Source organism: Xanthomonas sp. MLO165 (assembly GCF_018831305.1).
GTDB classification, from domain to species: Bacteria; Pseudomonadota; Gammaproteobacteria; order Xanthomonadales; family Xanthomonadaceae; genus Xanthomonas; species Xanthomonas arboricola.
Window position 1 is genome coordinate 4,371,521 of record NZ_CP029263.1, and the last position, 56,583, is coordinate 4,428,103.

Here is a 56,583-nt window from a genome sequence, read left to right on the forward strand (position 1 = left end):
TCGCAGCCATGGCCGGAAAGCCGCAAGCAGATCGTCGCCGGCACGGTATCGATCGACCATGCCGAGCCGCAGGCCACCGGCCCGTGCCGCGACCTGAATTACGACCCGCTGATCCTGCCCAAGGGCATTGCCGGATCCAACGACCCGATCCTGGCGGCGCGCTCGTCGGTGTATTCGCAATCGTTCAACCGGCGCGAGCATGAGATCGCCAATGGCACAGGCAGCGCCGCCACCGGCCAGGGAGCACGCCAATGAGCAGCCACACCCACTTCAACTTGCCCGCACGCGTGCTGCATTGGTTGATGGCCGCGATGATCCTGACCATGCTGTTCGTCGGCGTGGGCATGGTGGCTTCGGTGACGCAGCGGCCGTGGTTGATCGATCTGCATCGCCCCTTGGGCATTGCGATCCTGATCCTTGCGGTGCTGCGGCTGATCAATCGCCTGCGCAACCGCCCGCCGCCGCTGCCGGCCGACCTGCCGGCCTGGCAGAAGGCCGCGGCGACCGCTTCGCACTGGTTGTTGTATGCGCTGATGCTGGGCATGCCGTTGATAGGCTGGGCGATGCTGTCGGCCGGCGCTTATCCGATCGTGCTGTGGCCGGGCGCGAACCTGCCGGCGATCGCGCCGCACGATCCAGCGCTGTACGCCTGGTTGCGGAGCGCGCATGGCTGGTTGGCGTACCTGTTGTTCGCCACCGTATTGGGGCATCTGAGCGCGGCGCTGTTCCATGCCTGGGTGCGCCGCGATGGCGTGTTTTCCAGCATGGCGCGTGGCGAGCGGTCTGCGCGTTGATGGACGGGCGTCGGCTCCCTTCTCCCGCCGGGAGAAGGTGCCCCCGCAGGGGCGGATGCGGGTACGGGCGAAGCATCGGGTTGACCGCCATCTGGAGTGGCGTTGCCGCGCACCCTCACCCTCACCCCTCTCCCGGCGGGAGAGGGGCTAGGATTTAATGCTGGCGTTTTGTCTTGGCCGCTGGCGCGGATGCTTGGATGCCCTTGCCGGTGGCGGCCCAGTAAATCCCGCCGTACAGATGCTCCAGGTAGCGCGGGTCGTTGTAGGCCTCGGCCAGGTGGCCGAGCGCGGTGGCGAACACGCGGCCGCCTTCGAAATGGTGGTACCAGGCCACCGGGTGCTGCTTGCCCATGCCCTTGGCGACCTGGCCCGGCCAGATCAGCGTGGGGTCATAGCTGGTTTCGTCCACCGTCATCAGCGTGACCAGGTCGTCGCTGTACGGCGGATCGTATTCGTACCATTCGTCGGTCCACACCCAGCGCGCGGGCAGGCCGGCAGTGGCCGGGAAATTGGCGTCCACCACGTCGACCATCGCGGTCTGCATGTACGGATGGGTGCGGAACGAGCGGCCGATCAGATGGTCGTACCATTCCCAGTCGCCGCGCTTGATCGCAAACGCCTTGTGCACCGCCACCACGCCGCCGCCGTTGCGCACGTAGGCCTGAAAGTTCGCACGCTGCGTGGGATCCAGATCGGTGGCCGGCGTATTGAGCAGCACGATCGCCGCGTATTGCGATAGATCGCCATCGAAGGCCTTGGCATTCCACGCCCACACCAACTCGACATAATGCTTGCGCGCCATCGCTTCGAATTGCGGCTTGGCGACCGGGATATAGTCGTGGTGATACTGGTTGGGAATCGCCGCCACCAGGATCTTGAATTGCTCGGCAGACGCGTTGAATGCGCACACCATCAGCAGGCCCAACAGCCACAGGGATTTCATGCCGTTCGCTCGCAGGGATCGTTCTGGCCCGGCAGTGTACCCGCGCCTGCGCGGCATGCTTTTCGCGTTATTTGGAATAGCGGCAGGCAGCAATGCACAACGGATACGCGGCGCAGCATGCCATTCATTGCCGCGCTCGCTGACAGCGCAACGCGCCTGCGTCACTGCGTCACAGCCAGCCTTTCTGCCGCGCCAGCCGATACGCTTCGATGCGATTGGCCACGCCCAGCTTGCCGATGCATTCGGACAGGTAATTGCGCACCGTGCCATGCGACAACTGCAATTGCTGCGCGATCTCGCTGGCCGAGCGGCCTTCGCCGGCCAGCCGCAACACCGTGCGCTCGCGTTCGCTCAAGGGATCGGCTTCGACCCAGGCGTCCAGCGCCAGTTGTGGGTCGATCACCCGCCCGCCACGCTGCACCTGACGCAGGGCGCCGACCAGTTGTTCGGCCGGCGCGTCCTTGAGCAGATACGCCGCCACACCGGCATCCAGCGCGCGGCGTAGAAATCCCGGGCGGGCGAAGGTGGTGACGATCATCACCCGTACCGGCAGTGCCTGGCGCTGGATGCGCTGGGCCAGCTCTAAACCGGTCAGGCCAGGCATTTCGATATCGGTGATCAGCACGTCCGGCTGCAGGCGTTGCAGCTCGCGCCAGGCAGTTTCGCCATCGCCTGCGCTGCCGACCACCTCGATATCGTCTTCCAGCCCAAGCAAGGCGACCAACGCGCCACGCAGCAGCGCCTGGTCTTCGGCCAACAACACCCGGATCATCGCGCGCGCTCATATGCAGACAACGGTGGCGCACGATAGCAGCGCTTGGGCCCGCCGTGCATTGCGTGCAATGCGGTGGACGTGTGCGCGATCAGCGCGACGGTGGCAGCAGCGGCACCGGCAAGGGCGGCTGCGCCGTCGCCAGCGTGGGCTGCGGCAACGGCACGCTGGCGCGCAGGCGCATGCCGCGCGGCAGCGCTTCCACTTCCAGCGCGCCGCCCAGGCCGTGCAGGCGTGTGCGCATGCCGTCCAGGCCATTGCCGGGCACGATCACCCCGCCACGCCCATCGTCGCTGATGTCCAGCACCGCCTGCTCGCCCTGCGCGCGCAGGCTCACGCGCATCCGCCTGGCCTGCGCATGCCGTTGCACATTGGTGGCCGCTTCGCGCACCACCAGTGCCAGTGCGGTTTCGTGTTCGGGCGGCAAGGCCAGCGTTTCCAGTGCGTGTTCCAGCACGATGCCGTCCATCTCCAGCAGTACCCGCGCCGACGCCAGCTCGGCCACCAGCCCGGCGGCGCGAATGCCGGTGACCGCACGCCGCACCTGCGCCAGGGCATCGCGCGAAATCTGCGCCACCGCATCGATCTCGCCGCGCGCGGCCTGCGGATCGCGCGCGATCAGGCGCGCGGCCAGATCGGACTTGAGTGCCACCAGCGACAAGGTGTGGCCGAGCAGATCGTGCAGGTCGCGGCCGATGCGTTCGCGCTCGGCGGTGGCGGCCAGCCGGCGCACTTCGTCCTGCGACAGGCGCAGCAACGCGTCCTTGCGTTCGTTGATGCTGTACACCGCACCGACACCGGCCATGCCCAGCACCGACACCGGCAGCCACACCAGCGATTGCAGGCGCATTCCCAGCCAGTGCGCCCAGCCCAGGTAGAGCACGTTCATCACCACCAGCATCGCGAAGTGCCGCCACAGGGCCTGCCGTGTGGACGGGGGCAGGCTCAGGCAGGCGAAGACGAAATAGCTGATTCCCGAGGGATACACCGGCAGCAACGCGGCACTGAGCACACCCATCGCCCAGGCATAGCGATATAGGGTGCCGCGCGGCGCCAGCAACATGCGCGCATACAGCAGCAGGAAGACCGGATACGACAGCAGGGTGCACAGCAGCCAGGTGCTGTCGTACCCCCGCGAGGAAAACACCGGCACCACGAACACCCAGCTCGACCACAGCAGATGCACGCCATCCATCCACGGCGACTGGCCCTGCGCCAGCCGCGCGGCAACCTGCGAATTGGCGGCGGGGCGAAGCCAGGCGGGTAACGACACGCGCATCGGGGTGGGTCCATGTGGGTGATCGGATTCTGCCACTGCCGGGCCCGACCGGGCGCCCGATGCTGCAGCCTCGCCCATCCTGAAGGGCGCGGCCAGTTGCCGCTGTCATGCACGGCAGGTGACAGCTGTCACTGGTGGATGCCGCCATCGCGGTCGCATGCTGCGCAGCACCTGGCAGCAGCGTTGGTCGCGCTACCGTTCGTCGCCGCGATCGCATTGGTGACTTCCGGCAGCTTGCGGCGCCGCCTGCGGCCGGTCACATTTCGCGCAGCATCCCGTCCTGGTCATCGATGAATACTTCCGCCGATCTGCTCAAGCAACTCCGCATCGACCGCCAGCGTCCTGCCGCCCCCCAACCTGCACGGCGCGGCGGCTGGGTCATCGCCGCCGTGATCGTCATCGTGCTGCTGGCGGCCGCGGCGTGGTGGTTCACCCGCCGCCCGGTGGCGAAGGTACAGACCGCAGCGGTGGTGGCGATCAGCGCCGGCAGCAGCAGTGCCTCGGTGCTGGACGCATCGGGCTACGTGGTGGCGCGGCGCATGGCCACGGTGTCGGCGCAGGTCACCGGCAAGGTGCGCGAGGTGATGATCGAAGAAGGCATGCGCGTCGAACAAGGCCAGGTGATGGCCACGCTGGACCCGCTGGATGCCGATGCGCAGCGCACGCTGTCGGCATCGCAGCTGTCGGCCGCACGCAGCCAGGTCGACAACATGCAGGCGCAACTGGCAGTGGCCAATGCCGATGCGGCGCGGCTGCAATCGCTGGTCGGTGCGCAACTGGTGTCGCGCTCGCAGTACGAGCAGGCCACCGCACAGCGCGATGCCTTGCGCGCACAGCTGCAGAATGCGCAACGCAATGTGCGCGTGGCATCGGACCAGCTGGCGATCTCGGCAATCCGCTCGGACTTCAACGTGGTGCGTGCGCCGTTTGCCGGCGTGGTCACCGCCAAGGCCGCGCAGCCCGGCGAAATCGTCTCGCCGCTGTCGGCCGGCGGCGGCTTCACCCGCACCGGCATCGGCACCATCGTGGACATGGAATCGCTGGAGATCGAAGTGGAAGTGGGCGAGTCCTACATCGGCCGCGTGCAGCCGAAGATGCCGGTGGAAGCGGTGCTCAACGCGTACCCGGAATGGAAGATTCCCGGCGAGGTGATCGCCATCATTCCCACTGCCGACCGCGGCAAGGCCACGGTGAAGGTGCGCGTGGCGCTCAAGCTCAAGGACCCGCGCATCGTGCCGGAGATGGGCGTGCGGGTGAGCTTTCTGGAACGGGCCAATACGCAGGAGGCCAGCAAGCCGCAAGGCGTGCGCGTGCCGGCTGCGGCACTGGTCGAACGCGACACGCGCACGGTCGCGTTCGTGGTCGGCGAGCGCAACACCGTCAGCATGAAGACGGTCACTCCCGGGATGGTGATGGGCGAGGACCGCCAGGTGGTGTCGGGTTTGAGTGCGGGCGACACTGTGGTGCTGGATCCGCCGCAAGGCCTGAAAGACGGCGACACGGTGGCCGAAGCCGACGCGGCCGCTGCCGAGTAACTGCGCCGGTCACTGCAGTCACCAGCTGGGCAGCGACGCCGCTCCGGGGAGCGCGGCGCCCACGGTGGCGGCAATGGCTGATGCGATCGTGGCACCTGGATGGCCCTGCGATCGCGCAAGGCGATGCAGCCACATAGCAACGATCACAGCGGCGTTGGTGATCCACAGCCAGCGGCGTCATCGGTCAGTGCAGACCTAGCCGCCTGGCTTGTCGCCGCCATGCGTCGTCGCGCATGTCCCAGCAGTTGCGTCTGTCGTCATCCAGCCTCGCACCGTCTTGCCGCCTCACCGTCACCGCATCGCCGTGTTGCCGCCTCATGCAATCGCGGTCGCCATGCCGCATCGCGCTTGCCTCTTTCCATTGCACCGCCAGGAGTCGCCATGACCGCTCTCGTCAGCTTGCGCAACATCACCAAGACCTACCAACGCGGCCCCGAGCAGGTGCAGGTGCTGCACGGCATCGACCTGGAAATCGCCAGTGGCGACTTCGTCGCGCTGATGGGTCCGTCCGGCTCGGGCAAGACCACCTTGCTCAATCTGATCGGCGGGCTGGACAACCCCAGCGGTGGCGAGATCGAGATCCAGGGCGAGCGCATCGACCGCATGAGCGGCGGCCAGCTCGCGACCTGGCGCAGTCACCACGTCGGCTTCGTGTTCCAGTTCTACAACCTGATGCCGATGCTCACCGCGCAAAAGAACGTGGAGCTGCCGTTGCTGCTCACCGCGCTCAACGCCGCGCAACGCAAGCGCAATGCGGAAATCGCCCTGACCCTGGTCGGCCTGCAGGAACGCCGCAACCACAAGCCCAGCGAACTGTCCGGCGGCCAGCAGCAGCGCGTGGCGATTGCACGCGCGATCGTGTCCGACCCCACGTTCCTGATCTGCGACGAACCCACCGGCGATCTGGACCGCCATAACGCCGAGGAGATCCTGCGCCTGCTGCAGGAACTCAACCGCGAACACGGCAAGACCATCGTGATGGTGACCCACGACCCCAAGGCCGCCGAGTACGCCACCCATACCATCCATCTGGACAAGGGCGAGCTGGCCGATGCGCCGCTCGTGCTCTAAGGGAGTGCTGCCATGAAGTATCTCTGGCTGGTGTGGGCGCAGTTGTTCCGCAGCAAGACCCGCACCTTGTTGACCTTGCTGTCGGTGGTGGCGGCGTTCCTGCTGTTCGGCATGCTCGATTCGGTGCGCGTGGCCTTCACCTCCGGCGGCAGCGTCAGCGGCGTGAACCGCCTGGTGGTGGCCTCGCGCCTGTCGATCACCCAATCGCTGCCGATCAGCCTGGAGCCGCAGATCCGCAGCGTGCCGGGCGTGCGCGATGTGACCTCGGCGATGTGGTTCGGCGGCATCTACCGCGACCCGAAGAATTTCTTCCCGAACTTTTCGGTAGCGCCCAATTTTTTCGACGTCTACAGCGAGTACGAGCTGCCCAAGGAGCAGCTCAAGGCGTTCCAGACCACGCGCACCGGCGCCATCGTCGGCGAGACCCTGGCCAAGGCCAATGGCTGGAAGATCGGCGACACCATTCCGCTGCAGGCCACCATCTTCCCGCGTGGCGGCAGCAACGACTGGCCGCTGCAACTGGTCGGCATCTTCCGCATGAAGGACCGCGCGGTGGCGGCCAATCAGGAACGCCAGTTGATGATGAACTGGAAATACTTCGACGAGTCCAACGACTACATCAAGAGCAGGGTCAGCTGGTACACGGTGACGTTGCGCAACGCCGACCAGGCCTCGCGTGTGGCGCAGGCGATCGACGCGTTGTCGGCCAACTCCGATCATGAAACCAAGTCGCAGACCGAATCGGCGTTCCAGCAGGCCTTCATCAAACAGTTCGCCGATATCGGCCTGATCGTCACCTCGATCATGGCCGCGGTGTTCTTCACCTTGCTGCTGCTGACCGGCAACACCATGGCGCAGGCGGTGCGCGAGCGCATACCGGAGCTGGCCACGCTCAAGACACTGGGCTTTCAGGACCGCACCGTGTTGAGTCTGGTGATGGTGGAGTCGGTGCTGTTGATCGGCCTGGGCGGGTTGATCGGCATGGGTCTGGCGTCGCTGGTGATTCCGCTGGTGGCCGCACGCAGCGGCGGGGTGATGCCGGTGCAGGGCGTGCCGCTGCAGACCTGGTTGGTCGGGCTGGGCCTGATGGCCGGCATCGGCATCGTGGTGGGTGTGCTGCCGGCGCGACGCGCGCAGCGCTTGAAGATCGTCGATGCCCTCGCCGGCCGCTGACAGGAGCAGGCAAATGCAAACCCAATGGAAGAACCGTCTGGTCAATCTGCTGTCGGTCGTGTCGCTGGCCGTCGGGTTGGCCGTGTGGATCGCGCTGCCGTGGATCGGCGTGCTGGTCGCCGCCGCCTTGCTGGCGGTGTGGCTGGTTGTCACGCGCAGCGGCCGGCTGTCGTTGGCCGCTGCACGTATCGGCATCGCCACGCTGCCGCAACGCTGGGGTGCCAGCTCGGTGATCGTGGTCGGCATCGCCGGTGTGGTCGGCGTGCTGGTGGCGATGCTGGCGATGGGCCAGGGGTTTCAGGCCACGCTCAACAGCACCGGCGACGACACCACCGCGATTGTTCTGCGCGGCGGCTCGCAGGCCGAAACCAACTCGGTGATCACCCGCGACCTGGTGCCGCTGATCGGCAGCCTGCCCGGCATCGCCGCCGATGCCAGGGGCCGCCCGCTGTTGTCGCCGGAGCTCTCGCAGGTGGTCAACATCGCCTCCAGATCCGATGGCACCGACGTCAACGCGCAACTGCGTGGCGTGGGCGAACAGGCCTGGGCGGTGCACGACAAGGTCAGGCTGGTGCAGGGCCGGCGCTTCACCCCTGGCCTGCGCGAGATCGTGGTCGGCAAGGGCGCGTTGACTCAGTTCCGCGGACTGCAGCTGGGCAAGACGCTCACTCTCGGCAGCCAACAATGGACCGTGGTCGGCGTGTTCGCCTCCGGCGATGCGCACGATTCGGAGCTGTGGACCGATGCGCAGACGCTGGCCACCACCTACAACCGCAGCGCCTACCAGTCGATCAGCGTGCGCACCGCCGGCAAGGCCGGTTTCAGCCAGTTCAAGACCGCCATGGGCGCCGATCCGCGGCTCAAACTGGATGTGGAAACCACCCGTGCCTACTACGGCAAACAGGGCGGTGGCTTGAACAGGTTGATCAGCATCCTGGGCACGGTGATCGGCGCGATCATGGCGGTGGGCGCGGTGTTCGGCGCGCTCAACACCATGTATGCGGCGGTGGCCACGCGCGCGCGCGCGATCGCCACGATGCGCGCGATCGGTTTCCGCGGCACGCCGGTGATCATGGCGCTGATGCTGGAGACCATGTTGCTGGCGCTGCTGGGCGGCTTGCTCGGTGGCCTGATCGCCTGGGCCATCTTCAATGGCTACAGCGTGTCCACGCTGGGCAGCAACTTCAGCCAGATCGTGTTCCAGTTCAAGGTCTCGCCGGAGCTGTTGTGGAGCGGGCTCAAATGGGCGCTGGGCATTGGCCTGGTCGGCGGGCTGTTCCCGGCCTTGCGCGCGGCGCGGTTGCCGATCACCACTGCCTTGCGTGAGGTGTAGCGCGGGCCTTGGCCCGCCGGGAATCGGGAATCGGGAATCGGGAATCGGGAGTGGGGATTGGTGACAGCCAACGCGGAGCAAGTGCGCTGCTGCGGCTGAACGCAGTGCGGGCTGTCATCGTTCTGTCACTGCAGTGCGGTAGATGCGCGGGTCGGGCAGGCCGTAGGCTGCCCGGCCGTTGCATCCATCGATCTTCGCCCATGACGCGCCTGATTCTGCTGGCCTGCGCCTGCCTGTGGCTGGCCGGCTGTTCCTCGTCCTCCACCTCGCTCAGCGAGCGCCTGGTTGCGCCCGGCGGTACCTCGCCATTGCTGGATGAGGAGCGCATTGCCGCCACCATCGCCACGGTGCCCAACCGCAGCGGGCATGTGGTCACGCGCGATCAGGTGCCGATCTTCTGGCGCGCGATCGACCCCGGCCAGTACGCCATGCACTACCGCTATCTCGGCCAGCGCCACGATCCGGCGCATGCGCTGGATGTCGATTTCAGTTTCAAGGTGCCCACCGCGGCCCCACCGACGCCGCGCGGCACCGTGGTGCTGCTGCATGGCTGGATGATGGATGGCGATTCGCTGCTGCCATGGTCGCTGGAGCTGGCGCAGGCCGGCTACCGGGTGATCACCATCGACCTGCGCAACCATGGCCATTCCGGCGGTGGCCCGTCCGGTTACGGCACGCGCGAATCCGACGACGTCATCGACGTGCTCGATGCACTGCAACCGCGTGGCGAGATCCGTGGCCCGCTGTACCTGTTCGGCATTTCCTACGGCGCCGCCACCGCGCTGTTCACCGCCGACAAGCTCGGGCCGCGCGTGACCGGCGTGGTGGCGATGGAATCCTTCGCCAACGCCGGGCGCGGCATTCGCGACATGGTCCCGCACCTGCTCGCCAGCCAACCGAATGGCTGGCGTGGGCAGGCGGTGGCCGCGTATGCGCGCTGGCGCTATGCCGACCAGGATATCGATGCGGTGATCGCCGCCGCCGACCGCCAGCTGCAGCTGGACCTGGACCACGTCGACGTCACGCAGGCCTTGGCCGACACGCGCAGCTGCGTGCTGCTGGTGCACGGCGATGCCGATCAGCACATCCCGGTCGCGCATGGGCGTGCGCTGGCGCTGGCCAGCCCGCGCGCGCACTACGTCGAGCTGCCTGGCGAAACCCATCTGAGCCTGCCGCTGCGGCTGGATCTGCTGGGTGGGCCGATCGACCAGTGGCTGGCGCAGACGCAACAGGATCCAGGCCACTGCCCCGCGCCGCAGGCACTGCCGACCTCCACGCTGGCGGTGGCGACACCGGCGTTGGCGCCGCGCGGCTGAGAGCGGTGGACGAAGGTCGCGAACGGTCGTCAGGCGGGAGCGGACCGCGCGTTCCGAAACGGTGGGTCTGAATGACATGCCGATGACTGCACCCGCACCGCGGTGAACGCAGTCGTCTGTTGCTCGCCCTGAATCCAGGCAGGAGCTGCGCAACGGCAGGCTGTCGAAGCGCGCACCGCGCTGCTGCCCACCGCGCAACGCAGCCGCTGCGCGATTGCCCGGATCGCGCATCGGCCGATGCTTAAGGCGTCACCACCACCGGCCGCCGCTGCCGCCACAGGCTATCGCCGACGAACAGCAGCAGCCCCACCCAGATCGCGGCAAATCCGATCGCGCGCCCCTGATCGAACGGCTCGTGGAAGAACCACACGCCCAGCAGCAACTGCAGGCTCGGCGCGATGTATTGCAGGATGCCCACCAGCGACAGCGGAATCCGCCGCACGCCATACGCAAACCCGATCAGCGGCACCGCGGTCAGCACGCCGCCGACGATCAGCAGCAGATCGGTACGCAGGTCCCAACCGCTCAGGAAGGCGCCGCCATGGCCCTGCTCGCCCCAGCCCGCCAGCAGCAGCGCCGGCACGAACAGGTACACGCTTTCCACGCCCAGCCCGGCCACCGGATCCACCGCCACCAGCTTGCGCAGCAGGCCGTAGGCACCGAACGAGAACGCCAGCCCCAGCGCGATCCACGGCGGCGCACCGGCATCCAGGGTCAGCCACAGCACGCCCACCGCCGCACACACCACCGCCACCCACTGGATGCGCTGCAGGCGTTCCTTCAGCACCAGCACGCCCAGCAACACGCTCAGCAGCGGATTGATGAAATACCCCAGGCTGGCCTCGATCACGTGCCCGGCGTTGATCGCCCAGATATACAGGCCCCAGTTGAACGCAATCGCCACGCTGCTGCCGGCCAGCATCCATAGCGCGCGCGGCTGCGCGGCGATGGCGCGCCACCAGCGCAGGCCCGAGCTGGCCAGCAACCACGCCACCACCAACAGCGCGCTCCAGACGATGCGGTGCGCGATGATCTGCAGCGACGGCACCGCCTTGAGCAGGTGCCAGTACAGCGGCACCAGGCCCCAGATCACGAAGGTCGATGCGGTGATCAACAGCCCGCGACGCGCCTCGGTCGGCGAGACCGCCGTCATCGCCGCGCCTTGGCCAGGGTCACCACCAGCACGCCGGACAGGATCACCGCCATCGCGCCGATGTCGTGCGCGCTGAAACGCTCATGCCCCAGCCAGGCACCCAACGCCACCGCAATCACCGGGTTGACGTAGGCGTAGCTGCCGGCCAACGCCGGGCGCACGTGATGCAGCAGCCACACGTAGGCGGTAAACGCCACGATCGAGCCGAACACGCACAGATAGGCCACGGCCAGCAGCCCCTGCGAGGTCGGCAGGCTCTGTGGGCGCTCGCCGATCAGCAGGCCGGTGCTGACCAGCAACACGCCGCCGCACAACATCTGCCCGGCGGCAGTCATGAACGGCGACGGCAGGTCGCGTCCGCGCGACCACACCGAGCCGAAGGCCCAGCCGATCGGCGCGATCAGCAACAACACCAGCCCGCCCGGCGTGGCGGTCAGGCTGCTGCCGGCGTTGAGCCAGACCACGCCCAGAAAGCCGATCACGATACCCAGCCATTCGCCACGGCTGGCGTGCTGCCCGCGCAAGGCGCCGAACAAGGCCATCCACAGCGGCACCGATGCCACCGAGGTGGCGGCCAGGCCGGACGACACGCTGCGCTCGGCCAGCACCACCATGCCGTTGCCCAGCAGCAACAGGGCCGCGCCCATCATCGCCACGTTCTTCCATTGCGCGCGCGTCGGCGCAGCTACCCCGCGCCAGCGCAGCACCGCATACAGCACCGTGCCGGCCACGATGAAGCGCGCCCCGGACACCATGGTCAGCGGCAGCGCGCCGCCTTCCAACGCAAAGCGGATCGCCAGATAGGTCGAGCCCCAGACCACATAGACCAGCAACAACGCGACAACGACCAGGCCGCTGCGCGCAGGCGCCACAGCATCGTGTGAAGAGGACATCGAAGATTGCCAAATACAGCGGAAGCTTCAATTCTAGATCACCTGCCCACGCCAACGTCGTACGCCTCTCGGGCGCCTGCCGCGGTATGGTGCGCATTGATCCCCGGCCCGGAGTGCATATGCAGCGTCGCGTCCCCTGGTTGATGTTGGCCGCCCTGACCGTGCTATCGGCCAGTGCATTGGCACGCGTGCCCGAACCCTGGGAGCCCAGCGGGCGCAAGCTCCTCGAGGCCGGGCTGGACGGTTCGTTGGCGCCGGAGATCGCGCCCGAACAAACCGAGCTCAAGGTCATGCTCTCGGCGAACCGCGCCGGCGCTTACCTGCTCGGCGTCGCCAGCAGCAGTTACCGCACGCAATGGTGCATGCCGGCCGGCAAGAGCGGCCCGCCGGACATGCAGGCGATCATCAGCGATATCGGCGCGCTACCCGATGCACGCCTGGACGAGGCCGCACCTGCGTTGATCGTGCAGGCGTTGGCCAAGCGCTACCCGTGCCGCAAATAGGCGGCGCGGTCGCCGCAGGCCGGCTCGACCAACCGCCACGCAATGGCCGGATGCACTGACGTTCGCCTCGCCGATCGCCCGACGCCCGGGCTCGAAAGCACCAGGCGTTTGCACACCACCGGCCCTACTTGCGCGCGGCGTCGCTGCTGGCGCGGATCGCCTTGAACTCCGAACCGTCCTGCCAGCTCGGCCACTGCCGGCCGTTGGCCAGCGCCACACCGACGTCGTAGACCAGGGTGGTGTCGGCCGCGTGGCCGCTGGCATCCCATTGCGGGGTCCAGCGATCGCAGGGCTGGTGATAGCACTCGGCAAAATACTTGTCGCGCAGCGCCTTGCCGGCCGCCACGCCGCCGTCGAGCATGTCCAGCCCGGGACCGGCGGTGATCGCCGGCACGCCCATGCGCGCAAAGGCGAAATGGTCGGCGCGGTAGAAGAAGCCCGCTTCCAGATTCGGGTCCGGCGAATAGCTGCGGCCGCGTGCCTTGGCCGCGGTTTCCAGATCGCCTTCCAGCGACACCCGTCCGCGTCCCCACGAGGCGATATCGCGGGTGGGGCCATCGGGGCTGAACATCTCCATGTTGAGTACCGCCACGGTCTTGTCCAGCGGCGCCAGCGGATGCGCGGCGTAATAGTTGGCGCCGAGCAGGCCCTTCTCTTCCGCCGTCAACGCGATGAAATACAGCGTGCGCTGCGGCTTGGGGCCGGCCGCGAACACGCGCGCCAGTTCCAGCACGCTGGCCACGCCGGTGGCGTTGTCCACCGCGCCACGCCGCACCGTGTCGCCGCCGGCATCGGCCTTGCCCACGCCGAAGGCATCCCAGTGCGCGGAGAAGATCACCGTCTCGTCCGGATGCTGGCTGCCGGTGAGCTTGGCCACCACGTTGTGCGTGACCACGCGCTCGCGCTTGAGCTTGAAGTCCACCGACAGCGTCGCATCGCCCAATGCCACCGGGGCGAAGTCGCGCTGCTGCGCGCGCTGCTTGGCCTGCGCAAAATCCAGCCCGGCGCGCTGGAACAGCGACACCGCCAACGCCTGCTGCATCCAGCCACGCACCGGCACATGCTGCGCCTTCGCATCGGCATCGCTGCGTTCGATATCGAACAACGGCGATAGGCCCGAACTCTGCACCGTCGCCCAGCCGTATGCGGCCGGCGCGGTCTCGTGCACGATCAACACGCCGGCGGCACCACGACGCGCGGCCTCTTCGTACTTGTAGGTCCAGCGGCCGTAGTAAGTCACCGCCTTGCCATCGAAGGCGCCAGGCTGGCTGGATTCGAAGTCGGCATCGTTGATCAGCACCACCGCGATCTTGCCGCGCAGGTCCACGCCCTTGTAGTCGTCCCACTGCCGCTCCGGCGCACTGATGCCGTAGCCCACGAACACCAGCGGTGCATGCTTCAAGCGCACCGCGTCCTGTGGACGCAGGCTCTGCAGGGTCACATCGGTGCCATTGACCAGCGTCTGGCTCTTGCCGCCGACACGCAGGCTGGCGCGCACCGGGCCATCGACCTGGGCGCGCACCAACGGCACCGCCTGGGTCCAACCGCCCTGCTCGCCACCCGGCTGCAGGCCGCCAGCCTTGAACTGCTCGACCAGGTAATCGACCGTGCGCTGCTCGCCGGCACTGGCCGGCGCACGGCCCTCGAACTCGTCCGATGCCAGCAGACGCACATGCCGCGACAACGCTTCGGCATCGATGCCGCCACCGGGCAGATCGTTGGCGGCCTGCGCCACGCCCCCCACGAACAGGCAGGCGGACAACAACAGGATGCGCATCGGGTTCACGGCATGGCCTTGCAACTGATAGATGACACACAGTTTACAAGCGCACGGCCGCCACGGGAGCGCTTTGACCAGCGTTGGCAGGCGCGATGTCTTCCTCTCTAGCAGGCCCCTTGGGCTGCATGGATGCTGTCAGGGAGCTCGATGGCGGATTTACCGCGTGTCCTGCAAGCGGCAAAGACACCGCGCGCGCTTCTCCGTGAAAGGAGGGCGGGAGACTGAAGCCTCCGCTCACAGAGCTCTTGGTTCACGCCTCTGATCGCGCCTAAACATGACTACGGTTCGAAGTCTCGATTGCTTTGGCATTGTTTTCCCGGAGCCTGTGCAGTGCGGATAGATCGGTTGCAGGGCGGCGGATCTGCGGCTTGGCTGCAAGGCCCTTGCCCGCCCACCCTCGCAGGACACGCCGCAAGTACGTCCATGTAGGCTCTTACGCGGCATCCATGCCGCGTAAGGTCCCGCGACGGTGAGCGGGCAAGGACCCGTCGGGATGGTCGGTGTGCATGGTTGCAAGCAGAGCATGAAGCGCACTGGCCGGTCACTTGTTCGTTCGATTAGCGCCTCACCATCTTCCCATCGCGAGCCGAGCGGCAGGCAGGCAGGCTTCAACACGCTAGCTATAAACGTCTCATCTGCCATCGCTAGCCGAGCAACAAGCTTTCAAGAAAGCAGCCGATCAGCTCTCTGGTGGGTGTCCTCGCCGCTTGCGGGACCGTGTGGCGGCGTGGATGCCGCCACCGCGCCTCCACGCACGGATTCAAGGCGTGTCCCGCAAGCGGTGAGGACACCGCGCACTCGACTGACGCGGCTTTTGACTGTCGCCGAACGATGCGACGACTCGCTGCAGCGTTCGAGTGGGTGGGTGTTACCCACTCCAGCGGCGCTAATTGGTGCGCGTCGCGCGATCCAGCCAACACGCCAGGCCCTGCGCGTTGAGTTCGATGTCGGTGCCCAGTAGCTGCGCCACGCGTGCATCGTCCAGCCGGCAGCCGTGCAGGCGGGCGCGCTGCAGATACAGGTCGGTCAGCGCCGCCACCATGCAGCGATGGCGGTCCGCTTGCTGCGCGCAGTCCAGCGCGATGGCGATCATCGCATGGATCTGCTCAACCAGCGCCTGCGCCAGCGGTGCCGGCGATTCCACCCGGCCGTAATGGGTGAGATACATCGACTGCGGCGCGGTCTCCATCAGCCGCGCGATCGAGTGCAGCATCGCCTCCGGTTCGAATTGCACCGGCGAGGAGGTCGGCAGGATGAAGGCGCCTTGCGCGCTGTCGAGCTGGCGATACGACAGGCCGAAGGTGTCGCCGGTGAACCAGCTGCGGCTGCGCGCATCCCACACGCACAGATGATGCCGTGCGTGGCCCGGCGTCTCGATGGTGCGCAGCGCGCGCTCGCCCAGCATCACGGTTTGTCCGTCGGTAGCTTCCACCACGCGCTCGGCCGGCACCGGCACGATCGCGCCGTAACTGCGCGCCATTTCCGCCGCGCCGTACACCGCCGTGGCCCCGGCGATCAGCCGGGTGGGATCGATCATGTGCGGTGCGCCGCGCGGATGCACCAGCACCCGCGCATTGGGCAGATGCTGCAGCAAGGCTCCCGCCCCGCCGGCGTGATCCAGATGCACGTGGGTCAGGATCAGCCAGTCCACCTGCGCCGGCGTCAGCCCGGCCGACTGCAATGCGGCCAGCATCTGCGGCACCGACAGCGAAGTGCCGCAATCGACGAAGGCGCCACGTTGCGCCTCGACGATCAGGTACGCCGCATCGAACTGCACACCGCCAAAGCCGGTGTCGATGGTGTGGATGCTGGAATCGGCAGTCGCTGTCATTGCTCCCCCCACGGCTATGCGAGAGGCCACAGTCTAGCCACCGGCTCCACGAGTGTCGTTACGCCTCGCGCAACACGCGCAGCGCCGCCAGGATCACCTCCGCCTCCACCTGCGCATGCACGCCCGGCAATTGCAGGTCGCTGCCTTGCTCGGCCTGCTTCAGCCGCGCAATCAGTTGGCCCGCATCGCGTGGCGAGGCGAAGCCATCGCTCTGCAGCAACAACGCACCGGCGCCATCGGTCAACTTGAAATAGAACTGCCCGTCGCTCTCGCGGTATTGCTTGAACACCGGCGGCGCGCTCTTCTCGCCCACCGGCGTCGCAGCCGCATCGCCCTGGCTGGACAGATCGCGCAGCCCCACCGCAGCACGCAGCTCGGCCAAAAACGGCGTGGCGTAGCGTGCGCGCAGACGTGCGCCACCGGCGCGCAGAATCGCCTCGATCTTGGCCGGCTCGGCCATCAGCGCCTCGTAGCGCGTGCGCAGCGGTGCGATCTCCTGGTCGATACGCTCGAACAGCTGTTGCTTGGCGTCGCCCCAGCCGATGCCATCGGCAAAGGCCTGCGCAAAGGCCGCCGTTTCCTGCGGCGTGGCAAAGGCCTGGTACAGCTGGAACAATGCCGACCCCTGGGTGTCCTTGGCCTCGCCCGGCGCGCGCGAATCGGTGAGGATGGAGAACACCAGCTTGCGCAGTTCCTCGCGCGGTGAGAACAGCGGAATCGTGTTGCCGTAACTCTTGCTCATCTTGCGGCCGTCCAGACCCGGCAAGGTCGAGACCTGCTCGTCGATCACCACCTCGGGCAGGGTGAAAAAGTCGCGGCCATACACGTGGTTGAAGCGCTGGGCGAAATCGCGCGCCATCTCGATATGCTGGATCTGGTCACGCCCCACCGGCACCTTGTGCGCGTTGAAGATCAGGATGTCTGCAGCCATCAGCACCGGGTACATGAACAGGCCGGCGGTCACGCCCGCATCGTCGTCTTCGCCGTCGGCGCGATTCTTGTCCACCGCCGCCTTGTAGGCATGCGCACGGTTGAGGATGCCCTTGCCGGCCACGCAGGTCAGCAGCCACAGCAACTCGGTGGTCTCCGGCACATCGGACTGGCGATAGAACCACACCGTTTCCGGGTCCAGGCCGCAGGCCAGCCAGCTGGCGGCGATCTCCAATGTGGAGCGCTGCGTCCGCGCCGGGTCCTGCGCCTTGATCAGGCTGTGCAGGTCGGCCAGGAAGTAGAAGCTTTCCGTATCGGCAGCCGTACTGGCCTGGATGGCCGGGCGGATCGCGCCGACGTAATTGCCCAGATGCGGGGTGCCGGAAGTGGTGATGCCGGTAAGGACGCGAGTGGTCATCTGCGTAAGGCCAGGGAGTCAGCACGCAAGTTTAGCGGTTCCGTGCCCCTGACATGAACGAGACGGTGCCTTGTACCTGCCGCTACCGGCAGCGGCGGCAAACGCAAGACGCGCCGCATCAAGCGGCCCGTCCTGTGCAGTTGCGCTCACCACGGAAGGTGGGCGTGGTTGCGCGGCACCGTCAGGTGTCGTCGCGCAACGACTTTTCGAAGGCGCGCACTTCGGTCTGGGCGCGGTCGCGATCCCAGCCGTAGCGCTCCTGCAGCTTGCCCTGCAGATATTCGGCGTTGCCCTCGGCAACCTTGAAATCGTCGTCGGTGAGGTCGCCCCACTTGGCCTGTGCCTTGCCCTTGAGCTGGGTCCACTTGCCGGAAATGATGTCAGTGTTCATTGCGTCGACTCCGCTGATGCGGCCGCGATTGACCGTCTACGCAGGTTGCCCATGGCGCCGTTCGCCGCAGATCAAAAGCCGTCAAATCCGCACTCACCGCACTGAACGGTTGCCGACGCTTGCGGCGCAGTTCTATGTATGGCCGCGCCGTCGCATGCCCAGATGCGTCGCCGCGCTGCCCTGCCTGCGCAAGGCATCAGGCAAAAAAAACGGGCCTTGCGGCCCGTTTTTTCTGCATGCAGCGCTAGATTACTTGCGCGCAGCGTCTTCCACCTTCTCGCCAGCGCCCTGCACGTCCTTGCCGGCACCTGCGACGGTGTTGCAACCCGACAGCATACCGACCGACAACACCGACAGCACCAGCAGCACAATTGCACGCTTCATAACAGACTCCTTCGTGGGTAAAGCGGCGGCTTGCCGCAGATCAATCAAATCAAACAACTAGGGTTCAAAACGCAAGGATCAGCACTTACCGTCGCTGCAGTTGTCGGCCTTCTTTTCGACCTTCTCGCCTGCACCCTGCATGTCCTTGCCGGCGCCGGCCATGGTGTTGCAGCCAGTCATCACGCCGGCCGAAAACAGGCCCAGTACCATCAGTGTCAGCAGTCGCTTCATCGGTCTTCCTCAGTTCTGCGTTCGGTGCAGACGCACCGTGTCTGGCGACAAATCTGACTGCGCGGCCGTGGATTTGATGTGAACGCGGCGTGCTGCGTTCAGCGATCGATCAATCTCGCATCAGTGTTGACTTGCCGAACAGGCTCTCGACCAGATCCACCGCCAGCTCGGCGGTGGCGTTGCGGTTGTCCAGGACCGGATTGAGCTCGACGATGTCCAGCGACCCCATGCGCCCGGTGTCGGCGATCATCTCCATCACCAGCTGCGCCTCGCGGTAGTTGGGCCCACCCGGCACGGTGGTGCCCACGCCCGGTGCGATGCTCGGGTCCAGGAAATCCACGTCGAAGCTCACATGCAGATGGGTGTCATCACTCATGCCCTGCAGGGCGGTTTCCATGGTGCGCTTCATGCCGGCCTCGTCGATGTAGCGCATGTCGTAGACATCGATGCGGTGCTGCTTGATCAGGCGCTTCTCCTCCGGGTCCACCGAGCGGATGCCGATCTGCCGCACCTGCTCGGGCAGCAACGCCGGTGCGCTGCCGCCCAGATGCGTCAACGCCTGCGGGCCCAGCCCGCACAGGCAGGCCACCGGCATGCCGTGCACATTGCCCGACGGCGTCACCTCGCTGGTATTGAAGTCCGAGTGCGCATCCAGCCACAGCACCCGCAGCGGGCGTTGCTGCTCGCGGCAGTACTTGGCCACCGCGGTGATCGAACCGATGCCCAGGCAGTGGTCGCCACCGAGCATGACCGGCATGCGGCCGGCGCGCAGCTGCGCATAGCTGGCCTCCATCAGCGCCTGGTTCCAGGCCACCACCTCGTCCAGATGCCGGTAGCCGGCCTGCGGGGCCTGCCAGGGATTGCGCGGGCCATCCAGGTTGCCCAGGTCGTGCACCTCCACGCCGCGGCCGATCAAAGCCTCCTGCAGCCCGGCGATGCGCAACGCCTCCGGCCCCATCCGCGCACCACGGTGGCCGGCACCGATGTCGGTGGGAACGCCAATCAGGGAAACCGGCAGGTACTGCGTCGCCATGCATTGCTCCAGCATCGAGAAAGCGCTGCAGTCTAGTCGCCGGCTCGTGCGCTGACGCGCGGCAGCGCAGCACGACGTCCGGCCTGCGTCACCGATCACGCAATCGCATTTGCCACTGCAGCAATCGAAAGTGCGGCCGATAGTGCGTAGCGGGCAATGGTCGGACCGGTACGGATGGCAGGCGCAACACCGCGGTACAGGCGCGTTGCAGTCAGGCCGGAGCACTGGCAGTGCATCGGCCGCGCCCGCTTGGCGGCGGCGACCGCGGTCTGATGGCTGCTTGAAGTGACGTGGTTGGGCAGTTTGTGGCGTATCTGCGCTTTGCGGACTGTGCTTGTCTGACCGCACAGTTAAGAGATTGAGGGTGCTATGACGATGACGGAAGGTGCCGATGCTACTGTTCGCCCGCCAGCGCGGGACCCGGTGTCATCGACAAGGTCTTTCATCGCGCAGCGGGTTTCGTACAGGGGAGGATTTCATGCCGCATAACGCCGTCAACCAGGTCGTCAAGGCTGCCGTGGGCGAGGTCGCGCGGGCGTCGCACCAATACGATCTGCAGCGCATCGGGCGCGAGTTCGCGCAGACCATCGAGCGCGAGCCGGGCATCCGTCTGCTGATGCTGTCCACTGCCGACGGGCGCGCCATCGCCGAACAATCCAGCCTGGATGTGGACGGTCGCCGGCTGGCAGCGATGGCCAATTCGTTCCTGACCCTGGGCGAGACCCTGGCACGCGAATCCAGTCTGAGCGAAGCCGACTACGCCACCATCAGTACGCGCGGCGGGCAGCTGGTGCTGATCCGCATTCGCGCCGACAAACCGCTGACGCTCACCGCGGTGGGCAGCAGCGATCTCAATGCCGCAGCGCTGCTGTTCAACGCACGCGACTGCGCCGGCCGACTGGCGACAGCGCTGGCGCAGCCGGCCGACTGAGCGTTTGGCACTGTTCGTGCTTGTGCCAGTGCACTGAATTTCTCACCGCTCGTAAGGACGACCCGTGTCAAAACTCAATCTGGAACACCTGCATTCGATCGCCGGCTTCGTCGGCGCTGCCCTGGTCGATAGCGACAGCGGCATGGCGCTGGGCATGACCGGCGGCACCGATCTCAACCTGGAACTTGCCGCAGCCGGCAACACCGAGGTGGTGCGTGCCAAGCGCCGTATCGCCGAGCAGCTCGGCCTCAACGACACCATCGAAGACATCCTGATCACCCTGGCGCGTCAATACCACCTGCTGCGCCCGCTGGAGAGCAACGGCACCTTGTTCCTGTACGTCGTGCTGGATCGCGCCAAGGCCAATCTGGCCATGGCCCGTCATGAGCTCAAGGCGTTCGAGAAGACCCTGGACTTCGGTTGATGCCAACCAAGCGGCGCGCACGCGTCGCCTGCCCGGCCTGCCGGTCCGTACCGGCAGCCACCGTACTTGCTACGCGCCGACGCGGCGCCCTGTCATGACCTCACCCATTCACACCATGCGGGTCGCCACGGCCGGCCTGGACCTGCTGCACACCACGCGCCTGAAACTGGCGTGCTCGTTGCTGCTGGCCGAGCGCATCGACGTGCAATTGGGACAATGGCCGCAACACGCCGCCGAGGTGGTGGTGCTGGGGCTGGAAAGCCCCGATGGCCTGGCCGCCTGGCAGGCCTTGCAGGGGCAACCGGTGCGCGTGCTGGTGGTGTCGCGGACACCGGTCGGCGGCGCATGGCTCAAGCACGGCGCCACCGTGCGCGAACTCAACGAGCAGATGCGCCTGTTGCTGTCGTCCTCCGATCATGCGCAGGTCGCCGAGCCGGCCTTGCTGGTCCGCCATTGCCGCGGCGAATTCGGCACCGCTGCGGTGCTGCTGCGCAACGGGCATTTGCAGGTGCGCGTGGACCCGGCCGACAGCTGCGTGCAGCTTCCCGCCGGCATCGCCTTGACCGAGCTGCTGGCGGCCCTGGATCGCCCCGGCTGGCAGGTTGCGCCGGACACCGCCGACAGCGTACTGAGCCAACGTATTTCCTTCGAGGCGCTGTACTTCGCCCTGCCCGAGCACCTGCGCCCCGCGCTGCCGGCGGTCGAACCCAGCCATGCGCTGCGGTTGCGGCAATGGCCGGAGCTGAGTGCCGAGACCAGTTCGCCGGCGCAGCTGCTTGCCATTGCCCACCTGCATGCGCGCCCGTGGCGCCCGCAGGCGCTGGCCAATGCTTGCAAGCTGCCGCTGCAAACGGTGGAATGCCTGTTCGCCGCTGCACTCGCCAGCGGCCTTGCCCAGACTGCGGAGATTCCCGTGCCTGCAACGCAGCCCCGTCCGGACAGCAGCAACTCCCGGTTTTTCTCCTGGGTCGCACGTCGCTTTGGCCTCTCTCTCTTTCAGGCGCAGTCATGAGTCTTCCGGCCAACAAACTGGTGTTCGTTGGCGGCATGGGCGCCGGCAAGACCACCGCCGTGCGCGCCATCTCCGACGTGGAGCCGGTCAGCACCGAGATGCCGCTCAGCCAGGATGCCTACGGCGACAAGACCTACACCACGGTCGCACTGGACTACAGCTCGATCGAACTGGAAGACGGCGAGTTGCTGCACGTCTACGGCGTGCCCGGGCAGAAGTACCTGGATTTCATGTGGCCGCTGGTGTGCGACGGCGCGTTGGGCGTGATCGTGCTGGTCAGCGCGCGCGATCCGCAGATGCGCGATGCCACCGTGGCCTTGCTGCGCGAGTTTTCGCAGATCGCACCTGCGGCAAGCCTGGCGGTGGGCATCACCATGACCGACGAAATGCAGGACTTTTTGCTGCCGCCGTTTCGCGATGCGCTGGTGGCCGAAGGCTTCCGCATCCCGGTCATGCGCGTGGACGCACGCTCGGCCACCCAGATCACGTTCCTGGTGAAGTCGCTGCTGTCCTATCGTTACACCTCGGCGACCAGCTGAGCGGGCGCGTACGTGGCATTGCCGACGTGGTCGGCGCGCGAGAAAAACAAGGAATCCGGTCACGACGGTGCCTGAGAGGGCGTCACGCGGGGGATGCCGCCTCTAGGGTGACGGCGACGCGTCCATCTTCCTTGTTGCCAGGCACGCGACGCGGACGTCATACATTCGGGTGCTTTGCCTGACTTGTTCAGTATGCCGCGCAGCCAGAAATCAGGGCATCGGGACGTTCCCGACATCGCGCAGGACATACCGGTCATACGGCATATGCAATAACGCCAGCAGCCGGCAGCGCCTGCAATCGGCGGTCGTGATGCGGTTGTTGTGCGCGCCCGGCGCTGCGTTGCACAGACCGTCGTCAAGCCATCTCGCACAGGCATCGACGCGCGGCAGCGGCGGTGCCATCGGTAACGCGCAGCGCAGACCCGATGCGCCGGGATCGGCCGCTGCAGGGCGACGTCCGCGCCAATGCCAGGTGCTGATCCAGCACCACGATCGGATAAAGTAGCGCGATGACAATCGAACTGAAGCCCGGCGGTCTACTGATCGCGATCGAAGGCATCGACGGCGCCGGCAAGACCACCCTCGCCCGCAGCCTGGCCACCACGCTGGAAGCGGCCGGCGCGCGCGTGGTGCTCAGCAAGGAACCGACCAATGGCCCCTGGGGCACCCAGCTGCGCCAGTCCGCCGCCACCGGCCGCCTCAGCGCCGACGAAGAAGCCGAGCTGCTGATCCGCGACCGCCACGAACACGTGGACACCCTGATCGTGCCGGCGCTGGCACGCGGCGACATCGTGATCCTGGACCGCTATTTCCCCTCGATGGTCGCCTACCAAGGCGCCGCCGGCCTGCCGCTGGACGACCTGCTGGACCGCAACGCCTTTGCGCCGCGCCCGGACGTGCTGCTGCTGCTCGACCTGCCCCCGCCTACCGGCCTGGCGCGTATCCGCGCCCGCGGCGATGCACCCAATCACTTCGAAACCCAGGACAACCTGGAACGCTGCCGCAGCATCTTTGCCCAGCTGCAGTTGCCGGGGAAGCACGTCGTGGACGCCAGCGCCGATGCGGACAGCGTGCTCCGCCAGGCCCACGCCATCGTCGTTGCCGCACTGGCCGAACGCCTGCGCGTCGACGCCACCGATGCCGACCAGGCCACGCTGGAACTGCTGTCGGCCGGTCGCCCGGCCTGAGTCGCTGCGCGTCTTGCGCGCAGGCAACAGCAACTGGCGCGTTGTGATTGGCGGGCCGCGGGCAGATAGCTGTTTCGGCCGATCACACCGGACAAGGCGCGGCCCGGAGACGCTGACCCAACAGCGCAGTCAGCCCCGAGCTACATGGACATTTCGGGATAGGACGAGAGAACCTTCGTGGTGCCGGCACCCGGATTCGAACTGGGGACCTACCGCTTACAAGGCGGTTGCTCTACCAACTGAGCTATGCCGGCAAAGGCAGGCGCGTTGCGCGCCGGTGCGCATTCTAGCGCAGCGCGGCGCAATCTAGCGACCGCTGACGCGTTGCACCTGCGGTGCCTTGCAATGTGCCGATCGCAGCCGTGCTGCGCACATCGATCCACCAGCGCGATTGCCCGGTGCCGCTGGGCAGCAACTGCGCCGGAAACCCTGCACCGACCAGGCTGGCCTGCCGTCGCTCTGCACGCTCGCGACTCTGGTACTGCCCCAGCGCGATGGTGTTGTTCTCGCCCTGGGCAATCACGTAATAGTCGCCCATGCCGGCGGCGGCGATGCGCTTGACCAAGGCTTGCGCCGCTGCACGATCGCCGACATTGGGCAGCATCACCCGGAACGTACTGACCCCGGCGTCCTTGTCCTCGCGCACGCGGGTGCGCGTGGCCTGGCCACGCAGGCGTGCCAGCGCGGCATCGGCATCGGCGCGCGCCGCATACGGCCCCAGGCTGGCGCAACGCTCCGGCGCAGCGGCGGGAGTAGGTACCGCTGGCGATGGTTTGATCGCCACTGCCGCAACCTCGTTCGGTGTTGGAGCGACCTTGGTTGGTGGTGGAACCTGTGCCGACGTCTGCGACGGTGCGGCCACCTTCGCGGCGGCCGCATCTATCGAAGAAGACGCTGCCGCTGCTGCCGTCTGTGTCTGTGTCTGTGTCGATGCAGGTGCAGGTGCAGGTGCAGGTGCAGGTGCATCCGATGGTGCGGTGACCGCAGCTGCCGGGCCCATGCCTGCCTCGCTCGCCTCGCCTGGCGATGCTGCCGCAGTGCTCGGCAGCACTTCCAGGCGCGCCACACCGGCCGGCTGCGGCGGTGCCGCCACCGCTGCCGGTGCCGGCTGCAACGCCCACCACAAGGCCACACCGGCATTGAGGACGATCAGGACGACGATGAGTGCGCGTACATACATGCGATGGATTCTAAGCGCGGGCAGTCACAACCGGCGAGCGCTGGTCGGCTTGCTGCCCATGCCAGGTAGTGGGGGCGCAGTGTACGAGCGCTGCCGACCGATTCCGTCTCCCGGCCGCGCCCGCCGCGTGGCCGCACGATCGCATGGCCCGCCGTTCAAGGCGCCGACGCAGACCTCGCCCAGGTCGCCAGCCCGTCCAGCACCAGCGCGGCGCGGAAGCTGGCATCGGGCAACAACGGCAGCAGCGGCGGCGCGCCCCCCCCGTGCACCAGCAGCCGCACCGGTACGCCCAGACTACGTTGCGCGTGCTGCAGGCTGCGCTCGATCAGCGCCACCGCCGCGCCATCGCAGCCGGAGGTCAGCGCATCGTCGGTGTCGTCGGCCAGCTCGACATAGGTCCCGCCACTGGCCGGCAACTGCACCGCGCGCGCATGCAGCGCCTCGCGCATGGTGGTCGGCGAGGCGGCGATACGGCCGCCGTGGTGCTGCCCATCGGCGCCGAGCACATCGATGGTCAGCGCGGTGCCCACGCCGGCCACCAGCACCGGTGCGTCGCCGCGTGCGCCCAGCAGAGCCAGGAAGCGATCGACCCCGAAGCGGCCCGGGTCTGCATAGGCGATGCGGATGCCGGCGCACTCGGCCGCGGTCCGCACGATGCGCACCTGTTCGAAACGCTCGCGCAGGCAGCCGAGCATGCGCTGCGTCAACGCCGGCGCAGCCACGCTGGCCACGTGCGCGATGCGTCCGGTGGGCAAGGCCGACAACGCGGCCGCGTCCATCGCCTCGGCACCATGCGGCCAGGCCTGCACGTCGCCGGCGCGGTCGCCCTGCAGCGGTGCGTACTTGAACCGCGAATTTCCCAGGTCGAACAACCACTCGCTCATGCAGGTCTCACGCTCACTTCTCCGGAGTGGAACAGCCGCACCGTCTCGCCCAGTTGCACCCGCAACGCGCCGTCGGCTGCCAGGCCAAGCGCAATGCCGTGATGCCGGGTGCCGGCTTCCTCGACCTGCACCGCGCGGCCGCTCAGGACGTCCAGGTCCGCATAGCGGCCCAGGAACGGGGCCAGCCCCTGCGCCTCGAACAGCTCCAGCGCCGGCAGCAGCGCCGACAACACTGCAGCCACCACGGTATCGCGCGACACCGCGTGGCCGGCCAGCGTATCCAGATCCACCCACGGTTGGTCGATCGCAGCGGCCGCTGCCGCCGGCATATGCACGTTCAAACCCAACCCGATCACCGCGCGGGCGTTGCCGGCCATTTCGCCGCCGCCTTCGATCAGCAGGCCGCCCAGCTTGCGCTCGCGCGCCAGCAGATCGTTGGGCCACTTCAACCCGACATCGGCAAAGCCACAACCGCGCAGGGCCTCGGCCACCGCCACGCCCACGGCCAGGCTGAGCCCGGCCAGCTGGCCCAATCCGCCGCTGAAACGGCGCGAGGCCGACAGATAGATGTGCGCACCCAGTGGCGAGGTCCATTGACGCCCACGCCGGCCGCGCCCGCCGGTCTGCCGCTCGGCCAGCAGCACCGCCACGCCCTGCTCCGGCGCCGGGCGCGCCAGCAAGCTGGTGTTGGTGGATTCCAGGGTCCAGGCAATCTCCAGCGCAGCCAGGCCTGCCAGCGCTTCGGCCGCCATCGCCGCACGAATGCGCGCGTCGTCCAGCAGGTCCAGCGGCGCCGCCAGGCGGTAGCCGTCCCCGGCCCGCCCTTCGATCTCGACCCCGGCCGCGCGCAGGTTCTGAATCCGCTTCCACACCGCCGCACGGGTCAACCCGGCATCGCGCGCCAACGCATCGCCGGATAGCCGGCCGCTCGCAAGTTTGGCCAGCAAGGCGCGGTCATCCACGGCAAGTCCCCAAATCGATCCGTGAAAGTATGCGCCAAGCGTCCGCACCCGCCCAGCCTGGCTTGCGTGAGGGAGTGAAAAGCACGTTATGATCGGCGACTCACGCCGCTTGCCCTGGATGTGGACGATGCGCCGAATCACGGTTTGCCTGCTCCTGTTGTTGGCTCCGCTTGCCGCACTGGCATCGGACCAGCTGGCCGATGGCGATCATGAGAGCTGCGTCAGCAGCAACTCGGCGGCACGCGGCAGAACCCCCAACGGCGAGCCGGCAACCCCGGCACGTGCTCCCGCGCACAAGCCCGCACCGGCCACCGGCGGTGGTGGTGGCGACGGCGACGGACTGTTCCCCCGTATGCGCACGATGCCGCGCTGGCATAGCTTCCTGCCGGGCATGTTCCGCTGATCCAGTGGTTGTTGCGCCGGCTGCGCCGGCCGCCGGCCGATATTCCCGATGCCTTATGGCTGCCGGTCAGCCGCCGCTGCGCCTGGGTCGCTGCGCTCGATCCGCCCCGCCAGCACCGTCTGCGTGCACTGACCGCGCAGTTCCTGCAGCAAAAAACCATTTCCCCGCTCGACGGGCTGCAGCTGCAACCGCACGATCACGTTTTGCTGGCTGCCATGTGTTGCCTGCCGCTGCTGAACATCGGCGCGGCCGGCTGGCGTGGCTGGTCGCAGCTGATCGTTTACCCGGACGCATTCCGCGTGCAACGCACGCATGTGGATGCGGCCGGAGTGATGCATGCCTGGGACGACACCCTGATTGGCGAGGCCTGGGAGCAAGGGCCGCTGATCGTCAGCTGGGCCGACGTACAGGCCGACTTGGACGACCCGCAGGCCGGCTTCAACGTGATCGTGCATGAGATGGCGCACAAGCTCGATGCACTCGATGGCGCGCTCGACGGCACCCCGCCGCTGCCGCACGCTGCGCAGCGTGCCTGGGCACGCGATTTCCAGCGCGCCTTCGATACGTTTTGCCAACGCGTCGATGCGGGCGAAGACACCGAGATCGACCCGTATGCCGCCGAGGCACCGGAAGAATTCTTCGCGGTCGTAAGCGAATACCACTTCTCCGCGCCACAGCTGCTGGCGCGCCTCATGCCGGATGTCGCTGCACAGCTGACGCGTTTTTATGGACCATCGCCGTTTGCGGCGTCAGCGCAGCGCTGATGGTGCGCTGACATGCCTGCATGCGTTGGGCTGTCGTCTCATGCAACGCTGTCGCGCGCATCAATCGCAGGCGTTTCAAGCGACTGAGCACACCAATGCGCGATGCCGCACGCGGCCACACGCGGGACGGATCGACATCGCTCGCGCATTGCCAGGCATTCACACCAACCCAAGATCGCGCGGCCTGGCACCGGGAAACACCCGTTCCAGCTGCGCAGCCGACAATCCCCACAACCGGCTCAGTACACCGCCGAACAGGCTGCGGTAATTGGTGAGCACCGGATAATCGCGGTTCTGCAGCAGCTGCGCCTGCGCAACTTCTACCTGCTCGCCGGCGATCCGGCCGCCACGCACGCTGCCACCCAGCACCCAATAGGTGGTGCCGTGCCCGTGATCGGTGCCCCTGCTGCCGTTCTCGCGGAAGGTGCGGCCGAACTCGGACAGCACCACCACCACGGTATCCTTCCATGCCGGCCCGAGGGCGTCGGCGTATGCCGCCAGCCCTTCGCCCAGATTGCGCAGATTGTTCGCCAGCCCACCTTCGACACTGCCCTGATTGGCGTGCGTGTCCCAACCGCCGACATCGACAAAGCCCAGCCGATAACGCTCGCGCATCAGGCTTGCCATGCGCCGGGTTTCGTCGGCGAAGGTGCGCGCACTGGCGGCGCCGCGACCGGCCTGCTCCATCTCTTCGCGCAGCTGCGCGGTGACCTGCTGACGCAGTGCCAGTCCCTCGCGCGCAGCGGCCGCCAGCGGGGTTGCGTCGTACATTTGCGACAGGATCTGTGCCTGACGCGCATCCAGACCGCCCTTGCCGATGCCCCGCAACGACACGTTGGGCAAGTCGCCGCCGCCCTGGAAGGTCAGCGGTAAGGAATCGGTGAAGGCAATCGCCGGCACTCCGCTGAGCACACCCGACAGGCGCGCCATGAAGCCGGAACGATAATCGCGGCGCTGTCGGCCGGATTGCCCGGATTCGATATCGTCCTGGGTTTCGAAGTGACTGCGCGACAGATCGTCGGTACCGGCAAACGGCACGAACGCCAGTTGCCGGCGTTGCCACAGCGGCAGCAGCGCATCGCACATCACCGGGTTGAGACCCCATTGCGTATCCAGCGCAACGGCACTGTTCGGGTTGGCCGCATCCGGCCGCGCGATCGCCAGGGTCGGACGCGCCTGATAATAAAAATCGCTGGCATGCGGTACCAGCAGATTATTGCTGTCGTAGCCGCCGCGCAGGAACACCACCAGCATGCGCGCACTGTCGCGTGGCGCAGCAAACAGGCGACCGCTCCAGGGCAGACTTGCGGCCGCTGCAGAGGCAAGCAGAAATTGACGTCGTTGCATGGCGCGCTCCCGTGGCGGTGATCGCTGGTCGAACGTTGAACAGCGGGTTTGAATCGGCAACCGTCGAATCGGCGACCCTCGAATCAGCGATAGTTGAAGTCCGGCGATGACAGCAGGAATCCGTTCCATTCCGCAGGCGAACGCGCCTGCGCCAAGGCATCGCGCGTGCCGCTGGAGAGCGACGGCGCCACCCAGCGATACGATGGGCGCGTATCGATCTGCGTCAGCGCCGGCAGTGGCGTGTCGTTATCGCCATCGAAGCGGAACAGTTGCTTGGGTCCGCTACCCAGCGAACGTGCCACCTCGAAGCGTCGCGCCAGTTGCCCGGAGCTGGTCCATGCCTGCGATTGCAGCGACCAGCCATCGGGGGTGATGCGCCCGAACAGCGGCTCGCCGAGTTGCTGCAGCCAGCTCGCCATCGGCGCGGCATTGACCACCGGCTGGCCCTCGTACGCCAGCCGCATGGCCGAAACCACGAACCGATTCGGATCCTTGAACTTGCGCGGTTGCGCCTGCGCAAATTCCGGCGCGTCCAGCATGGCCTGCATCACCTTGGCGATGTCGCCATCGCTGCGTTGAAACGTGTTCGCCATGCGCTCGACCAGCGCGGCCGGCGGCTTGTCGCTGACAAAGTACTCGGCCAAACGCTGCGAAATGAAATGTGCGCATGCCGGCTGCCGTACCAACAGCTGCACCGCGCGCTCGATCTCATCCAGGCCGCCCGCAGCGATGCGCTTGCCCAGCAAGGTCTTGTCGCCGGGTTGATGGCGTGCGGGATTGAATTCGAACAGCCCCTTGCGCACCACCTGCGGTTGCCCCGGCACGGCAGTCGGCAAGGGCGGAGCGCCCTCGGCCTTGACCGGCACCAGGCCGGCGCCGGTCAGTATCAGCGCCAGTTGCTGCACATCCTGCTGGCTGTAACCGCCATGCACACCCAGCGTATGCAGTTCCATCAGTTCGCGCGCGTAATTTTCGTTGACCTTGCCCTTGGCGTTCTTGGCGTTGTCCAGATATTCCAGCATCGCCGGACTTTCCAGCGTCGCCATCACCAGGTCGGCGAACTTGCCGGTGGCATGCGGGCGGATCGCGTTTTCCATGTAATCGGCCGCCATCCATTTCACCCGCCCCTTGTCGGCGTACACGCTGAAATGATTGAGCCAGAACCACACCAGCTGCTCGCGCGTCTGCTCCGGCGCATACACCGCACGCAACAGCTGCGCCTGACGCGCCTGGGTCAGCATCTGCCCACCACGCGCCTGCCATGCCTTGCGCAAGGCGGTCTTTTCCTCACCATCGGGCATGTCTTGCAGGTGGATCTTGTCGGCCTCGTACTGCGTGAGCAATGTCAGCAACGGCGTGTGCAGCGCATCGAAGTGCTGCAGCTGTGCACGGATCGGCGCTGGCAACGCCGTATCGTCGCTGGCCTGCAACAGCGACCTGCCATAGCGCTTGGGGCCGAGCCGCTGCAGTTGCGCGGCGCTGTCGGCATCCACGCCGTAGGTCGCACGCTGCAGCCAGCGCGTCTGCGCCGGCGTCAGTGCTGGATTGCCAGCACTGCACGGCATGGCCAAAGCGCAGCCCGCCAACAGCCATGCCAGCTGCCACCGGTGATGGCGGGGCGCGCCCGCTGGACGTGCGCTCAGCCAGCGCGTCTGTGCATTGCGCTCGAACATGCAGCTCTCCATCGCAACGGCCTGCAACCGGCCCAGTATGGTCAAGCCAACGCGCGGGGCGTTAAACGGTTGTCGGAGCGCGCCGCAGCGTTGACCACGGGTTCATTCCGCACCCCCCCATGCCGGTCACAGTCCCGGTGGCAGGGTCACGTCGAAGCGGGCGCCGCCCAGTTCCTGCGAGCGCACCACCTGCAGCTCGCCGCGGTAAGCCTTGATCAGATCCTGCACGATCGACATGCCGATGCCGTGGCCTTGCACGCGCTCGTCGCCACGTACGCCACGCTGCAGGATCTTGGCTACGTCTTCCGGCGCGATGCCGGGGCCGTCGTCTTCCACCGACAGGATCAATCCGGCACGACGGCTGCCGGTGGTGGGACCGGGCTGTGCGGTCAGCAGCACGCGGCTGCGCGCCCACTTGAAGCCGTTTTCCAGCAGGTTGCCCAGCAATTCCTGCAGATCGCCCGGCTCGCCATGAAAGCGCGCATCGGGCGAAATATCGAATTCGCACAACACGCCCTTGACCGAATAGACCTTCTCCAGCCCGCGCACGATCTCCTCGGCGGTCGACTCGATCGGCAGCGGTGCGGCGAACAGCTTGTGTCCACTGGAGGCCGCGCGTGCGAGCTGGTAGGACACCAGATCGTTCATGCGGCGCAACTGCACATCCATTTCCTCGTGCAGGTCGCGCTCGGACTGGCCGCTATCGAGCTGGGTGCGCAACACCGCGATCGGCGTCTTGAGGCTGTGCGCAAGATCGGCCAGCGTATTGCGCTGGCGGTCCAGATTGTCGCGCTCGCTCTCGATGAAGGCGTTGATGCTTTCGGTCAGCGGCTCCAGTTCGCGCGGATGCTGCTCGCTCATGCGCTGGATCTCGCCGCGCTGCACCTTGGTCAACTCGTTGATGACCCGCCGCAGCGGACGCAGACTCCACTGCAGGATGAAGGCCTGCAGCACCAGCAGCACCACACCGGCACTGCCGAGGTAGAACCACACTGCGCCACGGAACACGCGCAGCTGCGCGCCCATCGAGCGCGCATCTTCCATCACGTAGATGGTGTATGGAATCTCACCGCCGTGTTCGCGCTCGACGTAACTCACGCCCAGGCCGTAGCGGTACAACTGGCCCACGCTGCCGTCGATCTGGGTCATCTCCAGCGGGCCGATGAATTCTTCCTGGCGCGGCTCGAGCATGCGCCCGTGCGGAATGTTCGGGCCTTCGGCCGACATCGAGGTCCAGCTTTCGTCCGGGCGCACGACTTCCACGTACAGCCCGCCGCCGGGCACATCGAAACGTGGATCCGGCGGCTGGCCGCCGATGTACAGCGAGCCGTCGCGGACGAAATCGATATTGGCGGCGTACGCAGAGGCGTAGTTCTTCAACCGCTCGCGCAGATTTTTTTCGGCCGTGTCGGCGAACGCCACATCCAGCGCGTAACCCGCCAGCGCCAGGAAGGCCACCAGACTGAGGCTGGCGGCCAGCAGCTGGCGGGCCTGCAGCGAGCGCGGCCGCCAGCGTCTATACCACTTGGAGCGGCCCGGCACCTGATCTTCCTGCTTGCCGATGCGCGGACTCAGCCTTCGGTACGCGGAATGGCGAAACGGTAGCCGCGACCGCGTACGGTCTCGATCGGCTTGAGCTCACCATCGGGATCGAGCTTCTTGCGCAGGCGGCCGATGAACACTTCCAGCACGTTCGAATCGCGATCGAAATCCTGCTGGTAGATGTGCTCGGTCAGATCGGCCTTGGAGACCAGTTCGCCGGCATGCATCATCAGGTATTCGAGCACCTTGTACTCGTAGCTGGTCAGATCCACGTTGGCGCCATTGACGCTGACCGTCTGCGCGGCCAGATCCAGCGCGACCGGGCCGCATTCCAGCGTCGGCTTGCTCCAGCCCGCCGCGCGCCGCAGCAGCGCATTGACGCGCGCCAGCAGCTCTTCGACATGGAACGGCTTGACCAGGTAATCGTCGGCACCCTGCTTGAGGCCCTCGACCTTGTCCTGCCAGCTCGAACGCGCGGTCAGGATCAGCACCGGGAATTTCTTGCCTTCGTCGCGCAGCGCCTTAATCAGCTCCATGCCCGACATCTTGGGCAAGCCGAGGTCGATGATGCCGACATCGAACGGGACTTCACGGCCCATGTACAGGCCTTCTTCGCCGTCTTGTGCAGCGTCGACAGCAAAGCCCTCACGCTTCAGGCGCGCGGCAAGGGTCTCGCGCAGCGGAGCTTCGTCTTCGACCAAAAGGATACGCATGCACTCTCCCTAGTTACGTTGTCGGCCAATGGCCGGGGAATTTATGAGACTGAACGCAGAACTATCTACGTCTAGTGGTTATCGTCGCGTGGTGGCGCATCCGGCGGCGCCTGGCTGCGCGGCGGCGCGGCCTGCATCTGCTCCGACTCGTACACGGTATGCACGCGGCCGTCCTTCATGTACTTGACGCGGTTGAGATTGCCCCCGTCAAACGGCACGCGTTCGGCGCTGAGGATCTGTCCACCGGTGGACCGCTGCACCTGTCGGATGGTGTCCGAGAGCGTGCGCCCATTACCGCGCGCGGAAGGCGGCAATGGATCGCGTCCCGCGTGCGACATCGGATATGCCTGCCCCCACGCCAATGGCGCTGCCATGGCTAGCCCGAGGGCAACCAGGACGACATAGCAAGCGCGGCAGGAGGGCTGGGTCACAATGAATCCTAGCGGGTTGTTCAGGAACATTCAAAATTCGTGAAACCGGCCACCGGTGACAGCATGGTCGAGCCCGAGAATGGTCCAAATTCTTGATTTTTCGGGGTGAATCCCATCTGAACTTTTTAGCTTTGTGTTAACGCTGTTCAGTGAAATGAATCCCTGGACGCCTGGAACGGCACTTTTCTGGAACTCGTACCCGTGCCCGGCAGTTGGCATCCCGGTCAGAAGCAGACAGCGGAAATGCCTGTTCAGGTAATGCAAGCGGCAGGCCAGTTCAGGCCACAACGCGCCAGCCCTGGGTGTCGGTGCGCTGCAAGGCCTGCTCGACCAGCTCCCAGCCGGCACCTGGCCGGTGTGCGCCCTCGCTCAGGACCTGCCGGAACGCGCGTCCGCCCGGCTGGCCATGGAACAACCCCAACACGTGTCGGGTCATGTGTTTCAAGGCCAGGCCTTGCTCCAGTTGGGACTCGACGTAGGGCCGCAAGGCGCGCAGTAATTGGTCGCGCGGCTGTTCCGCACGATGCGTCAGGGCTGCATCCAGGCGATGCAGTACGTAGGGGTCGTGGTAGGCGGCGCGGCCGAGCATGACGCCGTCGGTCTGGTGCAGATGCTCCATCGCGGTCTCCACCGCCGCGATGCCGCCATTGAGCACCACTGGCAGCGCGGGGCGCTCCTGCTTGAGGCGATACGCCCAGTCGTAACGCAGCGGCGGCACTTCGCGGTTTTCCTTGGGCGACAGGCCCTTGAGCCACGCGTTGCGGGCATGCACCACCACCATGGCGGCACCGGCTGCGACTACCTGATCGACGAAGCTGGCGAACACGGCGTAGTCGTCATCGTCGTCCACGCCGAGGCGGCACTTGACCGTGATCGGCAGCGTGGTCGCCGCACACATGGCGGCAACACAGTCGGCCACCAGGTCCGGCTCGCGCATCAGGCAGGCACCGAAGCGCCCGGCCTGCACGCGATCAGACGGGCAGCCGCAATTGAGGTTGATCTCGTCGTAGCCCCACTCCTGCGCGATCGCCGCCGCCTGCGCAAGCAGCGCCGGCTCGCTGCCGCCCAATTGCAGCGCCAGCGGGTGTTCGACCGGATCGAACCCGATCAGCCGCGTGCGATCGCCATGGATCACCGCATTGGCGTGCACCATCTCGGTGTACAGACGTGCCGAGGGTGCCAGCAGGCGATGGAAGACCCGGCAATGGCGGTCGGTCCAATCCATCATCGGGGCGACGGACAGGCGCAGGGAGGCGGCGTAGCGATCTGTGGAAGCGGTCATCGACATGTGGCCGCAGCGGGCAGCCATCGGAATGCGGAGCAGGATCAACAGCTTACACGGGTGTCGATGAATCTGCCGCAGCGCGGCATGGCATCCTGTGAGGCTGTCCTGCTGGAGCCCGCTGATCGATCGCCGGTTTACTGCGCCATGTGATCGACCCGTAGGGGCTGGCGAAGGTCGGCGTGCCGCGCGTTGATGGAACCCGCTGGCGGCGCGCCTCGGCGTCCAGTATCGCGGCTATCACTGCCACCGAAAGAGACGAACGACACCGCGCTGGCGCTGCTGTCGTTGCCCTCGCTCGCCAGGTGCGCGCGTTAACGGGCGGCATCGCTGCAGGATGCGCAGTGCCTGGGCGTTCGCCCATGTCGAGCGAACGCGGTGCATCGTCAATGACGAGCGGAGCTTGTGTCGTCCAGTGCTGGCGTCGTGCACTGCGCCTGGACAGGATCTGCAGTTACGGGTTGCGGAAGCCCACACGCTCTTCGGCGCTCAGCGGCTTGCCGAGCGCATGGTACGAGGCGACCAGGGTGATCAGGGCGGTACCCAGCACGGTGTAGAAGCTCCACGACGTGGCCAGCACGTGTACCTGACCGAACACCAGCGCGACCACGGCGGTAGCGGTGCACAGCACCATCGCCAGCAGGGACATCAGGAAAGGGATGGAGGGATCGAGCTTCATGGTCCGGGGGTTCCAGTGTGCGATAGCGGAAGCATCGGCGTTCGCAGCGCTTTCTTGAACTGTTTTTTGCGATTTTTCCGAACAAATTTCAGGCAAGTCAGCGCGCACTCAGACTTATGTCAAACCCTTGGCGCACAAAGGTTTCCATGTCAGGGGACTCCTGACGCAGTGGCACAAAAATCACCACCGCCGCCAAAGATCCAACGCGCCTGCGGCGGAAAACCGGCGGAGGCGGTGGCTGCGTTTTCCAGCGGGTCGTGGAGACAAATCGAGCAGGTCGGCGAGCCACTGGCCGACCCGGGAGCGAGGATTCACTGCGCTCGGTGCACAGTGGTTGACCTCCGAACCGGGCCGAGGCGGTGGTTGCGCCTCTCGGCAGGTGATGAAGGCAGATTGAGTAAGTCACCGCGCGGCCAGCCGATCTAAGAGCGAGCATGCGGTGCGCTCGGTACGCAACGGCTACCTCCCGAACCACGTCGGTGGTCATAACTGAGCGGGTGTCGCCGGTACGCGCGGTGGAGTGCTGCAGGCGAGGCCGTCGAGGCTCCGGGTATCGAGGTGCAGGACTCGGGCGATACCGATCAGCGACTCATCCGACGGCCACCGGGATGGAGCTGCCGTCGCAACCACCTACAGCGCTTCGAAGACGGCCGAGCGCTATGCGTGCAATCCGCCAGGATGCGGGCTGCAGGCGATTGGCCTGTGCATCAGGTGCATCGTGGTACGGCACGCTGCAGCACGCATCGCCGTCGGCTCACGCCGGTATCGGCCGCATGGCGCCGGTGCGAGCCTGCTGACGCCTGGCGTCACGCATACCTGCCCCGCCACGCATGACAGGCGCGCTCAGCGCGCCGGGGTCGTCGCAAACTCGCCGCGCTGCAGCTTGGTCACATCGTTGCCCTGCCCATCCTTGAGGCTGAGGTCTGCGCCCTTGGCGGCCAGATCCTTGAGCACGTCGGTGCGCTGGAACAGCGCTGCGTACATCGCGGCGGTCTGACCGGCATTGTTGCGCTGGTCCGGCGCGCAGTCGGCCTGCATCAGCCGCTTGGCGATACCCAGCTCGCCCTTGAAGATCGCGCCCATCAGCGCAGTGTTGCCGCGCTTGTCCTGCGCGCAGGGGTCGGCACCGGCGCTGAGCAACTGCTCCACTGCCGGGCGCTGGCCGTGATAGGCCGCCAGGATCAGGGCCGTGTAGCCCTTCTCGTCACGGGTATTGAGGTCGTAGTGCGAGCGGATGAACTCGGCCAGCATGTCCTGCCGCCCTTCGCGTGCCGCGTCGAAGAAGTACTCGCGCAACTGCAGCTTGATCTGCGCCGGGTCGGCGGCGGCAGCGGTGGCGCTGGCGGACATCGGCGCGGGTGAGGCAGCATTGGCAGCTGCAGACAGGGTGCCAAGCATCAGAAACAGCAGGGTGCGCATATGGCTCTCCCGATAGCGAAAACGGCACCGCGGCACAGGCCGCGATGCCGTGGGTGGGTCAGTCCTGCAGGCTGGAGGCCAGCTGCTTGACCCGGGCCAAGTCGCCCTTGGCGACACGCGTCACGCCAGTGCCGTACTCGGGGTCGGCTTTGTACAGGAACGACAACAGGAGATGCTTGCTCTCGGTGTCGGTGGTGGCCAGCGACTCGCCGAAACTCTGCACCAGATCGGCGCGATCCTTCTTGCTGTAGGACCGATACAACTCACCGGCCTGCTTGAAGTTCTGCTCGCGGGTGATCTTGGCCTGCTGGGTGGTGCCCGACAGCGGCAACGCGCTGTAACGCGCAGCGGTGTCCTGCGGCCGCGGCTCCAGCCGGCTCGGCTCGTAGTTCACGCCGCTGGTGGTGTGGCCGTTATTTCCTTCGCCATCCTGGTTGCCGTTGTTGACGGCCACACGTGGGCGGTTGACCGGCAGGTTCAGGCCATTGGCACCGATGCGATACAGCTGGGTGTCGGCGTAGGAGAAGATGCGCCCCTGCAGCAGACGGTCTTCCGACGGCTCGATGCCCGGCACCAGGTTGGCCGGCGCCATCGCGACCTGCTCGGTTTCCTGGAAGAAGTTGTCGACGTTCTTGTTCAACACCATCTGGCCGACCTTCTGCTCCGGCACGTCGGGCCAGATCTTGGTGGCGTCCAGCGGATCGAAATCGAACTTGGCCAGGTCCTCCGGCTTGAGCACCTGTACGTACAGGTCCCACTTCGGGAAGTCGCCCTTCTTGATCGCACCGACCAGATCGTTGGTCAGGTGGCTGTAGTCCTTGGCCTGGACGGCAGCGACCTGCTTGGGGTCGAGGTTCTTGATGCCCTGCAGCGTCTTCCAGTGGAACTTGACGTAATGCACTTCGCCCTGCGCATTGACCAGCTTGTAGGCATGCACGCCGTTGCCATCCATGAAGCGATAGCCGGCGGGGGTGCCTTCGTTGGAGTACAGCAGGGTCAGCGTGCGTGTAGCCTCGGGCACGTGCGAGAAGAAATCGAAACGGCGCGAATCGTCGTCCAGATTAGTGCGCGGGTCCGGCTTGAACGCGTGGACCATGTCGGGGAACTTGATCGCATCGCGGATGAAGAAGGTCGGGAAGTTGTTGCCGACCAGATCCCAGTTGCCTTCGCTGGTGTAGAACTTGGTGGCGAAGCCATGCGGGTCGCGCAAGGTTTCCGGCGAGTGGTTGCCGTGCACCACCGAGGAAAAGCGCACGAAGACCGGGGTCTTTTCGCCGGCGCTGAATACCTTGGCCTTGGTCAGGCTGGACAGGTCGGCGGTGGCGGTGAACTCGCCTTTGACGCCGGTGCCGCGTGCATGCACCACGCGCTCGGGGATGCGCTCGCGATCGAAACGCTGCAGCTTCTGGATCAGCTGCACATCCTGCAGCAGGGTCGGGCCATTGGCTCCGGCGGTCTGCGAATTCTGGTTGTCACCGACCTTGGCGCCGTTGTCGCGGGTCAGGACGGATTGGGCGAAGACCGGCGGTGCGATCAGCGTCGGGGCTAGCAGGGCTAGCACCATGAGGGATCCAGGGCGCATGGCGTCAGCTCGTTTGAGGGAGCTGAATCATGGCCAGCGGACCGAAGCGTGAGAAGTCGTTAGTTATGATCGCTGCGATAGGCGAACATGATGATGACTGCGTTGCGTGATAAGCATCGCTTTCGATGTGGCATCGTGTTGCAGATAACAGCGCTTTCCTGGGCGGCGCTGCGTTATCGATGTCTGCAATGCATGACGAAACTGCCGAATGCGATGCACCGATGCTGCAATGCAACGCTGGCGCTTGAAGTGTTATTCAATGCCTCACTTTAGCCGGCTCACGAAGCAGACGTGGCTCCGACACACGCTCAGGCGGCGTGCGCACGGCATCTGGGCACTTGTAACGAACCAATGTCTTCCCTGGCATGGTCACCGTGTCCGCTAACTGCATCCCGTCTGGGGACAGCGTGAACTGTGCAGTTGACAGCCACGTCTCGCCCTCACCCGAGAGCTCGACGATCAACGCAATCTCCGCATCTCCCCGAACCACAACCGCCTTGATTGGGCCGTCACTCTCCCAGTAGGTGATATGCCCAGGCGCAATGCGCAGCATCAAATCGTCTGCGTCCGACCCGCAAGACTCGGCCCTCCCAGCCCACTGACCAACAAAGCGATCCGGCACCGTGGTCATGCCACTGCCTGCATGCGCCAAGAGCATCGGGAACAGTGCCAAGGCATAAAAACGAGTGCTCATGGCTCCCCTTGGCGGGCCAGTAAGTTGGGCGGGCAGGTGTGGTGCAGCAGCAGTGTAGTGTTGATACGCGCGCAACGGGTGACTTATTCACCCGTTGCGCGCTTTGTCGCTGCACGGCACGCGCAATGCCAATATCAGCGCCCGATCACCCGCTTGAACGGCGGCAACGCGTCGATGATGCGTTTGCCGTAGCGACGTGTCAGCAGGCGCGAGTCGAGGATGATCACGCGGCCGTGGTCGCTGGAACTGCGGATCAAGCGGCCCGCGAACTGCGTGAGCGTGCGCAGCGCGTGCGGGATGGCGATCAGGTTGAAGGCGTTATGGCCGCGACTTTCCAGCCATTCGCTCAGGGTCGAGGTCTGCGGGTCGGTCGGCACCGCGAACGGCACCTGGGTGATGACCACCGTGGTGCAGGCGTCGCCGGGCAGATCCAGGCCTTCGCCGAAGGAATTCAGGCCAAACAGCACCGAGCCTTCGCCGGCAGCGATACGGCGTAGGTGTTCGGTGATCAGTTGCGACTTGTTGCCCTCGCCCTGCACCAGCACGCGGTTGCGTTGCGCCAGCGGCATCAGGTCGGCGACCTTTTCCATCTTCCAGCGCGAGGTGAACAGCACGATGCTGCCCTTGGCGGTCCAGTCGAGTTCGCGCACCAGGTAACGCGCAACTTCCTTCGGGTGGCCTTCGCGATCGTCTGGGGTGACCGGGAAATTGGGCACGATCAATTCTGCCTGATTGGGCAGGTCGAACGGTGAGGCCAGCGAGGCCATTTCGGCGTGATCGGGCAGGCCGTTGTCGATCGCGAACGCTTGGAAATCGCCGCCGCCGGTGAGTGTGGCCGAGGTCATCACCACCGAATCCACTTCGTTCCAGATCATCGTGCGCAGCACCTGCGCGGCCGACACCGGCGAGCAATGGCAGATCAGATCGCCGTCGCGCGAGAGGGTGATCCAGCGCGCCATCGGCGGCTGGCCTTCCTTGTCTTCGCGCCGCCAGCCGCTCCACAGATTGTGTTGCTGTTCGGCCATCTCCAGGGCCAGGCCGAGGCTGCGCTGCAGGCGTTCGCGCGCCGAGTCGTCCTGCTTGCCCTTGGCGATCGCGCTGTGCGCGGCATGCACCCAGTTGAACAACGCGCGGGTTTCTTCGCCGAGTTCTTCGATGGCCGGGCCCCATTGCGGCGGCAGCTTGCCGTTAGCCGCACGCCACAAGGGATCGCGCTCGCCGGGCTCGGGCTTCCACACGCGTTCGACCTCGGCGTGGAAAGCCTTGAGCAGCTTGGACACGCGCGCGGCCACCTCGATGGCCTCGTTGGGCAACAGGTTGCCGATCTTGTCCTTGTCCACCGCGCGGTAGGCGGCAGCGATGAGGATCTGCAACCGGCCGGTGCGCTTGGCCATCTCGTCCAATGGCAGGCTGGCGGCGCCCTGGTCGATCGCCACGCCGGCGATGTGATGGCCTTCGTCGAGCACCAGCAGCATGTCGGCGGGCGGGGCGATCAAGGGCTGACCATTTTCGGCATCGCCTAGCGACAGCGACGACAGCAGCAATGCATGGTTGGTGACCACGATCTGCGCTTCGCGCACGTCGGTGCGCGCCTTCAGCACCGGGCATTGCGCGGCGTAGCTGCAGCGGCGGCCGGCACAGCCGGAGGCCGGCGTGGTGATGCGCAGGCGCAGCGGCACCGAGACCTGCTCGGGCGCATCGTCCAGATCGCCGTTCCAGCTGCGCTCGGCGTAGGCCGTGGCCAGGCGCTTGGCCAGATCCGCGTCGGCCGGGCTGAGCGGGCGGTCGTAGAGCACCTGTTCGTCGTCGAACATCCCTTCCTGGCTGGTCTCGCCCTGCAGCTCGGCGGCGTTGCGCGTGCACAGGTAGCGGGTGCGGCCCTTGGCCAGTGCGACCGTGGCTTCCAGCCCGGTGGCCTTGAGGAAAGCCGGAATATCGCGCTCCACCAACTGCGACTGCAGCGCCACGGTGCCGGTGCTGATCACCAGCTTCTTCTTGGTGGCCAGGGCGATCGGCACGCCGGCGGTGAGATAGCCCAGGCTCTTGCCGACCCCGGTGGGGGCCTCGGCAATGCCGATGCCGCCGGAGGTGGCCAGCGCGCGTGAGACCAGGCCGATCATCTGGCTCTGCGCCCGCCGTGTGGCAAAGCCGGGCGTGTTGGCCTGCAGCTTGGCGTAGGCCTCGCGGATGCCGGCCTTGATCGGATCGGTCAGAACGCGCTGGGTGGGAACCGGCGCCGACGGCGCGGCCGGTGGGGCGACTTCATTCATCGCGCTATTTTCGCACGGACCGGCGCAGCGCCTGCGACCGGCGTGGCACTCGGCTGAACGTGTTTGCTGGCGCGGGGCGGCGCCACCGCCATCTTGGTCCCGGGTACGCACGCTGCACGGCCACTGCATGCGTCGGATCCGATCATCGCTGGCGGGCACTGCCCGCAAGTTCTGACCCGAAGGGGCGCGCAACGGATGCCGCCCCAATCACCCTGCGCTGCCTGCAACGAGCAGGCAGCGTCGCTCCACGTTGTCAGCGGCCTTGCGTCCGCGGCGGCCATGCATGGCGTGCCCAGACCAGCCCGATGACCACCATTGCGACGCCCATCAGCAACATGCCGGCACCCACGCCAGTGGGCCCGAAGCGCTCATACAGCAGGCCGCCGCGATTGACCGCAGCCAGCGCCTGCGGATGCAGCAGCGTCCACCCGCCCTGCCCGGCACTGACCAGCCCGACCACCACCAGCGCGATGGCTTTGAGCGGAATCATGGGCGCGGGCCGGCGGCGGGCGGCACGCGTTGCAGGCTGCCTGCCAGCGTCCACACCAGCACGCCGATGCCCACGCCTTGCATCGCCATCAGCACGAAGTGGGCGATGCTGGTCACCATGCTGATCTGACGCACATTGCCTTGCTGCAGCAACAGCATCGGAATCGCCTGGAAGGCAACCTCGGCAAACAAGCAGCCCAGCAGCAGCCAGAGCGCGGCCAGCCCGGCACGCCGCAACGGGCTTTGCGAGGCACGCCACAGCAGAACCAGCCCGAGCAGCAACGCGATCAGCATCGGCACGCGCGACAGCAGGCTGGTGACCAGGGTCAGCAGGATATCGGTGGCGGTGACGCTGCCCACCTCAGTCGGCACTGACCAGAACGGCCTCGCGCGCGCGCAGCGCGGCGTAGACCGGGTCGGTGTCCGGGCGCACTCCGTGCCACAGCGCGAAGCTCTCGGCGGCCTGCTCCACCAGCATGCCCAGGCCATCGACGGCGTAGCGGCATTGCGCCGCGCGTGCCCAGGCCAGGAAGGCGATGGCGGTGGGGCCATAATTGAGATCGACCGCCGCGGTGAGGCTGTTGACCAGGCCCAGCGGCATGGCGAACGCACCGGCGTCGCGATCGCGCCCAGCCGCGGTGGCATTGACGATCAGTTCGAAGTCGCCCAGATCGCGCAGGTCTTCGATGTAGCGCGAGACCACCCGCCCCGGCTCGCCGAGCGCATCGCACAAGGCATCGGCACGCTCGGGCGAGCGGTTCACCACCACCATTTCGGTGATGCCCGCTTCCAGTAGCGCCGGCGCCACGCCGCGCGCGGCACCACCGGCGCCGAGCAGCAGCACACGGCGACCGCGCAGATCCAGCCCGTGGCGGTCGGTGAGGTCACGTACCAGACCGGCGCCATCGGTGTTGTCGCCCTGCCACTGGCCGTCGTTGCGCACCAGTGTGTTGACCGCACCGGCCAGACGCGCGCGATCGCTCAGGCTGGCCGACAACGCACAGGCGGCCTCCTTCAGCGGCAGGGTGACGTTTGCGCCCTTGCCGCCTTCGTCGGCGAAGCGCTCCAGCGCGGCAGCGAACTCTTCTGGCGGTGCGTCGATGGCGGTGTAGTCCAGCGCGATGCCGGTCTGCTTCCCGAAGTCGGCATGGATGGCCGGCGACAGCGAATGGGCGACGGGGTGACCGAACACGGCATAACGGGATACGGGCATGAAACGCTCTCTGGTTGACTAGACTGTGCGCGACTTGAGGCAGGAACCCCGCATGCAACTTCGATGGACACTGCTCGCGCTGGCGGCAAGTTTACTCTGCGTCCCGGTCGCGTCGGGGCTTGCCGAATTTGGCATCGAAGGCATGGGCGTGGTCTCCACGCCGGCCAACGAAGCGCGCGCCACGCTGAGTCCGGACGGGCAACGCATCGTCTGGGCCAGCGACCGCGCCGGCGGCAGCGGGGGCTGGGATCTGTGGCAGGCCCGGTTGAACGGCGGGCGCTGGCAGGACGCAGAAGTGCTGCCGATCAACACGGCGCAGGACGAGACCTCCCCGCTGTTCAGTGCCGATGGCCGCTGGCTGCTGTTCGCCTCCAGCCGCCCTGGCGGTGCCGGCGGCGCCGACCTGTATCGCGCGCCGGTGGATGCGCAGGGCCGGATCGGTGCGGTGGAATCCCTGGGTGCGGCGATCAACAGCCGCGGCGACGAGCGCTCCCCGACACTGTCGCTGGACGGCACCCGCCTGTTGTTCGCCAGCAACGGCCACGGTGGCGCCGGCGGCATGGACATGTTCGTGGCGCGCTGGGATGGGCAGGCGTTCATCGCGCCGGTGGCGTTGAGCGATATCGACAGCGCCGACGACGAGCTGGATGCGGCCTGGCTTGGCGATGGACGGGGGCTGGTATGGGCACGCGGCCGGCAGGATGGTCCCAGCCAGTTATTGCTGGCGACCTGCAACAACGGCCATTACACCGTGGGCCAGGCAGTGCCGCTGTCGTTCAACGGGCCGCAGGAACGCACCTTCGGTGCGGTGGTGGATGCGGCCAAGCCAGGCGAGTTGCTGGTGACCGGCAGTGCGCGCGCACCGCGTGCGGGGCAGTTGGACATCTATCGGATGAAGGCGCCGGCGGTGGATGGAGATACGAGCTGCCGTTGAGGATGGGTGGATGCGCAGACCCTTGCCAAGGGGCTGCTGGGGATACGACTTCACGCCAAGCTGTTGCAGAGCGGATGATCTGGGTCACGCTGCAGAGCGCTGGTTTGCGGTTTGGCTGTACTAAGGCTCGGCTGTAGGGCTTCTGATCTGAGGCTTGGTCGCAGGGCCCTTGCCCGCCCACCATCGCAGGACACGCCGCAAGTACGTCCTTGTAGGCTCTTACGCGGCATCCATGCCGCGTAAGGTCCCGCGACGGTGAGCGGGCAAGGACCTGTCGGGATGGTCGGTGTGCATGGTCAGCAGCAGGAGCGGCGGCCGGTGGGTCAGACGCAGCGGTGGTTACGTGCTCCTTTTGATCTGGCCGACGTAGTCTGATTTCCTGATCTTTCCGCCGAAGGCGGGCAGCAAGTAGATTGGGTTTGCCCCCTATCGCTAATAGTCATCCACACATGCATACAAGCAGCCAGGCCGCTGCGTTAAGTCGTCTCGCTTGAGTCATCTCGCTTTTTGCAGTTCCATCAGCGCACGACCATCTTGGCAGGCGTGATGTCCTTACCGGTTCCGGGACCCTTGGCGGCATGGATGCCGCCACGGAGCCTCCATGGACGGATTCACGGCGTGTCCCGGACGTGGTGAGGGCATCGCGTCCTCGACCAACCGGGCTTTTGATTCAAGCATCGGACCGCGCTTAGACGCCATGGTTGCAGCTAACAGAACCACCGTACACGCTGCAAGGAGGGCGCGGTCGATGCTTGCTAGGACGCAGCATGTCTCCGTCGTTCACCGGGATTTTCCCAAACCGTTCGCATCCGCTTGACGACCGCACGCCACGTTTTACTAGCCGCTCCAACCCAGCGATGTAGTGGCCATGACCGCGCTCAATACACATCGCGCCGATAACGTCCCGCTGCGGTCAGCGACTCCAGCCGCGTCTCGCCCAGCAATTCGCGCAGCGTGGCATCGACCTCACGCGCCATGCTGTCCAGGCTGCCACAGACATGGATCACCGCACCGCGATCGATCCAGTGGCGCAAGGTGTCGCCGGTCTCGCGCAAGTGATGCTGCACGTAGCGCTTGTGCGCCTGGTCGCGCGAGAACACCCGGTCCAGCTGCTGCAGATGGCCACGCGCGTGCCAGGCCTGGAGTTCGTCGGCAAACAGACCATCGTGCGCGGCCTGCCGTTCGCCGAACAGCAGCCAATGTCCGTGCACGCCGGCCAGCTCGGCCTCGCGTAGCAGACTGCGCAAACCGGCGATACCGGTGCCGTTGCCGATCAACACCATCGGCGCCTGTTCGATGCGATGGAATCCGGGATTGGTGCGCAACCGCGCGCGTATCTGCCCACCGATGGGTGCGTGGCAGATCAGCCAGCCCGAACCGAGGCCGGGGCTGCCGTCGGCGCCTGTGGTCAGGCGCACCACCGCGGTCGCAACGCCATCGGCCGGCACGCTGGCCAGCGAGTAATCGCGGGTCGGCAGCCAGGCGCAGGCGTCCAGCCAGGTCTGCGGATCCGGATGCGGCGTGGGCGGGCGCGTGGGCGGCTCCGGTAGCACGCGCTCGGCGACGGCCTGCTGCAGCGGCAGCAACTGCGCATCGACATGCACCAGCGCGTCGGGCGGCAGGCCCCAGGCGGCCAGACACGCGCGCACGTGCGTGTAGGCGTGCGCCGGCTGCACTTCGAGGATGTCGCCGGCCTGCCAGTGCGTGCCGGGCGGTGGCAGCAGATCGATCTGCCAGATCGGTGCTCCCTCGCTGCCCGGGTTGAGATGCGTGCGCGCCGCCAACGTCCAGTGCAGCAGCGTCGGGCGGGCCAGCGGCACGGCGGCCACCGGCGCACCGGCAATCTGCGCCAGTTGCGCATGCCATTGCGCCAGGGCCTGCGGATCGGTGTTGTCCATCTCCACTGCCGGAAACAACGGCTGCGCGCCCTGCGCCTGCAGCCACTGCTCGATGCGTCGGGAAAACCCGCAGAACTGCGCGTACTGGCGGTCGCCCAGGGCGAGCAGGGCATAGGTCAGCTGTGGCAGCGTCATGCGCTGACGCAACAGTTCGCGCTCGAAGCTGCGGGCGGTATCGGGCGGCTCGCCATCGCCGAAGGTGCTGACCACGAACAAGGCATGCCGGGTGCCCTGCAGATGCTGCGCGGTGAGCTGTGCCAGCGAGCGCACCTGCACCGGCAGACCGGCCGCCTGCAGATGCCCGGCCGCCTGCCAGGCCAGCCGTTCGGCAAACCCGCTCTGGCTGGCGAACCCGATCAACCACGGCTCGGCCTGCGAGGCCGCTGGGGCACCGTGCAGGACATCGCGCGCGGCACGCAGCGCGCGCTTCTTGCGGCGGCGATCCAGGTACAACATCCAGCCGGTCACGAAGAACACCGACATGCCGACACTGGCCAGCATCACCACGATGCGGCCCGGCAGCCCGAAGAAGCTGCCCGAATGCAGCGGAAACATGCTCACCAGCAACTGCTGCCCGCGCGGCAGCAGTGCATAGTCCTGGCGACGCAGCAACGCACCGCTGCCCGGCTCGATCTCCAGATTGTCGTAGGCGCGATCGTGATCGGGATGGTCGGGCAGGAACCGCACGCTCAGCGGTTGCCCCGCACGCGGCGGGATACGCAGGTCCAGTGCCGCGCTGTGTGTGGCCGGGATGGCATCCAGGGTGCGTTGCACGGCTGCAAAATCCACCGTGGCCGGGCGGTGATCGCGCCCGCCGCCACGCATCGCCGGCTCGGTGCCGAGCAAGGCCACCATGCCGTCGCGGTACCAGTTGTAGGACCAGGTCAGCCCGGTCAGCGCCACCAGCAGGTACACCAGCAGACACCAGGTGCCGAACACCGCGTGCAGGCTCCACAGAAAACTGCGCCCCTGCCGCCGCCATTCCACTGCCCACCAGGTGCGCAGACTCCACCAGCGTCGCGGCCAACGCAGATACAGGCCGGAAGCGCAGAAAAACAGCAGGATCAGGGTGCTCGCACCGGTCACCGCCTGGCCACGCTTGCCGGCGGTCAGATGGCGATGCAGGTCTTCGATAAAGGCAAACGCGCCGCTCAGCCGCGGAGCGGCGACTTGGTCGCCGGTATACGGATCGAAATACACCCGGCCTCCGTCCTTGCCGGCCAGGCGTGCATTGGACGGACGCTTACCAGTCGGATCGATCAGCATACGGGTGACCGCCTGTTGCTGATCCAGGTCCAGCCGGCGCAGCAGCACATCCACCGGCAATGGCCGCTCGCCTGCGGCATGCCGCTGTGCCAGCTGCGCGATGGCCGGATTGGCCAACCGCACGATCTCGTTTTCGAAGGACATCAACGCGCCGGTCAGCCCCATCACCGACAGCACCAGCCCGGCCGTGATGCCGAGCAGCCAGTGCAATTGGAACAGGACGGTCTTGAGCACGCGCGAGCAGCCGCAAACAGTGGGCTCGCCATTGTAGATGAGAATCGTTATCGCAGTTTGCGTGGGATTGCGAGGCTCATGCCACTGCCGCAGCGCCGTCAGTCAGCGACTGCTATGTCACTCGATCATTGCAGCAACGCCGGTACCCATTGATCTGCGGGAAGCAGATTGATCAAGCTGCCTGCGCCACACCTTCCCTCCCCATCCGGAAGGATGGCGCGCGCCGCACGCAGCGCAGGCCGGGACAGAACGCGGCCTGCGAGATCGTTGGGTTTTTCGAATCGGGCCAAGCCTGCAGGCGCCGATTGCGGCCTGGAGGGCGTCACAGCACCGCCTCGGCGCACTCAGCCTTCCCGCAACCAACGCGCCACCTGCGGTGCGAAATAGGTCAGCACGCCATCGGCGCCGGCGCGCTTGAACGCCATCAGCGCTTCCAGCACGCACTTGCGTTCGTCCAGCCAGCCATTGGCGGCGGCGGCCTTGAGCATCGCGTACTCGCCGCTGACCTGATAGGCGAAGGTGGGCACGCGGAATTCCTGCTTCACCCGCCGCACCACATCCAGATACGGCATGCCCGGCTTGACCATCACCATGTCCGCGCCCTCTTCCAGGTCCAGCGCGATCTCGCGCATGGCCTCGTCGCTGTTGGCCGGGTCCATCTGATAGGTGGTCTTGTCGGCCTTGCCCAGATTGCCGGCGCTGCCGACTGCATCGCGGAACGGGCCGTAGAACGCCGAGGCGTACTTGGCCGAATAAGCCATGATGCGCACATTGAGATGGTCCTGCGCATCCAGCGCGCGGCGGATCGCACCGATGCGGCCATCCATCATGTCCGACGGCGAGATGATGTCCACACCGGCTTCGGCATGCGACAGCGACTGCCTGACCAACGCCTCGACGGTGATCTCGTTGAGCACATAGCCCTTGGCATCGATGATGCCGTCCTGGCCGTGCGTGGTGTACGGGTCCAGCGCCACGTCGGTCATGATGCCGAGTTCGGGAAACCGCGCTTTCAGCGCGCGTACCGCACGCTGCGCCAGGCCGTCCGGATTCCACGCCTCGGCCGCGTCCAGGCTCTTGCCGGCCGGGTCGATCACCGGGAACAGGTCGATCACCGGAATGCCCAGCTCGAGGGCCGCTTCAGCTTCGCGCAGCAATTCGTCCAGCGACAGGCGCTCGACGCCGGGCATGGACGCGATCGGCGCGCGGCCGGACAACTCATGCACGAACACCGGCCAGATCAGGTCATCGGTGGTCAGCGTGTTTTCGCGCATCAAACGGCGCGAAAACGCATCGTGGCGCATGCGGCGGGGACGGTAGTGGGGATGGGCCATCGTGGGCTCCTGTCAGCAGCCCGCAAGTTTACGCCCGCGACCCGCCGCCGGACGCGCTGCGACGCTGTGTCGCAGCGGTGCAACGGGCCGGATCACGCCGTGATCAATGCAATGCAAGCGTGATCCGCTTGGACCACGCGGTCAGCTCACCCCACAGGGAACGCGCCCGGCTGGCGGCGGTGCCACGCGTCGATCTTCTCCATCGCCAGCCGGCGCACGGCCCTCCGAACTCGCGCGACCTGCCTGGAAGGCGACGCCGCGTGCTAGATCACGCCGCCGCCCAGGCTCAGGCGGATCACCCCGACCACGATCACCAGGCCGTTGAGCAGCAGACCGGTCTTGGCACGTCCGCGATTGCCGGCCGAGGTGAACAGCAGCGCGATCGCCGCGATCAGCGCGCCCAACGCCGCAAACGGGATCAGGAACCAGTTGCCCCAGCCCAGCAACGGGATGAAGGCCAGCACCATCCACAGCAGCGCCACAATGCCCCACAGCAGGCTGATCAATCCCACGTGCCACCTCGCCATTCAAAGAAGCCACGAGCTTAGCGCCGCGCCCGCCAAGGCGCTGTGGGCAGATGTTCACCCTGACCAATGGCGGCTTGGCGGTAGCCTCACGTGGGCATGGCTAGGGTGCGGCAAAGTCCAGAGCGATTCAGTCCGGGCGCCGGATCATCGTTGCCATTACCCACAGGGGGTTCCACCATGTACATGCAATCGCTGATCAGGAATGCCGCCATCGCGGCTGCCACCGTTGCCTTGCTGGCCGGTTGCGCCAGCAGTTCCAAGGTGATGCTGGGCCAGGCGCGCGCGCCGATCGACCCGTCACTGGTGCAGGTGTACGCCAATGCACCGGTCGGCTCGGTGGAAATCGCCCAGCTCGAATCCACCAGCGCTGCCGGTTTCGGCACCCAGGGCCAGACCGATGCGGCCGTGCAACGGCTCAAGCGCGAAGCCGCCAAGCTTGGCGCCAACGGCGTGGTCATCGTCGGCGTGGGCTCGGAACGCTCCGGCGGCGGCCTGTCGGTCGGCGGCGGCAGCTACGGCGGCCGGGTCGGCGGTGGCCTGGGCATCGGCATCCCGACCACACAGAAGCGTGCGGCCGGCATGGCGATCTGGGTGCCGGCGGGGGCCAGGGATACATCTACGAAAGAACTCTGAGAGGCGCTTCACTACAGCCTGGGCCGAAGCTTCCTTGCGATGACGAATGGCTAGCACGCACGTCTCCCTAGAGTGCTTCCCCCGAAAATCTGAAGGCATTCATCAAACAACCGAGCATTAAAAGTCTGGAAATGCGCCATGCTCTGTGGCACCTTACGGCAGACCTGCGTTTAACCGCACACAAGGAAGATGGCCGTGGCAGGCACTCAAACGAACAATTTCCGCGCTGACAGTAGCGCCAGCGCGGGCGCCTGTGGCTGTATCGGCGGCGTTGCGCCCGCTCCCAGGCAAGCCGCCAACAGGACCCGTTGGTGCTTTCGCCTGTCTTTTTTCCCGTATCAAGCCAATTCAGTGAGACTTGCCATGACTGACCATGTCCGTCGTTCACGCGTGCCATTTTCACGCTTTGCAGCAGGCCTGCTCCTCTCCGTGGGGCTTTGCGCTGGTCAAGCAAAGGCACAAGTGATTACCCATGACCCGGTAACGCTGGAAAGCATGATTGCTGAATACGGAAAGGACTTCGAACGTTGGAAGGAAACGTTGTCGCAATACCAGAAAGAATATGCGCACTACCAGCAACAGTTGATCAAGCTGCAGAGCCTGAATTTTGGCATTACCAACATGGAAGACAATTTCACCGAGCGTGACCCCAACTACGGGATGGCAGCAGCATGCTCCGGTGCAGGCAGTGGCCTGGGAAGCATCATGACAAGCATCAAAAGTATGCTGCCCAACATGGATGGCAACCTGGTGACTGAGCAGACCAAGATCTGTCAGTTGATGGTGATGACTGAAAACGCGCGCTACAACGAGTCTGTCCGCATGCTCAAACGATTGATTCAGCGCAACAAAGAGTTCGATCAGAAGATTCAGTCGCAACGGAAAGGTGTAGGAACCAGCCAGGGCGCGCTTGCTGCAAATGACAACGAGGTCGCGCGTTTTGTGGCGCAGAACTCGATGGATCTCGACTACTGGCAGGCAAAGCTAAAAGCCTACGACTACTACGAAGCTTCTTTGAAAAGCGACCAGCGAAAGCTGACCAAGCGCGCCTTTGACGGCAATAAGGAGGGCGGCATCCCACTGGTCACCCAGCTGGTACAGGCTGCGGCTTTGAAGGCGGCATTATCAGTTGATTGAGTGCACTTGTACATTTGCTGGGCACGGCAGGCAGTTTTATTAGGATCAAATCGGGGCGGATATGGACAGCGTTTTTCAGGGTGCATTGAGTTGGCTTAGGCCGATGGCCGATACAGGCATTGGCGACTATGTCTTTTTCAAGCTGATCAATGATTACCTGAATAAGGAAATCGACACGTTCGGCATGGAGCTGATCGGCCGTGCCATGACGTGGGTGAGCGTGATCGCCATGATTTTGGTCACGCTGTGGGTGATGATCGTTGGCTATCGGCTGGCGACCGGGCAGTCTCGCAATTCGGCAATGGAGACCATGGGCAAGGCCGCCAAAATCGTCTTTATCCTGAGTATCGCCACTGCAGTGGGAAGCAACGGCGCGATGCTGCACAAGACGATGACGCAGAACCTGGACCAGGAGATCCACGAACTGTTCACAGGCGAAAGCGGTACGTCAGCAGCCGATGCAATCGACGAAAATCTTGGCTATACGCAGCTCGCGATGGCCGCCGTGGATGTGGTGAACATCGACTCCGATGATCCGGAAGCGCTTCAAAAGAAGAGCAATGCCATGCTGCTTGCCGGATTTGGCACAGCAAGTCCTGCGATGGCGGCAGGCGCCATGCTGCTGTTGTTCAAGTTCACGATGGCGTTCCTGGTTGGCGTTGGCCCCATCTTCATCCTGGCACTGATGTTTGATTCAACCAAGGATCTCTTCAAGAAGTGGCTGTTCTATGTGATCGGCACCTTATTCTCGATGTCCATGCTCTCGGTGGTATCGGCCATCGTGCTCAAGCTTTCCACCAAGGTCGCCATCGCGCTCTGGGTTGCCAAAGGCATCACCGGGCTGATGGGTAACAATACCGAAGGCCTAAGCTCGCAAGCCTTGCAGCAAGGCGGTATCGGCTTGCTGTTGACCACCCTCATCATCACCATGCCTACCGTCGCGGCAGCGCTGTGGCAAGGAAGCATGGGAACGTTTATGGCGTACTCGGCATTTGGTACCGCTGGCGCGAGCAGCGCTTCTCCTGGTCCCCAAGGGCAGCCGCCCGGTTCGTATATTCCCCAGCACAGCGGAAGTAACACCTCAACTCCAGAAACCTCACGCCAGCTGCCAAGTAATCATAACTATTCAGGAGCCCTACAGACCTCAACATCACAAGAAGGTAGCGGCTCGAGGGGTGCAGCCAATAACACCAGCCGCTTTACTTGAGCGAAATAATCATGAGAATCCAAGTTATAATCCTCTCACTAGTTTTGATCATTTTTTTATCACCTCTAGCGCACGCTGAGGGCGGATGTCCGGCGGGGCAATACCCAATTGGGGGTCAAGGAGCAATCGCATGCGCCCCAATCCCCCAAGGAAGTGTTCAGCAAAAATCTCGCCCAAGTGGAAAGTGGATAAAAACGTGGGGGGCGATTGCTATGGGTTCAATTGATTCGACTACGAGCTATGGGGTTACCTCTGGCAAATTCTCAAAATCAGAAGCGGAACAGGATGCGCTAAGACGGTGCGCATCTCATGGCGAGGATAATTGTGAAATTGCGCTTTCTTATGAAAATCAGTGTGCAGTCATTGCCGAACCACAAATCGATGGAAAACCTCTTTCTAAGGGATTTGTAAGATTCACCGGCGCTGAAACGGTCTCAAAGGCTAGTGGAATAGCATTAAAAAATTGCAAGAAAGAGAACGCCACCACCGCCAACATCGAATGTAGAATTGTATATAAAAATTGCACAGAGCAATTTTTTCAAGAATTTTAACTCTATTACTTTTTATCGGATATTTGAAAGCAGCTTGCAACCCGGCTGATGCAAGGCGGCATTACCACTGCTAATGGTAGCCGCAGTCATCATCACCATGCCTACCGTCGCGGCAGCGCTGTGGCAGGGAAGCATGGGAACGTTTATGGCGTACTCGGCATTTGGTACCGCTGGCGCGAGCAGCGCTTCTCCTGGTCCCCAAGGGCACCCGCCTGGCTCATATGTTCCTCAACAACGAGGAAATGACGGGCCAAGAGGCAATGATCAAACAGAAATGGGCGATTTAAGTGCCGTACGAACATCGGGAGTTTCTGGCAGCACTCCAGCATTAGCTGCGCCCGGATCGCGCGGAGCAGCAAATGCTACCGATAATAGTCGAGTCGTTTAAGCGCACTCCAAAGAAAATATATGATCATACGGACGATAACGTTACTTCTCAGCCTACTGGCAGCCACCTCAGCAATGGCAGAGGAGGGCTGTCCAGCCGGACAAATTCCCGCACAAGCTGGGGCAGGAGTTACCTCTTGCGGGCCTATTCCTCAAGGATATTATCAACAAAACAAAAAACAGCCTCCACGCGCAGCAGGAAAGTGGCTAAAAACCTGGGGTGCGGTTGCTGTTGGTATATTGAACGACAAACCCCTGTATGCCGTACCGGTTGGTCTCGCCTCAGAAGACGCAGCAAAAAAAGAAGCTTTGGATAGATGCAATAAGTCAGGCGCCAAGGGCTGCCGGCCCTCGACGACTTTTCGCAATCAATGCATGTCCATAGGTGAACCTCAAATCGAAGGGTCGCCAAAACCTGATGGTATTATTGAGTTTTCAAGGCAGCCTACCGAACAGCTTGCAAAAGGCGCAGCCCTTCGTGGTTGTAGCGAGGAAAATCCAGGCGCTGAGTGCAAAATAATTCACACCGCTTGTTCTGAGCAAATTTTTGAGAAGTTTTGAATTAGTTTAAATAGAACACAGACTCACAGAACGGTCGGAATGGCTGTGAAATAGTATGCGTTTAGCCATCCTCCTTTTGTCTCCGCTTATATTTCAGGTAAAATCACGATAATTGCAAATTCCCCATAGCCTTTCGGCGTCTAGCCAAGGGATTCCTCGGGAACGTTTTACAGCCTAGACTGATCACAGTACGTATGCATTAGTGTGACTTCGGCCATCATGCTCAAGTTTTCCACCAAGGTCGCCATCGCGCTCTGGGTTGCCAAAGGCATCACCGGGCTGATGGGTAACAATACCGAAGGCCTGAGCTCGCAAGCCTTGCAGCAAGGCGGTATCGGCTTGCTGCTGACCACCCTCATCATCACCACATACCGTCGCAGCATCGCTGTGGCAGGGAAGCATGGGAACGTTTATGGCGTACTCGGCATTTGGTGTCGCTGGCGCGATCAGCGCATCCCCTGGGCCACAGGGGCAGCCGCCAGGTCATATGTTCCACAGCAGAGGGGTGCTAATTCATCTGTGCCACCCAGCTCTTATGAGGCGCCTACAGTCACCGGTCAGCGAATCACTGGAGGACAGCCTCAAGCAACACAAACGCCCGCCCCGGGATCTAGAGGTGTCGTATCCCAGAGCAATAACCAAGTCATCTAAATTTTGGGCTGAGGCATTATGAAAATTTATAAATTTTTTATTATTATCTTAGCTTTCTCTATTAGCTCAGCACACGGAGAGGGAGGTTGCCCCCCGGGGCAGTACCCTGTTGGCGGACAGGGGGCAGTTGCATGCGCACCAATCCCACAAAACAGTTCACAGTCACGGCCTCGACCAAGTGGAAAATGGATCAAAACGTGGGGTGCAATCGCAATGGGCTCTGTAAATTCAGTCATAAACTACGGAGTTTCGACGGGCAAGTTCTCTAAAGACGATGCGCAGCGTGAAGCAATGCAAAAATGCGCATCCCACGGCGAACAGGATTGCAAGATCACGCTTACCTATCAAAATCAATGCGCAGCAATATCAACGCCGGAAATAGGGGGCAAACCATCAGGAGGTACGGTTCACTTTTCTGGCGGCGAAACAATCGCTAAAGCATCGACTGAGGCGTCAGCTCAATGCAAAAAAAGCAACCCAACTCCTGCCCAGTGCAGCGTTATCTATAGCGACTGCACAGAGCAGGTATTCGAAGAATATTGATTTAATTTATTTATTCAATTATCAGAATTAATCAGCAGCAGCCAAATAAGGCCGCCAGCTGACAAGAAAATATAAATTTTATACTTGTTGTAGAATGCTTGAGCTACCAAGCGTCGCAACGAAGCGTCAGTGGGCTATTGCTTACCACTGTCATCATCACTATGCCTGCCGTTGCTGCAGCGCTGTGGCAAGGAAGCATGGGAACCTTTATGGCGTGCGCGGCGTTTGGTACCGCTGGCGCAAGCAACGCATCCCTTGGCCACAGGGGCAGCCGCCAGGTCATATGCTCCACAGCAGAGGGGGTGCTAATTCATCTGTACCGGCCAGCTTTTATGCAGCGCCTACAGCCACCGGTCAGCGAGTCATTAGAGGACAGCTTCAAGCAACACAAACGCCCACCCCGAGATCTAGAGAAGTCGCATCCCAGAGTCTTGAAGGACTCAACTCGCAAGCGGACTGGCCTTCACTGGCGAGCCGTACACGACTTTTGGCAAATACTTCACCAGCACAACGCTAGGCCAAATCGTGCTTTTCAGCGCGCGACCTGGCCAGGCAGTTGTTCATAAGAGCACCTATCCGGTACCGCGGATACCGCAGTTACTTTCGCTGCGCTGGGATGAACTGCGTCTCCACCGCCTTGGCCAGCTGGTCCGGCGGCAGCAGGCCCTGGTCGAGCAGGAAGTTGTTGAAGGCAAGACGGTCGAACTTCTTGCCCAGGACCAGCTCGGTGCGCATGCGCAGTTCGAGGATGCGGGTGTAGCCGTAGAAGTAGCTGCCGGCCTGGCCGGGCGCGCGGACGGTGTAGCGGTCCAGTTCCTGGCGGGTCATCGCTGGCGAGAGGCCGACGTCGTCTTCGAGCACCTGGCGTGCGCGTTCGCGGTCGATCAGGCCGAGGTTGAGCATCGGGTCGAGCATGGCGCGGGCGGCGCGTAGCAGGCGGAACTGCAGGGCGATCAGCTGACCGTCGAGCGGTTCGTACGGGACCATTTCGGCTTCGGCATACAGCGCCCAGCCTTCGACGTTGACCGAGTTGAACGCGAACAGGCTGCGCGCCAGCGACACGCCGCGTTCGACCATGGCGGTGAACTGCAGCTCGTGGCCGGGGCGGCCTTCGTGCGCGCTGAGCGTCCAGGCGGCCGAGCCGAAGTTGAAGTCGTCGTACTGCTCCTTCTTGGCGCCGTCGGCGGTCGGGTTGCCCAGCGGCAGCACGAACTGGCCCTGCTGGCCGGTATTGCCGATCAGCGGGGCCGGCAGGAAGTGCGGCGCCGGTTGCGCGGCACTTTCGGCGGCACTGCCCAGGCGCATCTGCATCGGGCGATTGGGCACATCGACGATGC

The 56,583-nt window shown here is 65.1% G+C and carries 55 protein-coding genes, 1 tRNA gene and 1 pseudogene (2 of these 57 only partly in view); 23 read left to right on the forward strand and 34 right to left on the reverse strand.

All coding sequences use genetic code 11. The features are described from left to right. Together DGN21_RS18375 and DGN21_RS18380 are read left to right on the forward strand one after the other, a co-directional pair. On the forward strand, window positions 1-255 hold the 3' end of the coding sequence (locus DGN21_RS18375) for a catalase family peroxidase (RefSeq protein WP_126966456.1). 843 nt of this gene lie to the left of the window's left edge; the window shows 255 of its 1,098 coding nt (coding positions 844-1,098); its start codon lies beyond the left edge, outside the window; the stop codon is at window positions 253-255. Continuing rightward, window positions 252-794: a cytochrome b gene (locus DGN21_RS18380; RefSeq protein ID WP_016902642.1), complete on the forward strand. Its 543-nt coding sequence runs from the start codon at window positions 252-254 to the stop codon at window positions 792-794. The genes DGN21_RS18375 and DGN21_RS18380 overlap by 4 nt, the downstream gene beginning before the upstream one ends. 154 nt (window positions 795-948) lie before the next feature. On the opposite strand, the gene DGN21_RS18385 is transcribed toward DGN21_RS18380, so the two are convergent. The 3 genes from DGN21_RS18385 to DGN21_RS18395 form a co-directional block, all read right to left on the reverse strand. After that, window positions 949-1,737: a ThuA domain-containing protein gene (locus DGN21_RS18385; protein WP_126966455.1), complete on the reverse strand. Its 789-nt coding sequence runs from the start codon at window positions 1,735-1,737 to the stop codon at window positions 949-951. Between the two features lie 169 nt (window positions 1,738-1,906). Then, window positions 1,907-2,509, reverse strand: coding sequence for a response regulator transcription factor (locus DGN21_RS18390; RefSeq protein WP_039524779.1), 603 nt, complete (start codon window positions 2,507-2,509; stop codon window positions 1,907-1,909). 91 nt (window positions 2,510-2,600) lie between these two features. Next, window positions 2,601-3,788 carry a sensor histidine kinase gene (locus DGN21_RS18395; protein ID WP_065033469.1) on the reverse strand — a complete coding sequence of 396 codons (1,188 nt, stop codon included), beginning with the start codon at window positions 3,786-3,788 and terminating at the stop codon, window positions 2,601-2,603. A 290-nt stretch (window positions 3,789-4,078) separates the two neighbouring features. Between DGN21_RS18395 and DGN21_RS18400 the strand changes: the two genes are divergently transcribed. The 5 genes from DGN21_RS18400 (at window position 4,079) to DGN21_RS18420 (ending at window position 10,216) form a co-directional block, all read left to right on the forward strand. After that, window positions 4,079-5,323: an efflux RND transporter periplasmic adaptor subunit gene (locus tag DGN21_RS18400; RefSeq protein ID WP_160954448.1), complete on the forward strand. Its 1,245-nt coding sequence runs from the start codon at window positions 4,079-4,081 to the stop codon at window positions 5,321-5,323. A gap of 381 nt (window positions 5,324-5,704) precedes the next feature. After that, the gene (locus DGN21_RS18405) at window positions 5,705-6,394 is read left to right on the forward strand and encodes an ABC transporter ATP-binding protein (protein ID WP_024939051.1); all 690 of its coding nucleotides are present in this window, start codon (window positions 5,705-5,707) and stop codon (window positions 6,392-6,394) included. A gap of 12 nt (window positions 6,395-6,406) precedes the next feature. After that, on the forward strand, window positions 6,407-7,567 hold the full coding sequence (locus tag DGN21_RS18410) for an ABC transporter permease (protein WP_046344898.1): 1,161 nt from the start codon (window positions 6,407-6,409) through the stop codon (window positions 7,565-7,567). A 13-nt stretch (window positions 7,568-7,580) separates the two neighbouring features. Next, the gene (locus DGN21_RS18415) at window positions 7,581-8,900 is read left to right on the forward strand and encodes an ABC transporter permease (RefSeq protein ID WP_215825018.1); all 1,320 of its coding nucleotides are present in this window, start codon (window positions 7,581-7,583) and stop codon (window positions 8,898-8,900) included. A gap of 200 nt (window positions 8,901-9,100) precedes the next feature. Beyond that, complete coding sequence (locus DGN21_RS18420) at window positions 9,101-10,216, forward strand: alpha/beta fold hydrolase (RefSeq protein ID WP_126966454.1); 1,116 nt, start codon at window positions 9,101-9,103, stop codon at window positions 10,214-10,216. Between the two features lie 241 nt (window positions 10,217-10,457). Here DGN21_RS18420 and rarD read toward each other — a convergent pair whose 3' ends face one another. Continuing rightward, on the reverse strand, window positions 10,458-11,369 hold the full coding sequence (gene rarD, locus DGN21_RS18425; protein ID WP_126966453.1) for an EamA family transporter RarD: 912 nt from the start codon (window positions 11,367-11,369) through the stop codon (window positions 10,458-10,460). Continuing rightward, window positions 11,366-12,262, reverse strand: coding sequence for a drug/metabolite exporter YedA (yedA, locus tag DGN21_RS18430; RefSeq protein ID WP_024939056.1), 897 nt, complete (start codon window positions 12,260-12,262; stop codon window positions 11,366-11,368). Before yedA ends, rarD begins: the two co-directional genes overlap by 4 nt. Window positions 12,263-12,348: 86 nt before the next feature. Here yedA and DGN21_RS18435 point away from each other — a divergent pair, with 86 nt between their 5' ends. Next, window positions 12,349-12,765: a Rap1a/Tai family immunity protein gene (locus tag DGN21_RS18435; protein WP_046344903.1), complete on the forward strand. Its 417-nt coding sequence runs from the start codon at window positions 12,349-12,351 to the stop codon at window positions 12,763-12,765. 124 nt (window positions 12,766-12,889) lie between these two features. Here DGN21_RS18435 and DGN21_RS18440 read toward each other — a convergent pair whose 3' ends face one another. The 7 genes from DGN21_RS18440 to rocF form a co-directional block, all read right to left on the reverse strand. Beyond that, entirely contained in the window at window positions 12,890-14,584 is a 1,695-nt protein-coding gene (locus DGN21_RS18440) for a M28 family metallopeptidase (protein WP_184429193.1), read from the reverse strand. Between the two features lie 847 nt (window positions 14,585-15,431). Then, window positions 15,432-16,376: an MBL fold metallo-hydrolase gene (locus DGN21_RS18445; RefSeq protein ID WP_215825019.1), complete on the reverse strand. Its 945-nt coding sequence runs from the start codon at window positions 16,374-16,376 to the stop codon at window positions 15,432-15,434. 58 nt (window positions 16,377-16,434) lie between these two features. After that, window positions 16,435-17,724, reverse strand: coding sequence for a tryptophan--tRNA ligase (locus DGN21_RS18450; RefSeq protein WP_215825020.1), 1,290 nt, complete (start codon window positions 17,722-17,724; stop codon window positions 16,435-16,437). 181 nt (window positions 17,725-17,905) lie between these two features. Further along, window positions 17,906-18,115, reverse strand: coding sequence for a CsbD family protein (locus DGN21_RS18455; protein WP_016904514.1), 210 nt, complete (start codon window positions 18,113-18,115; stop codon window positions 17,906-17,908). 249 nt (window positions 18,116-18,364) lie between these two features. Continuing rightward, window positions 18,365-18,499 carry an entericidin A/B family lipoprotein gene (locus DGN21_RS18460; protein ID WP_016904515.1) on the reverse strand — a complete coding sequence of 45 codons (135 nt, stop codon included), beginning with the start codon at window positions 18,497-18,499 and terminating at the stop codon, window positions 18,365-18,367. 78 nt (window positions 18,500-18,577) lie between these two features. Continuing rightward, complete coding sequence (locus DGN21_RS18465; protein ID WP_006451340.1) at window positions 18,578-18,730, reverse strand: entericidin A/B family lipoprotein; 153 nt, start codon at window positions 18,728-18,730, stop codon at window positions 18,578-18,580. Window positions 18,731-18,839: 109 nt separating this feature from the next. Continuing rightward, window positions 18,840-19,763 (reverse strand): arginase, encoded by a 924-nt coding sequence (rocF, locus tag DGN21_RS18470; RefSeq protein ID WP_046346094.1) that lies wholly within the window; start codon window positions 19,761-19,763, stop codon window positions 18,840-18,842. A gap of 478 nt (window positions 19,764-20,241) precedes the next feature. Here rocF and DGN21_RS18475 point away from each other — a divergent pair, with 478 nt between their 5' ends. The 5 genes from DGN21_RS18475 to tmk all read left to right on the forward strand — a co-directional run bounded on the left by DGN21_RS18475 (window position 20,242) and on the right by tmk (window position 23,856). Next, window positions 20,242-20,694 carry a roadblock/LC7 domain-containing protein gene (locus tag DGN21_RS18475; RefSeq protein WP_054591235.1) on the forward strand — a complete coding sequence of 151 codons (453 nt, stop codon included), beginning with the start codon at window positions 20,242-20,244 and terminating at the stop codon, window positions 20,692-20,694. Window positions 20,695-20,758: 64 nt separating this feature from the next. After that, window positions 20,759-21,118: a hypothetical protein gene (locus tag DGN21_RS18480; RefSeq protein ID WP_016904518.1), complete on the forward strand. Its 360-nt coding sequence runs from the start codon at window positions 20,759-20,761 to the stop codon at window positions 21,116-21,118. A gap of 94 nt (window positions 21,119-21,212) precedes the next feature. Then, window positions 21,213-22,130 carry a hypothetical protein gene (locus DGN21_RS18485; protein WP_104575692.1) on the forward strand — a complete coding sequence of 306 codons (918 nt, stop codon included), beginning with the start codon at window positions 21,213-21,215 and terminating at the stop codon, window positions 22,128-22,130. Continuing rightward, complete coding sequence (locus DGN21_RS18490; RefSeq protein ID WP_016904520.1) at window positions 22,127-22,669, forward strand: GTPase; 543 nt, start codon at window positions 22,127-22,129, stop codon at window positions 22,667-22,669. The genes DGN21_RS18485 and DGN21_RS18490 overlap by 4 nt, the downstream gene beginning before the upstream one ends. A 509-nt stretch (window positions 22,670-23,178) precedes the next feature. Further along, on the forward strand, window positions 23,179-23,856 hold the full coding sequence (gene tmk, locus DGN21_RS18495) for a dTMP kinase (RefSeq protein WP_126966450.1): 678 nt from the start codon (window positions 23,179-23,181) through the stop codon (window positions 23,854-23,856). Between the two features lie 178 nt (window positions 23,857-24,034). On the opposite strand, the gene DGN21_RS18500 is transcribed toward tmk, so the two are convergent. From DGN21_RS18500 to birA, 4 genes are all read right to left on the reverse strand, one after another. Beyond that, a tRNA-Thr gene (locus DGN21_RS18500) sits at window positions 24,035-24,110 on the reverse strand. Between the two features lie 32 nt (window positions 24,111-24,142). Further along, window positions 24,143-25,036, reverse strand: coding sequence for an SPOR domain-containing protein (locus DGN21_RS18505; protein WP_184578128.1), 894 nt, complete (start codon window positions 25,034-25,036; stop codon window positions 24,143-24,145). 155 nt (window positions 25,037-25,191) lie between these two features. Continuing rightward, on the reverse strand, window positions 25,192-25,920 hold the full coding sequence (locus DGN21_RS18510; RefSeq protein ID WP_039524746.1) for a type III pantothenate kinase: 729 nt from the start codon (window positions 25,918-25,920) through the stop codon (window positions 25,192-25,194). Then, window positions 25,917-26,930 carry a bifunctional biotin--[acetyl-CoA-carboxylase] ligase/biotin operon repressor BirA gene (gene birA, locus DGN21_RS18515; protein WP_311542345.1) on the reverse strand — a complete coding sequence of 338 codons (1,014 nt, stop codon included), beginning with the start codon at window positions 26,928-26,930 and terminating at the stop codon, window positions 25,917-25,919. Before birA ends, DGN21_RS18510 begins: the two co-directional genes overlap by 4 nt. Before the next feature lie 40 nt (window positions 26,931-26,970). Between birA and DGN21_RS18520 the strand changes: the two genes are divergently transcribed. Further along, the gene (locus DGN21_RS18520; RefSeq protein ID WP_024939067.1) at window positions 26,971-27,285 is read left to right on the forward strand and encodes a hypothetical protein; all 315 of its coding nucleotides are present in this window, start codon (window positions 26,971-26,973) and stop codon (window positions 27,283-27,285) included. Between the two features lie 8 nt (window positions 27,286-27,293). Beyond that, window positions 27,294-28,049 (forward strand): M90 family metallopeptidase, encoded by a 756-nt coding sequence (locus DGN21_RS18525; RefSeq protein ID WP_126966447.1) that lies wholly within the window; start codon window positions 27,294-27,296, stop codon window positions 28,047-28,049. Between the two features lie 159 nt (window positions 28,050-28,208). Here the strand turns inward: DGN21_RS18525 and DGN21_RS18530 are convergent, their stop codons facing one another. From DGN21_RS18530 to aroE, 14 genes are all read right to left on the reverse strand, one after another. Next, window positions 28,209-29,396 carry a DUF1501 domain-containing protein gene (locus DGN21_RS18530; protein WP_126966446.1) on the reverse strand — a complete coding sequence of 396 codons (1,188 nt, stop codon included), beginning with the start codon at window positions 29,394-29,396 and terminating at the stop codon, window positions 28,209-28,211. A gap of 83 nt (window positions 29,397-29,479) precedes the next feature. Continuing rightward, window positions 29,480-31,069, reverse strand: a complete 1,590-nt coding sequence (locus DGN21_RS18535) for a DUF1800 domain-containing protein (protein WP_215825021.1) — start codon at window positions 31,067-31,069, stop codon at window positions 29,480-29,482. A gap of 126 nt (window positions 31,070-31,195) precedes the next feature. Continuing rightward, on the reverse strand, window positions 31,196-32,566 hold the full coding sequence (locus DGN21_RS18540) for an ATP-binding protein (protein WP_024939071.1): 1,371 nt from the start codon (window positions 32,564-32,566) through the stop codon (window positions 31,196-31,198). 74 nt (window positions 32,567-32,640) lie between these two features. After that, window positions 32,641-33,324 carry a response regulator transcription factor gene (locus DGN21_RS18545; RefSeq protein WP_002808458.1) on the reverse strand — a complete coding sequence of 228 codons (684 nt, stop codon included), beginning with the start codon at window positions 33,322-33,324 and terminating at the stop codon, window positions 32,641-32,643. 71 nt (window positions 33,325-33,395) lie between these two features. After that, window positions 33,396-33,698 (reverse strand): hypothetical protein, encoded by a 303-nt coding sequence (locus DGN21_RS18550; protein WP_054591227.1) that lies wholly within the window; start codon window positions 33,696-33,698, stop codon window positions 33,396-33,398. 334 nt (window positions 33,699-34,032) lie between these two features. Next, window positions 34,033-35,037, reverse strand: a complete 1,005-nt coding sequence (gene dusA / locus DGN21_RS18555; protein ID WP_126966445.1) for a tRNA dihydrouridine(20/20a) synthase DusA — start codon at window positions 35,035-35,037, stop codon at window positions 34,033-34,035. A gap of 454 nt (window positions 35,038-35,491) precedes the next feature. Then, window positions 35,492-35,716 carry a hypothetical protein gene (locus DGN21_RS18560; RefSeq protein ID WP_016902784.1) on the reverse strand — a complete coding sequence of 75 codons (225 nt, stop codon included), beginning with the start codon at window positions 35,714-35,716 and terminating at the stop codon, window positions 35,492-35,494. Window positions 35,717-36,559: 843 nt separating this feature from the next. Next, window positions 36,560-37,135, reverse strand: a complete 576-nt coding sequence (locus tag DGN21_RS18565) for an ankyrin repeat domain-containing protein (RefSeq protein ID WP_054591226.1) — start codon at window positions 37,133-37,135, stop codon at window positions 36,560-36,562. Between the two features lie 58 nt (window positions 37,136-37,193). Further along, window positions 37,194-38,699: a catalase KatB gene (gene katB / locus DGN21_RS18570; protein WP_180968604.1), complete on the reverse strand. Its 1,506-nt coding sequence runs from the start codon at window positions 38,697-38,699 to the stop codon at window positions 37,194-37,196. 274 nt (window positions 38,700-38,973) lie between these two features. Next, entirely contained in the window at window positions 38,974-39,411 is a 438-nt protein-coding gene (locus tag DGN21_RS18575; protein WP_024939076.1) for a hypothetical protein, read from the reverse strand. A 134-nt stretch (window positions 39,412-39,545) separates the two neighbouring features. Then, window positions 39,546-41,681: an ATP-dependent DNA helicase DinG gene (gene dinG / locus DGN21_RS18580; protein ID WP_184578122.1), complete on the reverse strand. Its 2,136-nt coding sequence runs from the start codon at window positions 41,679-41,681 to the stop codon at window positions 39,546-39,548. A 253-nt stretch (window positions 41,682-41,934) separates the two neighbouring features. Further along, a complete protein-coding gene (locus DGN21_RS18585) occupies window positions 41,935-42,171 on the reverse strand; it encodes a hypothetical protein (RefSeq protein WP_024939078.1) in 237 nt (78 codons plus the stop codon). Beyond that, window positions 42,168-42,542 (reverse strand): hypothetical protein, encoded by a 375-nt coding sequence (locus DGN21_RS18590; protein ID WP_016902791.1) that lies wholly within the window; start codon window positions 42,540-42,542, stop codon window positions 42,168-42,170. Before DGN21_RS18590 ends, DGN21_RS18585 begins: the two co-directional genes overlap by 4 nt. Beyond that, window positions 42,532-43,383 carry a shikimate dehydrogenase gene (gene aroE / locus DGN21_RS18595; protein ID WP_024939079.1) on the reverse strand — a complete coding sequence of 284 codons (852 nt, stop codon included), beginning with the start codon at window positions 43,381-43,383 and terminating at the stop codon, window positions 42,532-42,534. Before aroE ends, DGN21_RS18590 begins: the two co-directional genes overlap by 11 nt. 52 nt (window positions 43,384-43,435) lie before the next feature. Between aroE and DGN21_RS18600 the strand changes: the two genes are divergently transcribed. Beyond that, window positions 43,436-44,317 carry a PD40 domain-containing protein gene (locus DGN21_RS18600; RefSeq protein ID WP_184578119.1) on the forward strand — a complete coding sequence of 294 codons (882 nt, stop codon included), beginning with the start codon at window positions 43,436-43,438 and terminating at the stop codon, window positions 44,315-44,317. A gap of 878 nt (window positions 44,318-45,195) precedes the next feature. On the opposite strand, the gene DGN21_RS18605 is transcribed toward DGN21_RS18600, so the two are convergent. The 3 genes from DGN21_RS18605 to DGN21_RS18615 all read right to left on the reverse strand — a co-directional run bounded on the left by DGN21_RS18605 (window position 45,196) and on the right by DGN21_RS18615 (window position 49,555). After that, window positions 45,196-47,715 carry a sulfite reductase flavoprotein subunit alpha gene (locus tag DGN21_RS18605; protein WP_184578116.1) on the reverse strand — a complete coding sequence of 840 codons (2,520 nt, stop codon included), beginning with the start codon at window positions 47,713-47,715 and terminating at the stop codon, window positions 45,196-45,198. Window positions 47,716-48,059: 344 nt separating this feature from the next. Further along, window positions 48,060-49,049 carry a porphobilinogen synthase gene (hemB, locus tag DGN21_RS18610; protein ID WP_024939082.1) on the reverse strand — a complete coding sequence of 330 codons (990 nt, stop codon included), beginning with the start codon at window positions 49,047-49,049 and terminating at the stop codon, window positions 48,060-48,062. Window positions 49,050-49,312: 263 nt separating this feature from the next. Then, window positions 49,313-49,555, reverse strand: coding sequence for a hypothetical protein (locus tag DGN21_RS18615; RefSeq protein ID WP_024939083.1), 243 nt, complete (start codon window positions 49,553-49,555; stop codon window positions 49,313-49,315). Window positions 49,556-49,753: 198 nt separating this feature from the next. Here DGN21_RS18615 and DGN21_RS18620 point away from each other — a divergent pair, with 198 nt between their 5' ends. The 7 genes and pseudogenes from DGN21_RS18620 to DGN21_RS18650 all read left to right on the forward strand — a co-directional run bounded on the left by DGN21_RS18620 (window position 49,754) and on the right by DGN21_RS18650 (window position 55,246). Next, window positions 49,754-50,209 (forward strand): hypothetical protein, encoded by a 456-nt coding sequence (locus DGN21_RS18620; protein ID WP_184578114.1) that lies wholly within the window; start codon window positions 49,754-49,756, stop codon window positions 50,207-50,209. Window positions 50,210-50,404: 195 nt separating this feature from the next. Continuing rightward, on the forward strand, window positions 50,405-51,346 hold the full coding sequence (locus DGN21_RS18625) for a hypothetical protein (protein ID WP_311551649.1): 942 nt from the start codon (window positions 50,405-50,407) through the stop codon (window positions 51,344-51,346). A 61-nt stretch (window positions 51,347-51,407) separates the two neighbouring features. Further along, entirely contained in the window at window positions 51,408-52,553 is a 1,146-nt protein-coding gene (locus DGN21_RS18630) for a type IV secretion system protein (RefSeq protein WP_184578112.1), read from the forward strand. 11 nt (window positions 52,554-52,564) lie between these two features. Then, the gene (locus tag DGN21_RS18635; RefSeq protein WP_184578109.1) at window positions 52,565-53,104 is read left to right on the forward strand and encodes a DUF4189 domain-containing protein; all 540 of its coding nucleotides are present in this window, start codon (window positions 52,565-52,567) and stop codon (window positions 53,102-53,104) included. 462 nt (window positions 53,105-53,566) lie between these two features. Continuing rightward, window positions 53,567-54,052, forward strand: coding sequence for a DUF4189 domain-containing protein (locus DGN21_RS18640; RefSeq protein ID WP_215825022.1), 486 nt, complete (start codon window positions 53,567-53,569; stop codon window positions 54,050-54,052). A gap of 198 nt (window positions 54,053-54,250) precedes the next feature. Further along, window positions 54,251-54,703, forward strand: a pseudogene (locus DGN21_RS18645) (Type IV secretion system protein virB6); the annotation flags it as partial. 18 nt (window positions 54,704-54,721) lie between these two features. Continuing rightward, on the forward strand, window positions 54,722-55,246 hold the full coding sequence (locus tag DGN21_RS18650; protein ID WP_184577841.1) for a DUF4189 domain-containing protein: 525 nt from the start codon (window positions 54,722-54,724) through the stop codon (window positions 55,244-55,246). Between the two features lie 597 nt (window positions 55,247-55,843). Here DGN21_RS18650 and DGN21_RS18655 read toward each other — a convergent pair. Beyond that, a protein-coding gene (locus DGN21_RS18655; RefSeq protein ID WP_184577844.1) for a DUF885 domain-containing protein crosses the window boundary here: on the reverse strand, window positions 55,844-56,583 show its final stretch. Its footprint extends 1,045 nt past the window's final position; 740 of the gene's 1,785 nt are visible here — the last part of the coding sequence; its start codon lies beyond the right edge, outside the window — the gene reads right to left on this strand; its stop codon occupies window positions 55,844-55,846.

Coding starts and splice junctions, on each gene's coding strand:
- DGN21_RS18415 (WP_215825018.1), top strand. CDS start 7,581: ATGCAAACCCAATGGAAGAACCGTCTGGTCAATCTGCTGTCGGTCGTG.
- DGN21_RS18435 (WP_046344903.1), top strand. CDS start 12,349: ATGGTGCGCATTGATCCCCGGCCCGGAGTGCATATGCAGCGTCGCGTC.
- DGN21_RS18390 (WP_039524779.1), bottom strand. CDS start 2,509: ATGATCCGGGTGTTGTTGGCCGAAGACCAGGCGCTGCTGCGTGGCGCG.
- DGN21_RS18475 (WP_054591235.1), top strand. CDS start 20,242: ATGCCGCATAACGCCGTCAACCAGGTCGTCAAGGCTGCCGTGGGCGAG.
- DGN21_RS18550 (WP_054591227.1), bottom strand. CDS start 33,698: ATGGCAGCGCCATTGGCGTGGGGGCAGGCATATCCGATGTCGCACGCG.
- DGN21_RS18520 (WP_024939067.1), top strand. CDS start 26,971: ATGATCGGCGACTCACGCCGCTTGCCCTGGATGTGGACGATGCGCCGA.
- DGN21_RS18510 (WP_039524746.1), bottom strand. CDS start 25,920: ATGAGCGAGTGGTTGTTCGACCTGGGAAATTCGCGGTTCAAGTACGCA.
- tmk (WP_126966450.1), top strand. CDS start 23,179: ATGACAATCGAACTGAAGCCCGGCGGTCTACTGATCGCGATCGAAGGC.
- DGN21_RS18650 (WP_184577841.1), top strand. CDS start 54,722: ATGAAAATTTATAAATTTTTTATTATTATCTTAGCTTTCTCTATTAGC.
- yedA (WP_024939056.1), bottom strand. CDS start 12,262: ATGTCCTCTTCACACGATGCTGTGGCGCCTGCGCGCAGCGGCCTGGTC.
- rocF (WP_046346094.1), bottom strand. CDS start 19,763: ATGGCGACGCAGTACCTGCCGGTTTCCCTGATTGGCGTTCCCACCGAC.
- DGN21_RS18490 (WP_016904520.1), top strand. CDS start 22,127: ATGAGTCTTCCGGCCAACAAACTGGTGTTCGTTGGCGGCATGGGCGCC.
- DGN21_RS18420 (WP_126966454.1), top strand. CDS start 9,101: ATGACGCGCCTGATTCTGCTGGCCTGCGCCTGCCTGTGGCTGGCCGGC.
- DGN21_RS18565 (WP_054591226.1), bottom strand. CDS start 37,135: ATGCGCACCCTGCTGTTTCTGATGCTTGGCACCCTGTCTGCAGCTGCC.
- rarD (WP_126966453.1), bottom strand. CDS start 11,369: ATGACGGCGGTCTCGCCGACCGAGGCGCGTCGCGGGCTGTTGATCACC.
- DGN21_RS18455 (WP_016904514.1), bottom strand. CDS start 18,115: ATGAACACTGACATCATTTCCGGCAAGTGGACCCAGCTCAAGGGCAAG.
- DGN21_RS18395 (WP_065033469.1), bottom strand. CDS start 3,788: ATGCGCGTGTCGTTACCCGCCTGGCTTCGCCCCGCCGCCAATTCGCAG.
- DGN21_RS18465 (WP_006451340.1), bottom strand. CDS start 18,730: ATGAAGCGACTGCTGACACTGATGGTACTGGGCCTGTTTTCGGCCGGC.
- DGN21_RS18535 (WP_215825021.1), bottom strand. CDS start 31,069: ATGTTCGAGCGCAATGCACAGACGCGCTGGCTGAGCGCACGTCCAGCG.
- DGN21_RS18450 (WP_215825020.1), bottom strand. CDS start 17,724: ATGACCACTCGCGTCCTTACCGGCATCACCACTTCCGGCACCCCGCAT.
- aroE (WP_024939079.1), bottom strand. CDS start 43,383: ATGCCCGTATCCCGTTATGCCGTGTTCGGTCACCCCGTCGCCCATTCG.
- DGN21_RS18410 (WP_046344898.1), top strand. CDS start 6,407: ATGAAGTATCTCTGGCTGGTGTGGGCGCAGTTGTTCCGCAGCAAGACC.
- DGN21_RS18385 (WP_126966455.1), bottom strand. CDS start 1,737: ATGAAATCCCTGTGGCTGTTGGGCCTGCTGATGGTGTGCGCATTCAAC.
- katB (WP_180968604.1), bottom strand. CDS start 38,699: ATGGTGCTAGCCCTGCTAGCCCCGACGCTGATCGCACCGCCGGTCTTC.
- DGN21_RS18635 (WP_184578109.1), top strand. CDS start 52,565: ATGAGAATCCAAGTTATAATCCTCTCACTAGTTTTGATCATTTTTTTA.
- DGN21_RS18485 (WP_104575692.1), top strand. CDS start 21,213: ATGACCTCACCCATTCACACCATGCGGGTCGCCACGGCCGGCCTGGAC.
- hemB (WP_024939082.1), bottom strand. CDS start 49,049: ATGGCCCATCCCCACTACCGTCCCCGCCGCATGCGCCACGATGCGTTT.
- DGN21_RS18505 (WP_184578128.1), bottom strand. CDS start 25,036: ATGTATGTACGCGCACTCATCGTCGTCCTGATCGTCCTCAATGCCGGT.
- dusA (WP_126966445.1), bottom strand. CDS start 35,037: ATGACCGCTTCCACAGATCGCTACGCCGCCTCCCTGCGCCTGTCCGTC.
- DGN21_RS18460 (WP_016904515.1), bottom strand. CDS start 18,499: ATGAAGCGTGCAATTGTGCTGCTGGTGCTGTCGGTGTTGTCGGTCGGT.
- DGN21_RS18585 (WP_024939078.1), bottom strand. CDS start 42,171: ATGATTCCGCTCAAAGCCATCGCGCTGGTGGTGGTCGGGCTGGTCAGT.
- DGN21_RS18560 (WP_016902784.1), bottom strand. CDS start 35,716: ATGAAGCTCGATCCCTCCATCCCTTTCCTGATGTCCCTGCTGGCGATG.
- DGN21_RS18405 (WP_024939051.1), top strand. CDS start 5,705: ATGACCGCTCTCGTCAGCTTGCGCAACATCACCAAGACCTACCAACGC.
- DGN21_RS18575 (WP_024939076.1), bottom strand. CDS start 39,411: ATGAGCACTCGTTTTTATGCCTTGGCACTGTTCCCGATGCTCTTGGCG.
- DGN21_RS18400 (WP_160954448.1), top strand. CDS start 4,079: ATGAATACTTCCGCCGATCTGCTCAAGCAACTCCGCATCGACCGCCAG.
- DGN21_RS18380 (WP_016902642.1), top strand. CDS start 252: ATGAGCAGCCACACCCACTTCAACTTGCCCGCACGCGTGCTGCATTGG.
- DGN21_RS18445 (WP_215825019.1), bottom strand. CDS start 16,376: ATGACAGCGACTGCCGATTCCAGCATCCACACCATCGACACCGGCTTT.
- DGN21_RS18600 (WP_184578119.1), top strand. CDS start 43,436: ATGCAACTTCGATGGACACTGCTCGCGCTGGCGGCAAGTTTACTCTGC.
- DGN21_RS18545 (WP_002808458.1), bottom strand. CDS start 33,324: ATGCGTATCCTTTTGGTCGAAGACGAAGCTCCGCTGCGCGAGACCCTT.
- DGN21_RS18530 (WP_126966446.1), bottom strand. CDS start 29,396: ATGCAACGACGTCAATTTCTGCTTGCCTCTGCAGCGGCCGCAAGTCTG.
- DGN21_RS18620 (WP_184578114.1), top strand. CDS start 49,754: ATGTACATGCAATCGCTGATCAGGAATGCCGCCATCGCGGCTGCCACC.
- DGN21_RS18630 (WP_184578112.1), top strand. CDS start 51,408: ATGGACAGCGTTTTTCAGGGTGCATTGAGTTGGCTTAGGCCGATGGCC.
- dinG (WP_184578122.1), bottom strand. CDS start 41,681: ATGAATGAAGTCGCCCCACCGGCCGCGCCGTCGGCGCCGGTTCCCACC.
- DGN21_RS18640 (WP_215825022.1), top strand. CDS start 53,567: ATGGCAGAGGAGGGCTGTCCAGCCGGACAAATTCCCGCACAAGCTGGG.